The 46,146-nt window shown below is 37.8% G+C and carries 39 protein-coding genes and 1 tRNA gene (1 of these 40 cut by a window edge); 24 read left to right on the top strand and 16 right to left on the bottom strand.

All coding sequences use genetic code 11. From position 1 onward, the window contains the following. Nucleotides 1-73 (bottom strand) — tRNA-Arg (locus tag GWI59_RS05265). A gap of 192 nt (nt 74-265) precedes the next feature. Here GWI59_RS05265 and folD point away from each other — a divergent pair. From folD to GWI59_RS05245, 4 genes are all read left to right on the top strand, one after another. Continuing rightward, nucleotides 266-1,138 carry a bifunctional methylenetetrahydrofolate dehydrogenase/methenyltetrahydrofolate cyclohydrolase FolD gene (gene folD, locus GWI59_RS05260; protein WP_072065086.1) on the top strand — a complete coding sequence of 291 codons (873 nt, stop codon included), beginning with the start codon at nt 266-268 and terminating at the stop codon, nt 1,136-1,138. 3 nt (nt 1,139-1,141) lie between these two features. Beyond that, nucleotides 1,142-1,354, top strand: a complete 213-nt coding sequence (ybcJ, locus tag GWI59_RS05255; RefSeq protein WP_006533967.1) for a ribosome-associated protein YbcJ — start codon at nt 1,142-1,144, stop codon at nt 1,352-1,354. 650 nt (nt 1,355-2,004) lie between these two features. Next, nucleotides 2,005-2,946 carry a 1-phosphofructokinase gene (fruK, locus tag GWI59_RS05250; protein ID WP_072065087.1) on the top strand — a complete coding sequence of 314 codons (942 nt, stop codon included), beginning with the start codon at nt 2,005-2,007 and terminating at the stop codon, nt 2,944-2,946. 237 nt (nt 2,947-3,183) lie between these two features. After that, nucleotides 3,184-3,627 carry a hypothetical protein gene (locus GWI59_RS05245; RefSeq protein ID WP_115065575.1) on the top strand — a complete coding sequence of 148 codons (444 nt, stop codon included), beginning with the start codon at nt 3,184-3,186 and terminating at the stop codon, nt 3,625-3,627. 77 nt (nt 3,628-3,704) lie between these two features. Here the strand turns inward: GWI59_RS05245 and cysS are convergent, their stop codons facing one another. After that, nucleotides 3,705-5,096, bottom strand: coding sequence for a cysteine--tRNA ligase (gene cysS / locus GWI59_RS05240; protein ID WP_072065089.1), 1,392 nt, complete (start codon nt 5,094-5,096; stop codon nt 3,705-3,707). 375 nt (nt 5,097-5,471) lie between these two features. On the opposite strand from cysS, the gene ppiB reads away from it, so the two are divergent. From ppiB to GWI59_RS05205, 7 genes are all read left to right on the top strand, one after another. After that, a complete protein-coding gene (ppiB, locus tag GWI59_RS05235) occupies nt 5,472-5,966 on the top strand; it encodes a peptidylprolyl isomerase B (protein ID WP_006533972.1) in 495 nt (164 codons plus the stop codon). A 12-nt stretch (nt 5,967-5,978) separates the two neighbouring features. Then, nucleotides 5,979-6,701, top strand: coding sequence for a UDP-2,3-diacylglucosamine diphosphatase (gene lpxH / locus GWI59_RS05230; RefSeq protein WP_109400164.1), 723 nt, complete (start codon nt 5,979-5,981; stop codon nt 6,699-6,701). Between the two features lie 134 nt (nt 6,702-6,835). Next, nucleotides 6,836-7,357: a 5-(carboxyamino)imidazole ribonucleotide mutase gene (purE, locus tag GWI59_RS05225; RefSeq protein ID WP_109848333.1), complete on the top strand. Its 522-nt coding sequence runs from the start codon at nt 6,836-6,838 to the stop codon at nt 7,355-7,357. Further along, the gene (gene purK, locus GWI59_RS05220) at nt 7,354-8,421 is read left to right on the top strand and encodes a 5-(carboxyamino)imidazole ribonucleotide synthase (protein ID WP_109400166.1); all 1,068 of its coding nucleotides are present in this window, start codon (nt 7,354-7,356) and stop codon (nt 8,419-8,421) included. The genes purE and purK overlap by 4 nt, the downstream gene beginning before the upstream one ends. 123 nt (nt 8,422-8,544) lie before the next feature. Beyond that, a complete protein-coding gene (locus GWI59_RS05215) occupies nt 8,545-9,804 on the top strand; it encodes an MFS transporter (RefSeq protein WP_072065093.1) in 1,260 nt (419 codons plus the stop codon). A gap of 67 nt (nt 9,805-9,871) precedes the next feature. Next, nucleotides 9,872-10,897, top strand: a complete 1,026-nt coding sequence (locus GWI59_RS05210; RefSeq protein ID WP_115065577.1) for a mechanosensitive ion channel family protein — start codon at nt 9,872-9,874, stop codon at nt 10,895-10,897. A gap of 177 nt (nt 10,898-11,074) precedes the next feature. Then, the gene (locus tag GWI59_RS05205; RefSeq protein WP_161724161.1) at nt 11,075-13,237 is read left to right on the top strand and encodes an ornithine decarboxylase; all 2,163 of its coding nucleotides are present in this window, start codon (nt 11,075-11,077) and stop codon (nt 13,235-13,237) included. A gap of 95 nt (nt 13,238-13,332) precedes the next feature. On the opposite strand, the gene ybbP is transcribed toward GWI59_RS05205, so the two are convergent. Then, nucleotides 13,333-15,774 carry a putative ABC transporter permease subunit YbbP gene (gene ybbP / locus GWI59_RS05200; protein ID WP_115065579.1) on the bottom strand — a complete coding sequence of 814 codons (2,442 nt, stop codon included), beginning with the start codon at nt 15,772-15,774 and terminating at the stop codon, nt 13,333-13,335. Further along, on the bottom strand, nt 15,771-16,457 hold the full coding sequence (ybbA, locus tag GWI59_RS05195; RefSeq protein ID WP_006533992.1) for a putative ABC transporter ATP-binding protein YbbA: 687 nt from the start codon (nt 16,455-16,457) through the stop codon (nt 15,771-15,773). The genes ybbP and ybbA overlap by 4 nt, the downstream gene beginning before the upstream one ends. On the opposite strand from ybbA, the gene tesA reads away from it, so the two are divergent. The 5 genes from tesA (at nt 16,428) to GWI59_RS05170 (ending at nt 20,290) form a co-directional block, all read left to right on the top strand. Continuing rightward, nucleotides 16,428-17,057, top strand: a complete 630-nt coding sequence (gene tesA, locus GWI59_RS05190; RefSeq protein ID WP_161669262.1) for a multifunctional acyl-CoA thioesterase I/protease I/lysophospholipase L1 — start codon at nt 16,428-16,430, stop codon at nt 17,055-17,057. The two genes, ybbA and tesA, sit on opposite strands and share 30 nt — an antisense overlap. 50 nt (nt 17,058-17,107) lie before the next feature. Next, a complete protein-coding gene (locus tag GWI59_RS05185; protein WP_006533994.1) occupies nt 17,108-17,893 on the top strand; it encodes an SDR family oxidoreductase in 786 nt (261 codons plus the stop codon). A gap of 84 nt (nt 17,894-17,977) precedes the next feature. Continuing rightward, nucleotides 17,978-18,835: a co-chaperone YbbN gene (locus GWI59_RS05180; protein WP_006533995.1), complete on the top strand. Its 858-nt coding sequence runs from the start codon at nt 17,978-17,980 to the stop codon at nt 18,833-18,835. Between the two features lie 37 nt (nt 18,836-18,872). Further along, nucleotides 18,873-19,796, top strand: a complete 924-nt coding sequence (locus tag GWI59_RS05175) for an SPFH domain-containing protein (RefSeq protein WP_006533996.1) — start codon at nt 18,873-18,875, stop codon at nt 19,794-19,796. Nucleotides 19,797-19,798: 2 nt separating this feature from the next. Continuing rightward, complete coding sequence (locus GWI59_RS05170) at nt 19,799-20,290, top strand: NfeD family protein (protein WP_006533997.1); 492 nt, start codon at nt 19,799-19,801, stop codon at nt 20,288-20,290. Here the strand turns inward: GWI59_RS05170 and cueR are convergent. Continuing rightward, nucleotides 20,250-20,654 (bottom strand): Cu(I)-responsive transcriptional regulator, encoded by a 405-nt coding sequence (cueR, locus tag GWI59_RS05165; protein WP_072065100.1) that lies wholly within the window; start codon nt 20,652-20,654, stop codon nt 20,250-20,252. The genes GWI59_RS05170 and cueR overlap by 41 nt on opposite strands. A 133-nt stretch (nt 20,655-20,787) precedes the next feature. On the opposite strand from cueR, the gene copA reads away from it, so the two are divergent. The 4 genes from copA (at nt 20,788) to ybaK (ending at nt 26,977) form a co-directional block, all read left to right on the top strand. Further along, nucleotides 20,788-23,730 (top strand): copper-exporting P-type ATPase CopA, encoded by a 2,943-nt coding sequence (copA, locus tag GWI59_RS05160; RefSeq protein WP_161724159.1) that lies wholly within the window; start codon nt 20,788-20,790, stop codon nt 23,728-23,730. A gap of 384 nt (nt 23,731-24,114) precedes the next feature. Then, entirely contained in the window at nt 24,115-25,545 is a 1,431-nt protein-coding gene (locus tag GWI59_RS05155; RefSeq protein ID WP_161724157.1) for a YadA C-terminal domain-containing protein, read from the top strand. A gap of 119 nt (nt 25,546-25,664) precedes the next feature. Beyond that, the gene (locus tag GWI59_RS05150) at nt 25,665-26,474 is read left to right on the top strand and encodes a TraB/GumN family protein (protein WP_161724155.1); all 810 of its coding nucleotides are present in this window, start codon (nt 25,665-25,667) and stop codon (nt 26,472-26,474) included. 23 nt (nt 26,475-26,497) lie between these two features. Beyond that, nucleotides 26,498-26,977, top strand: coding sequence for a Cys-tRNA(Pro)/Cys-tRNA(Cys) deacylase YbaK (gene ybaK / locus GWI59_RS05145; RefSeq protein ID WP_161724153.1), 480 nt, complete (start codon nt 26,498-26,500; stop codon nt 26,975-26,977). A gap of 121 nt (nt 26,978-27,098) precedes the next feature. Here the strand turns inward: ybaK and ushA are convergent, their stop codons facing one another. Next, entirely contained in the window at nt 27,099-28,763 is a 1,665-nt protein-coding gene (gene ushA / locus GWI59_RS05140; RefSeq protein WP_109848342.1) for a bifunctional UDP-sugar hydrolase/5'-nucleotidase UshA, read from the bottom strand. Nucleotides 28,764-29,240: 477 nt separating this feature from the next. Here ushA and GWI59_RS05135 point away from each other — a divergent pair, with 477 nt between their 5' ends. Further along, entirely contained in the window at nt 29,241-29,447 is a 207-nt protein-coding gene (locus tag GWI59_RS05135) for a hypothetical protein (RefSeq protein ID WP_006534009.1), read from the top strand. Nucleotides 29,448-29,657: 210 nt separating this feature from the next. Continuing rightward, a complete protein-coding gene (gene ybaL, locus GWI59_RS05130; RefSeq protein ID WP_072065107.1) occupies nt 29,658-31,418 on the top strand; it encodes a YbaL family putative K(+) efflux transporter in 1,761 nt (586 codons plus the stop codon). Nucleotides 31,419-31,536: 118 nt separating this feature from the next. On the opposite strand, the gene GWI59_RS05125 is transcribed toward ybaL, so the two are convergent. Beyond that, nucleotides 31,537-32,661 carry an alkene reductase gene (locus tag GWI59_RS05125; RefSeq protein WP_161724151.1) on the bottom strand — a complete coding sequence of 375 codons (1,125 nt, stop codon included), beginning with the start codon at nt 32,659-32,661 and terminating at the stop codon, nt 31,537-31,539. A gap of 138 nt (nt 32,662-32,799) precedes the next feature. Between GWI59_RS05125 and GWI59_RS05120 the strand changes: the two genes are divergently transcribed. Further along, nucleotides 32,800-33,735 (top strand): GlxA family transcriptional regulator, encoded by a 936-nt coding sequence (locus tag GWI59_RS05120; protein ID WP_161724149.1) that lies wholly within the window; start codon nt 32,800-32,802, stop codon nt 33,733-33,735. A 155-nt stretch (nt 33,736-33,890) separates the two neighbouring features. On the opposite strand, the gene GWI59_RS05115 is transcribed toward GWI59_RS05120, so the two are convergent. The 9 genes from GWI59_RS05115 to GWI59_RS05075 all read right to left on the bottom strand — a co-directional run bounded on the left by GWI59_RS05115 (nt 33,891) and on the right by GWI59_RS05075 (nt 45,295). Beyond that, complete coding sequence (locus tag GWI59_RS05115) at nt 33,891-34,913, bottom strand: DUF481 domain-containing protein (protein ID WP_109848345.1); 1,023 nt, start codon at nt 34,911-34,913, stop codon at nt 33,891-33,893. A 172-nt stretch (nt 34,914-35,085) separates the two neighbouring features. After that, nucleotides 35,086-36,396 (bottom strand): inosine/guanosine kinase, encoded by a 1,311-nt coding sequence (locus GWI59_RS05110; protein WP_109400182.1) that lies wholly within the window; start codon nt 36,394-36,396, stop codon nt 35,086-35,088. A gap of 103 nt (nt 36,397-36,499) precedes the next feature. Beyond that, nucleotides 36,500-37,618, bottom strand: a complete 1,119-nt coding sequence (gene wzz(fepE), locus GWI59_RS05105; RefSeq protein WP_072065109.1) for an LPS O-antigen length regulator Wzz(fepE) — start codon at nt 37,616-37,618, stop codon at nt 36,500-36,502. 163 nt (nt 37,619-37,781) lie between these two features. Further along, a complete protein-coding gene (hemH, locus tag GWI59_RS05100) occupies nt 37,782-38,762 on the bottom strand; it encodes a ferrochelatase (protein ID WP_109848346.1) in 981 nt (326 codons plus the stop codon). Between the two features lie 161 nt (nt 38,763-38,923). Beyond that, nucleotides 38,924-39,568 (bottom strand): adenylate kinase, encoded by a 645-nt coding sequence (adk, locus tag GWI59_RS05095; protein WP_006534026.1) that lies wholly within the window; start codon nt 39,566-39,568, stop codon nt 38,924-38,926. A gap of 181 nt (nt 39,569-39,749) precedes the next feature. Continuing rightward, nucleotides 39,750-41,633 carry a molecular chaperone HtpG gene (gene htpG / locus GWI59_RS05090; protein ID WP_072065111.1) on the bottom strand — a complete coding sequence of 628 codons (1,884 nt, stop codon included), beginning with the start codon at nt 41,631-41,633 and terminating at the stop codon, nt 39,750-39,752. A gap of 260 nt (nt 41,634-41,893) precedes the next feature. Further along, nucleotides 41,894-43,081, bottom strand: a complete 1,188-nt coding sequence (gene purT / locus GWI59_RS05085; RefSeq protein WP_109848347.1) for a formate-dependent phosphoribosylglycinamide formyltransferase — start codon at nt 43,079-43,081, stop codon at nt 41,894-41,896. A 122-nt stretch (nt 43,082-43,203) separates the two neighbouring features. Continuing rightward, nucleotides 43,204-44,115 carry an EamA family transporter RarD gene (rarD, locus tag GWI59_RS05080; protein WP_109400187.1) on the bottom strand — a complete coding sequence of 304 codons (912 nt, stop codon included), beginning with the start codon at nt 44,113-44,115 and terminating at the stop codon, nt 43,204-43,206. 232 nt (nt 44,116-44,347) lie between these two features. Beyond that, on the bottom strand, nt 44,348-45,295 hold the full coding sequence (locus GWI59_RS05075) for an aminoimidazole riboside kinase (protein ID WP_072065114.1): 948 nt from the start codon (nt 45,293-45,295) through the stop codon (nt 44,348-44,350). A gap of 272 nt (nt 45,296-45,567) precedes the next feature. Between GWI59_RS05075 and GWI59_RS05070 the strand changes: the two genes are divergently transcribed. Further along, a protein-coding gene (locus GWI59_RS05070) for a glycoside hydrolase family 32 protein (protein ID WP_161724148.1) crosses the window boundary here: on the top strand, nt 45,568-46,146 show its 5' end (the start). 888 nt of this gene lie beyond the right edge of the window; the window shows 579 of its 1,467 coding nt (coding positions 1-579); it begins with the start codon at nt 45,568-45,570; its stop codon lies beyond the right edge, outside the window.

Below are 46,146 nucleotides of genomic sequence, written 5' to 3'. Positions count from 1 at the left end.
ACGCCCTACAGGATTCGAACCTGTGACCTACGGCTTAGAAGGCCGTTGCTCTATCCAACTGAGCTAAGGGCGCCTAGAAGAACTTTAGACGTTAGCAAGACTACTCTGATAACGGATGTGAATTATACGTTCAACATTCTGAGAGTCAACGATTTTTCAACGATATCAAACTATATGGTCAAAATATGGCAAGTATTCGACTGACAGATTGCTCTTGATCTGACAAAATAGACCAATACCGTAATTGAATAATTTGGATGTATAGATGTCAGCAAGAATTATAGATGGGAAATCGATTGCGCAGACCATCAGAAGCGAAGTTGCAGAAAAAGTAAAACAACGTATTAATGCCGGAAAACGAGCGCCTGGTTTAGCGGTTATTTTAGTGGGAGATAACCCTGCATCACAGATTTATGTTGGAAGTAAACGTCGCGCTTGTGAAGAAGTCGGATTTATTTCTCGCTCTTATGATTTACCAGATACTACCAGTGAAGCTGATTTATTAAATCTGATCGACCAACTTAATAAAGACAGTACCATTGATGGTATCCTCGTCCAACTCCCTTTACCTGCTGGAATTGATAATGTTAAGGTTTTAGAACGCATCCATCCTGATAAAGATGTCGATGGCTTTCACCCTTACAATATCGGCCGCTTATGCCAACGAGCACCTAAATTACGCCCTTGTACACCTCGTGGTATTGTCACACTGCTAGAGCGTTGTAATATTCCAATGAATGGCTTAAATGCCGTTATTATTGGCGCATCAAATATTGTTGGTCGCCCAATGAGTTTAGAACTATTACTTGCAGGTTGTACAACTACAGTTACCCACCGTTTTACTAAAGACCTACGTTTCCATGTTGAGCACGCGGATTTAGTCGTTGTGGCGGTAGGTAAACCTAACTTTATTCCTGGTGAGTGGATTAAACCAGGTGCAATCGTGATTGATGTCGGTATCAACCGTCTTGAAAGTGGTAAAGTTGTTGGGGATGTTGATTTTGAAGCCGCCTCTCAACGTGCGGGCTGGATTTCTCCCGTCCCTGGTGGTGTAGGTCCAATGACAGTCGCCACACTTATTCAAAATACTTTGCAAGCATGCGAAGAATACCACGACCCTGAAACAGGAAATAATTAATCGATGGAAACATTTCAATTAGATGGGCACGACTATGTCGAGCTTTGTGATTTATTAAAACTTCAAGGTTGGACTGAAAGCGGAGCTTCTGCTAAAAGTGTTATTGCTGAAGGTTTAGTGAGTGTTGACGGTGAAGTTGAAACTCGTAAACGCTGTAAAATTATTGCGGGAAAAGTTGTCACCTTTGGTGAGTTTTCCGTTAGCGTCAGCAAATAATCAGCAAATCAATTAATATTGAAAAAGCGTCGCTATCTTAGCCTCGCTTTTTTTCTTTTTAATCCTTTTTTACCTTGAATAGACTTTTTCTTCCTCTTTTTTCTTATTTAATCATATGAAAAAAAAGAAAATAACATAACCAATTGAATTAAAATAAAATAATAAAATTTAATTTAATATATTTAAATTTAGATCATCATTTTCAAGCTTGTCTATAGTTATAATCTTCTTTCGGTGTTCAGCAAATTGTACATTTTATAAAAAAATAGATAAAAAGAAATGCTATAAGTTATTATTTTATATATAGATAACACTTTTTAACCATTACTGTAAAACTTCAGCAACAAACCTTTTTGTTGATACTTTTATCCGTTTATTCATGTTTAAATGCATTAAAATGTGATTTAGATCTAATTTATTTCTACTTTCATTAGGCAAAAGAACATTGTTTGTACTAAATTATAGATTATAATTTGAAACGATTCAGCTTGATGATACTATTTTAGTTGTTATTTTATAATATTTACATCTTTTTGCCCTTTATCTAACAGGAGATTTTATGCTCGGCTTACCCACTCAAGGTATCTCTGTTTTTGCTAAATTACAGCAAAAATTGATGCCTGTTCTTTTATTTAAGGTAAGGAACTAGCATGAAACGCAGAGTAGCAACCATCACACTTAACCCTGCATATGATCTTGTAGGTTTAAGTGCTCCTATTGAACTTGGTGAAGTTAATCGAGTTAAAACAGCAGGCTTCCATGCTGCGGGTAAAGGCATCAATGTGGCTAAGGTTTTAAAAAGCCTTGGCGTTGATGTTACTGTTGGAGGCTTTTTAGGCAAAGAAAACCAAGATGGATTCCAAAAAGAGTTTAGTGACTCGGGTATCGCTAACCGTTTTCAAATGGTTGAAGGTCGTACTCGTATTAACGTCAAACTCACAGAACCCAATGGTAAAGTAACTGACTTCAATTTTTCTGGTTTTGAAATCACTAAACAAGACTGGACTCGCTTTGTCAACGATACGCTAAGTTGGGCGGGTCAATTTGATATGATTTGTGTCAGTGGTAGTGTTCCTCCTAGCATTGATCTCAATGATTTCACTACATGGATGACTCGCTTACGTAGTGAATGTATGTGTTTGATCTTTGACAGTAGTCGAGATGCCTTTGTCGCTGGGTTAAAAGCTGCCCCTTGGCTTGTTAAACCTAATCATCATGAATTAGAAATTTGGGCGGGTAGATCCTTACCTAAGCTTTCTGATATTGTGCAAGCGGCTGAAGCATTGCGTCAGCAAGGTATTGCCCATGTTGTCATTTCATTAGGCGAGCAAGGTGCGATGTGGGTTAATGCGTCTGGAGCATGGATGGCGAAACCACCTAAATGTGATGTCGTAAGTACCGTCGGAGCTGGAGACTCTATGGTTGGTGGTTTAATTTATGGTTTAATGATGCGACAAACTAGTGAACATACTTTACGTCTTGCGACTGCCGTTTCTGCGCTTGCTGTGAGCCAAACCAATGTTGGTATTCATGATCGCGAACAATTAGCAAAAATGATGACAGAAGTAGAATTAACTCCGCTAAAATTATAAGTAATCATACTCAGTGGTAATTTGAATAATATTAAGTAGAATTACCAACTCTTCTATTAAATAGATTAACGCTCTACTATAAAACATCAAAAATAGAATCTCTTTAATTGATTAATTATCTTTTATTATTAAATCAAACTTTATTTTTTCTATTTATTCGATAAACTTCACTTTAATAAAATTTAACAAAGATATTCTAAAATCAATAAAAACTTATTTCTGTTTTTAGGAGAAGTTATGGAAAGGCCCATAATACTTTTATGGATCCAAGTTATTTCAGTATTATTTTTAGGTATTAGTTTGTTTATATTAGTTGCAGGGGCACCGATTTATTTATTAGCAATGGCAATGGGTGGAGGCCAAACAATGCTAGCGGGACTGTTCATCATGCTGTGTCTAATTATAACGATGATCATGCAAGTAACGGCATGGATAAAACTCGCTAAAAATAGTAGAAATGCTTACTCTTTTTTAAAAATATCATGGATATGCTTATCTATTTCGCTCTTTTTTATACTTAGTATTTCGATGTCATTAACGAATATCTCAGAAATTAGCTTTGTTGTTTTTTCTATTATCGTGATCTTAACACATCGACTCTTTTTCTCTGAAAATGTAATTGCTTATTTTGAATATAAACAAAAAGATAGCAAAAGAAAAACCAGTATTATGAGTCAATGAATTAATCATCAGACAAAAAAATATCGGATATTTAATATCCGATATTTTTATATTAAACGCGAAACTCAATTATCGTATTAATTATTACGACGCCAAACAGTTCCTTGAGGACCATCTTCTAAAACAATCCCCATCGCTGTTAATGCGTCACGAGCAACATCAGCCGCTGCCCAATCTTTATTTTTACGAGCATCGTTACGCTGTTGAATTAATAATTCAATTTTTTCAACTTCACTGGCATCATCTGCTTTAGCACCACTTTGTAAGAAATGCTCAGGCTCTTGCTCTAATAAACCTAATACTTTAGCAAGTTTACGTAATACTGCGGCTAAACCATTCGCTGCATTCATATCAACCGCTTTTAGACGATTGACCTCACGCGCTAAATCAAACAAAACGGAATAAGCTTCAGGTGTATTGAAATCATCGTTCATTGCGTCAATAAATTGTGCTTCAAACGCTTCGCCACCCACCGGTTGTGCATTTTCATCTGTGCCACGTAATGAAGTATATAGGCGTTCTAATGCAGTACGCGCCTGTTTTAAGTTTTCTTCAGTGTAGTTAAGTTGACTACGATAATGGCCTGATAATAAGAAATAACGCACTGTTTCAGCATCGTAATAAGCCAATACATCACGAATAGTAAAAAAGTTATTAAGTGACTTAGACATTTTTTCTTTGTCTACCATCACCATACCAGAGTGCATCCAGTAATTAACGTAAGGACCATCATGGGCACAAGTTGATTGCGCTATTTCATTTTCATGATGAGGGAACATTAAGTCTGAACCACCGCCATGAATATCAAAATGATGTCCTAACTCTTTACTATTCATCGCAGAACATTCGATATGCCAACCAGGGCGACCTTTTCCCCATGGCGACTCCCAGCTTGGCTCACCCGGTTTAGACATTTTCCATAAGACGAAATCCATTGGATTGCGTTTAACGTTAGCCACCTCAACTCGAGCCCCCGCTTGTAGTTGCTCTAAATCTTGACGAGAAAGTAAGCCATAATCAGGATCGGTATCAATCGCAAACATCACATCACCATTGTCGGCAACGTAAGCATGTCCACGTTTAATTAGCGCTTCTGTTAATTCAATAATTTCAGCAATATGGTGTGTTGCTCGTGGCTCTGAATCAGGACGAGCAATATTTAATGCATCAAAATCTTTGTGCATTTCAGCTAACATACGCGTGGTTAATTGCTCACATGTTTCATTATTTTCAATCGCACGTTTGATGATTTTATCATCTACATCCGTTACGTTACGAACATAGTTAACATCATATCCTAAGTAACGTAGATAACGGGTTATGGCATCAAAAGCCACAAATGTACGTCCATGGCCAATATGGCATAAGTCATAAATAGTGATGCCACACACGTACATACCTATTTTTCCTGCATGGATAGGTTTAAATTCTTCTTTTTGGCGAGTGAGAGTATTAAAAATCTTTAGCATCAGTGGACGTTCCCGTTTTCAACTGTACGTGTTTATTACGTTTTTATATAAAAGAAAATAACAACTACTATAGCATGATATTAATTAGGATATTGGATCTTGAAGGCAAAGCAAACTCAAGATTAGGGTTTTTATCTTACTCTGCTTAGCGCTTATTTTCACTGCTCAATCGCCGCTAGTGAATAATCAATCTTCTATTATTTGACTAAATTTTAGCGAAACGTGTTTTTTCCTTTTATTACTGATTTATTTAGCAAGAAAAAACAGCGTAAGAAAAAGATGCATACTGACTAAATTAGGCAACTGTGATATAAAAACGGGACTGTTGTTTATGCCCAAATCTGGGTAAAGCTAAAATTATATTAGGATCTGAATATGGTTACTTTTCATACCAATTACGGCGATATCGTGATTAATACATTTGCAGACAAAGCACCTGCAACCGTAGAAAATTTTTTAGACTACTGTAAAGAAGGATTCTACGATAACACTATTTTCCACCGTGTCATCAATGGTTTTATGATCCAAGGTGGTGGTTTTGAACCAGGTATGAACCAAAAAGCAACCAAAGCACCTGTAAGAAACGAAGCAAATAATGGCCTAGCAAACAACCGCGGCACATTAGCAATGGCTCGTACGAACGATCCACACTCTGCTACTGCTCAATTTTTTATCAACGTTGCAGACAACGATTTCTTAAACTTCCGTGCTGAAAACGCAAATGGTTGGGGATATTGTGTCTTTGCTGAAGTTGTTGAAGGCATGGACGTTGTTGATAAAATTAAAGCAGTTTCCACAGGTCGTAGCGGTTTCCACCAAGATGTTCCTCGTGAAGATATCGTCATTAAAAGTGTAACGGTTAGCGAATAAGCCTCACTCTTTATGTGTACGCTTTTTATTGCAGACCTGCACTTAAGTGAACATGAACCGGCAATCACTGCCGGTTTTCTTCGCTTTTTAAAAGAACAAGCCATTCATGCAAAAGCACTTTATATCTTAGGTGATTTTTTTGATTTTTGGATAGGTGACGATGATCCTAATCCTTTACATCAACAAATTGCTCAAGCTCTGATGACGTTAAAAAATGCAGGAGTGCCTTGCTATTTTATTCATGGAAATCGTGATTTTTTAATTGGCTCTCGTTTTGCCAAAGAAAGCGGTATCACCTTACTTCCACAAGAAAAAGTGCTCGAAATTGAGAAAAATCGCATCTTAATTTTGCATGGTGATACACTTTGTACAGATGATGAAGCGTATCAACGTTACCGTAAAAAAGTACATAATAAATTTATTCAGCGCTTATTCTTACTATTGCCTCTATTTATTCGACTACGTATTGCTGACAAAATGCGCTCGCGTAGCCAACACGAAAATCAGTACAAATCAGATGCCATTATGGATGTTAACCCTCAGGCAGTGATTGATACTTTTAAACATTTCAATACAGAATGGATGATCCACGGTCATACACATCGTCCCGCAATTCATACTGTCAACATTGATGATAAAATACATTATCGTGGTGTATTAGGTGCTTGGCATACTGAAGGCTCTATGTTTAAAGTGACTGCGGATAAAATAGAACTTATTCATTTTCCCTTCTAAGTTGTTTTGCTTATTTTCTGCATAAAAAGGCTATTTTTTCTTTACGCAAACGTTTTCCTTGATGTGTTAGCGTGATACTATCATCCTCAGTTTATTAGGCTATATCCGTTTATGCTTACAGGAGCAGTTAAGTAATGTCTTCTCAAGTTGGTCTAAATACCTCTTCCGCTCGTATCGCCATTGTAATGGGCTCTAAAAGTGACTGGACAACCATGTCTCATGCCGCTGATGTACTAGACGCACTACAGCTTCCTTATCATGTTGAGATTGTTTCTGCGCATCGAACCCCTGATAAGCTATTTAGCTTTGCAGAACAGGCAAAAAATAATGGCTTTGACGTCATTATTGCAGGTGCTGGCGGCGCAGCCCATTTACCCGGTATGCTCGCAGCAAAAACACTTGTTCCTGTATTAGGTGTTCCAGTTCAAAGTGCAGCATTAAGTGGTGTTGATAGCCTTTACTCTATTGTACAAATGCCGAAAGGTATTCCCGTGGGAACATTAGCGATTGGTAAAGCAGGTGCTGCCAATGCGGCTTTATTAGCAGCTCAAATTTTAGCATTACACTCTCCTACTATTTTTGAAGCACTAACAGCATGGCGCACAGCACAAACTGACGATGTATTAAATAACCCTGATCCAAGGGAGACACTATGAAGCCTGTTTGTGTTCTGGGAAATGGTCAATTAGGGCGAATGCTAAAACAAGCAGGAGAACCTTTAGGCATTGCGGTTTATCCAGTAGGATTAGATGCAGAGCCCGAAGCCGTTCCCTATCAAAAAAGCATAATCACAGCTGAAATTGAGCGCTGGCCTGAAACTTCACTCACCAAAGAGTTAGAACGTCATACTAACTTTGTAAACCGTGATATTTTTCCATTACTTGCTGATAGATTACCTCAAAAACAGCTTCTTGATGAACTGGGTTTAGCAACGGCACCTTGGCAACCATTAACATCACCAACACAGTGGCCTGATATTTTCGCTCAACTGGGTGATTTTATTATTGTAAAGCGCCGTGTTGGTGGTTATGACGGTCGTGGTCAATGGCGCATTCACCCTGGTGAAGAGCAACAATTACCCGCTGAAATTTATGGTGAATGCATTGTTGAGCAAGGTATTCCCTTTTCTGGTGAAGTGTCCTTAGTTGGAGCCAGAGATAGAAACGGTCATTGTGTATTTTATCCTTTAACACATAATCTTCATCAAGATGGCATTTTGCGTATGAGTGTTGCATTACCAACACCTGCATCAGAACTGCAACAATCAGCAGAAAAAATGCTGACCGCCATCCTTAATAAGCTCAATTATATCGGTGTCATGGCGATGGAGTGCTTTATCGTTGGTAATAAATTACTTATCAACGAATTAGCGCCTCGTGTTCATAACAGTGGCCATTGGACACAAAATGGCGCCTCAATTAGCCAGTTTGAGTTACACCTACGTGCAATTTTAGATTTACCGATGCCAAAACCTGAGGTTTGCCAACCCGCAGTAATGGTTAATTTGATCGGAACTGATGTCAATCCTCAATGGCTTTCATTGCCATTAGTGCATTTACATTGGTATGAAAAAGAAGTTCGCCCTGTGCGCAAAGTGGGGCACCTCAATCTTGTTCATCGCGATAATTACCCACTGAAAGAGACACTCAAATCATTAAGCTCAATGCTTGATGATGCCTATCAGTTCCCTATCAAATGGGCTTTAGAAAAATTAAGCTAGCAGTCCGACTCATAAAGTTAGAGAATAATAGCCTTTAAACGAACAGACCTTAGATAAAAAGGTCTGTTATTCGCTATTTTCTCCTGATTATTCAGGTTACTGCACCCGTTTGATGGAGTCAGGATGCAAGTCACGCAACAGGTTTTTGGGCCCGTTTATCAATGGAGTATGCTGATATTATTGGGCTTTGTGTATTTTTTAGCTACCGCAACCACATTTACCTCTTTAGGTGTTGTTCTTCCTAGTATGATAAACGAGCTAGAGTGGAACTGGACTCAAGCAGGTCTTGGTTTTACGTTATTAGGATTAACCTGCGGTCTTGCGAGTTTTTTACCTACCTTACTGATCCGTAAATTAAGTGTTCGCCTTACACTACTAATTGGGTTGAGCATTTTTGTCAGTGGTTTCTATTTTCTTTACGAAACATACACCATTGCGCGTTATTTTCTTGGTACTGCACTATTAGGTGTTGGTTTTACACTACTGGCTACCGTACCCGGTACTTATGTTATTTCCCGCTTATTTGAAAAACAATCCTTTGCCTTTGGTGTCTATTTTACCATTGGTGGATTAGGTGGTGTTGCCGGGCCTTGGATCTACTTTTTAGCAACCCATTTATGGCATACATGGCGAATGCATTGGCTTATTTCCGCGATCACTCTCACCGTTGTGACTCTTCTCACTATTTTATTTTTACGTGAAGGGAGTAAAGAGCAAGAACATGCAAAAAAAATTAGCCAACTTCAATCCACAAAACGTATCTATCAAACTAAAGAAATTTGGACAGCTCGTCATGCTTTAAGAACATGGCAATTTTATGTTATTGCTGCGACTTACACGGCTTTTTTATGGTGTGGGATCACAGTCAATAGCTTTGCGGTTGCACATATTATTGAAAATGGTTTTGGTGAAACTATTGCTGCAACACTATTAAGTAGTATGGCATTTATCAATGCGTTCTCGCGCTTAGCGGGTGGGGCTATTGGTGAATGGTTAGAACCTAAAAAATTACTTATCGCAAGCTTAAGTATTATTATCATCGGCTTGCTCGCACTAAGTATGGCTAATTCTTGGATTTACCTGATCTTATTTACGGTTTGTGTCGGTATTGGTTATGGCATGACGTTCTTAGCATCAAGTATATTGCTTGCTAACTATTTTGGTCGTACCCCTTATCTTGAGCTATTTTCTGTAATGAATTTAATTTCAACACTAGCTTGTTTAGCACCCTTTTTTGCTGGGGCAATCAAAGATATTTCAGGTAGCTTTACACCGGCATTCTTGATTTTAACCCTACCTGTTTTACTGATTTTAATAGTCACTCTATTTATGAAACCACCGGTTTATCCTAAATTTCAGCATGCGAGTGAGCAAGAAAAGTAACCCTTAAATAAGCAAGATAACGAGTTTCATATTATAAAAACGCATTTTCTAAGGAGACGTTAAGCTGATGAATGATGCATTAATAATAAAATACTCAATAGGTGTTAGCATCGCTTTAGCCTGTTTGGTTGGCTTTATCATCGTATCTCTTTTTCATGATAAAAAGAAAAAACGCCACAGAAATATTATTGTTCATATCAGCCAAGCTATTTTTCTTTGTAGTTTAGTGATTATCTTAAGCCAATATTGTGAAATGGCTGTGGTTGATTTTAATCTCCATTTTATCTCTTTTAGGATGATTAATTTCTTTACCTATATTGGTATTGCATTAATTTTAATGAGAAAATTTTTCTTACTGATTAATCGGCTAGAAAAAGCTCAAATTAAAAAAGGCAGTGATCCTACTTCTGCTCGTATTATTTCTCGCATATTCAAAATCACTCTATTTGTTATTATCATTTTATTGTTCGGTGAGCATTTTGGCATGAGCTTATCCGGCTTAATGACATTTGGAGGGTTAGGTGGCATTGCCATTGGCATGGCAAGTAAAGATGTATTAAGTAATCTTTTCTCTGGTGTCATGCTCTATTTCGATCGTCCTTTTAATATTGGTGATTGGGTACGCTCACCTGATCGTAATATTGAAGGCACTGTAGTCGAAATTGGTTGGCGTATTACCAAAATCATTACTTTTGATCATCGACCGCTTTATATTCCCAACTCTATTTTTTCATCTATTAGTGTAGAAAATCCGGGGCGAATGACTAATCGACGTATTGAAACTGAACTCGGTTTACGTTACGAAGACTCTGATAAAATTGGCGTAATTGTTGAAGATATCCGCACCATGCTAATGCAAAATGACAAAATTGATACGCAACAAACCTTGTTAGTCTATTTTAATCAATTCGCAGACTCTTCACTCAATATCATGGTGTATTGTTTTACCAAAACAACCATATGGGCACAGTGGCTTGAAGCTCAACAAGAAGTCTATTTAAAGATGATTGAGATTGTGCATAAACATGGTGCTGACTTTGCCTTTCCGTCTCAAACAATTTATATCGAAAAATCGTCTTCTATCCCACAATAATAAAAATGGATAAGTTTAGCCTCTGATAAACTTATCCATTTATCAATCACCAATAACGGTAAACTATGCATTTATTATGCATAAAACAATCAACCTTATTGCTTTAATTTATTTCAATCATATTCACAACCAAGTATATTGATCGCCAATTCTTCTATTGATACAAATGCGAGTATAATGAAAAAAATGAAGTTGGCGTGTCACCCTACTCTTTCACACTATTTTTATTCTGAACGTCCGATTGTTGATATTGTTGATGCAAATTTAACGCAAATATCAGTAGTAGTGTTGTCATTGTCAGATATTGAGTCTGGCCAATTAGATCGCATTCATCAAACAGGGTTTCAACTTCCCGTATTTATTGCAGTTAATATTAATGATGCAATCAGTGCTGAATTGCTTAATCAAGTTTCAGGGATTGTGATTACAGATAAAAATGCACATCAAAAAAATAGCACGTTAATTAATAAAGCGGCACAGCAATATGAAGAGAGTCTGACCACACCATTTTTTTCACGCTTAGTGAATTATGTTGCCGAAAAGAACATCGCTTTTGATTGCCCTGGACATCAAGGCGGAGAGTTTTTCCGTCGTCATCCTGCTGGCGAACAATTTTATCAATATTTTGGTGCGAATCTATTTCGTGCTGATCTCTGTAATGCTGATGTCGAAATGGGTGATTTGCTTATTCATGAAGGTGCGCCTTATGATGCCCAAACTTTTGCAGCGCAAGTATTTAATGCCGATAAAACCTATTTTGTTTTAAATGGAACCTCATCTTCTAATAAAGTTGCCTTAAATGCTTTATTGGCACCAAATGATTTAGTGTTATTTGATAGAAATAATCATAAATCCAATCATCATGGTGCACTAATTCAAGCAGGAGCAACACCTGTCTATTTAGAAACAGCTCGTAATCCCTTTGGCTTTATTGGTGGTATTGATGCTCATTGCTTTGAAGAACACTATTTACGCCAACAAATTGCAGAAATTGCGCCAGAACGTCAATTCGATAAACGCCCTTTCCGTTTAGCTGTTATTCAACTAGGCACTTATGACGGTACAATTTATAACGCGAGGCAAGTTGTCGATAAAATTGGTCATCTTTGTGATTATATTTTATTTGATTCTGCATGGGTGGGTTATGAACAATTCATTCCAATGATGAAACAGTGTTCACCTTTGTTACTAACACTGAATGAAGACGATCCTGGTATTCTCGTTACTCAATCTGTTCATAAGCAGTTAGCGGGATTTTCACAAACCTCACAGATACATAAAAAAGATGCCCATCTTAAAGGGCAATCTCGTTATGTTAATCATAAACGTATGAATAATGCTTTTATGATGCATGCATCCACCAGCCCATTTTATCCCCTTTTTGCCGCTCTTGATGTCAATGCAAAAATGCACTCAGGCAAAAGTGGTGAAGCGATGTGGATGAGTTGCGTAAAGCAAGGCATTGAAGCCCGTAAATCATTACTAAAGCAGTGCCAGTTTATTAAGCCATTTATTCCTGAAGTGGTTGATGGAGTTGCTTGGCAAGACCACGACACAGATGAAATCGCCCACGATCAGCGTTTTTTTAATTTTATTCCTAATGATAATTGGCACTCATTTGAAGGTTACACAACCAATCAATACTTTGTTGATCCTTGCAAATTAATGCTTACAACGCCGGGTATCGATCCTCATACAGGGGAATATGGATCTTTTGGTGTACCAGCCTCTATTTTGGCAAATTATCTACGTGAGCACGGCGTTATCCCTGAAAAAAGCGATCTCAATTCAATCTTATTTTTGCTGACTCCCGCAGAACATCAAGCAAAGTTTGATCGCTTAATCTCTTTGATTGTTCAATTTGAAAAACACTTAGTTGAAGATGTGCCATTAGAACAAATCTTGCCTTCTGTATGTCGTCGCTATCCATCTCGTTATCAGGGGTATACATTACGACAACTCTGTCAGGAAATGCATGATATTTGTGTCAGATACAATATCAAATTACTGCAAAAACAGATGTTTAGAAAGAGTCACTTTCCTAAACGAGCATTAAGTCCGCAACAAGCTAATATTGAGTTTGTTCGTGGTAATGTTGAATTTTTACCTTTAAATAAATTATCAGGACGCATTGCTGCTGAAGGTGCTTTACCTTATCCGCCAGGTGTTTTATGTGCTGTACCCGGTGAAATTTGGGGAGGTGCTGTTTTACGTTATTTTCAGGCACTTGAAGCCTCGATTAATCAGCTTCCAGGCTTTTCAACTGAACTTCAAGGGGTCTATATTTATGATGAAGAAGATGGCAGTAAGCAAATTTATGCTTATGTTATAAAAGAATAATAGTCTTATCTTTCCCCATAAAAAATGCTGATGTTTAATTGAACTGACATCAGCATTTTTATTTAACTTTGTTTATAAGCCTTATTTTATTTCAACTATTCGCCTTGTATCCGTCGATATTGACCTTTATCTTGCAACAACCTAACGCCTAAGATACTGCCACATAATGAAAGTAATAATGCCGCAACAATAGGTACAGTGATCCACATTCCCCATTGTGGTTGCCACGGGAACTTAAACACGGATATTTGTAATAAGCTTAATGCGACTTCTGCACCAATCGCTGCGGCGAAACCCGCCATTAAACCTAATAATGCAAATTCAGCCCAAAGTGTGCGTCGTAATAATGATTTACCCGCTCCCAGAGTGCGATAAACCACCAGCTCAATGCGTCGTTGTGTCATTCCTACCTGAATTTGAGCAACTAACAATAACGCACCACAGATCATGACCAATCCAACCATAATTTCTAATGCTCGGCTGACTTGCTGTAAAATTTGTTGAACTTGCTGAATTAATGCACCTGTATCTAACACGCTTACCGTTGGAAATTGCCGATTAAGTGCCGTAATTAACCCGCCCTCACCATTGTAGTAAAAGCTACTCATCCATTTTTCTGGCTGATTACTCAACCCTTCTTCAGAGAAAATAAAGAAGAAATTAGGGCGCATATTTTCCCAATCAACATGACGAATACTTGTAACGATGGATTTAAATTCACGAGTATCACCGACAAAGGTTAATTCATCACCCAATTTAATCTCGAGTTGTTCTGCAACACCTTGATCGAGAGAAACCCCATTCCCCTCAGGAGGCCATGTTCCCTCAACAATTACGTTATCTTTTGGCAATTCGCTATGCCACGTTAAGTTAAGCTCTCGACGAACGGTGTTATTACCTGCATCACGTTTATCTGCCCACTCTTTAGCATTATGCTCATTAATTTGTGTTAAACGCGCTAACACCACAGGGAATGCATCTGTAGGCTCAACATTATGTTTTGCCAATAAAGCATTAATTTCTTGAACTTGAGGCGCAGACATATTGATGAGAAAATAATTAGGGCTATCTTCTGGTAATTGTTTTTGCCATTTATCGAGTAAATCCCCTTGAATAAGGACTAACAGCGTTAACAACATAAATGAAAGCGCGAAAGCCGCAAGCTGAGTCATCGTTTGAAAAGGTTGTCGTAATAAACGAGTAACTGCTAAGCGCGCACTAAGTTGACGGAATTTAAACTGCTTTAATATCCATAGTCCTAGCCAACCAATTATTCCAAGTAAAAAGGCAATAACAACAACACCAAATAGAATTGACCAGAGTAAAACGCCTGTTCCGGCAAAAAGCGTTAAGGCACCGACAACAATTAAGCCTACTATCGGTAAATAATAACGAAGAGGCCATATAGGTGCCGTAGTATCACTTCTTAATACACGGGAAGGTTGTGTTGCCATCAATTGATAGTAAGGCCTTATCCCCGTTAATAATGCAATTAGCAGTAAAGAGCCTACAGACCATCCCCACGGTAAAAAACTTGCGTCGGGTAAACTTTTCGGTAACACAGGCGCTAAAATTTGTAGCAATATCGTTTCGAAAATAAGTCCTACGAATGAACCAACAATAATAGCGCCAATCAAAATCACGCCCCATTGCCCAATGATCCATTTTCTTAATGCACGCTTATCTGCCCCTAATGTTTTTAATACCGCAATTAAAGTATGACGACTACGACAATAATGAGCCATGGAAACCGCAACGGCCGATATAGCAAGCAATAACGTTAATAGAGCTGAAAGCAAAAGAAAGTTTTTCGCACGCTCCATTGATTGTGAAAGCGCACCACTGTCTTGTTTTAAACTATTCCAACGCTGATCGGGTTTTAATAACGGGTCGAAACGTTGCTGATAGCTATCAATCACGGACTCATTACCAGCAAACATATAGCGATAAGTTAGGCGGCTCCCGGGTTGTACTGCTCCTGTTGCTTCAACATCATCAAGATTAATTAAAATACGGGGGGCTATTTGAAAAGGATTAAACCCACTGTCTGGCTCTTGAATTAATACACCACTAATCGTAAAGGATGCATCACCTACATCAATTTTATCGCCGACTTTTATATCAAGTAATTCTAGTAATCTAGCATCAACAAGCGCAGTTCCTTTTTCCGGTTTTAACCCTGCTGGCTCCGTTTCTAGCTCACCATACAGTGGATATAATTTGTCTGCGGCTTTCACCAACGCAAGTTGTGGTGTATCGCCTTCAGGCGCATAAGACATCGTGGTAAATTGCATTTGGCGACTGAGCGTTAACCCGTCTTTTTTCGCCTCTGTAAGCCAGTTTTCATCAACAGGATAAGACGCACGTAAGACTAAATCGCCCGCAATTAAATCACGACTTTGAGCGTAAATGCTTTTATCTATTCGATCACCTATACGCCCTAAAGCAAGCACACAAGCAACCGCAAGCGCTAAAGAAAGCCAAACAATTAATAGTGCAGGAGAACGCCATTCACGCCAAAACCAACGCCAAATCATGACTCCTCCTTAAGTTGTCCATCTACTAATCGTAATCGTCTTTGGCAACGAGCAGCTAGCTCATTGTCATGAGTCACTAAAATCAATGTTGTTGCATAATCTCGGTTAAGAGAGAACAACAAGTCAGCAATTTTATCGCCGGTTTTGCGGTCAAGATTTCCTGTTGGCTCATCCGCAAAAAGAATAGCAGGCTGAGTACAAAATGCTCTTGCTAATGCAACGCGTTGTTGCTCACCGCCAGAAAGTTGCGCTGGCATATGGTATAAACGTTCGCCTAATCCTAACTGCTTTAGTAAATCAACTGCACGCGCATAACTATGCTTTTCTGACTCGCCTTTTAATAATGCGGGCAACTGCACATTTTCGAGCGCATTCAATGTCGGAATTAACATAAATGATTGAAAAACAAACCCAACATGTTGAGCTCGCAACTTAGCACGTTCTTCTTCATTCATTTTTGTGAGATCTTCTCCCATTAATTTCACACTGCCAGTGCTACCATCATCTAATCCAGCAATGATCCCTAGCAGAGTCGATTTGCCCGATCCTGATTCACCAATTAAAGCAATTGTCTGTGCGGACTCGACAACTAACTCAACACCCTGCAATATAGAGATCTGACTATCACCTTCTCCTACTTGTTTGGTTAACTGATGAACTTCAAGAACCTTTTCCGTCGACATACATTTTTCCTTATCGTTATGATGATGTTTAGCTTTAAGGCGGTTGCTGCTGATACCTTTTTAATCTTTGGTGACAGCTTGAGTGCAGGATATCGTCTTCCGATAGAAAGTGCATGGCCACAACGCCTTGCTGATAAATGGAAAACAACCTACCCTGAAATTAATGTTGTTAATGCAAGCATTAGTGGTGAAACTGCCTTTCAGGGACAAAATAGGCTTCCTGATTTATTAAAACAGCATCAACCACGCTGGGTTTTGATTGAATTAGGTGCAAATGATGGCTTACAGGGATACCCTGTTGCACAAACAAAAGACGCGCTACAAAACATCATTACACAAGTTAAAGCATCGGGCGCAACCCCACTTTTTATGCAAATTATGATTTCACCTAATTACGGGAAACGCTATACACAATCATTTTCAGCAATTTATCCTAAACTTGCAGAAGAGAATGCGATCCCTCTGCTTCCTTTTTATATGGAGCAAATAGCAGATAAGCCTGAGTGGATGCAAAACGACAGTATACATCCCAATGAAGATGCTCAGCCTTTTATTGCGCAATGGATGGATAAAACCTTATCCCCTTACTTAACACGTTAGACTATTCTGACAGTAGTTGACGTAGATTAAACGAGATTAATTGTAAAATTATGCAAAAGACGGTATTGATTACAGGAAGTTCCAGTGGAATAGGACTCTGCGCGGCAAAATCACTAAAGAAAAGAGGTTATCGAGTTCTTGCTGCTTGCCGTAAAGATGAAGATCTTAAACGCATGGAAACACTGGGATTAGAGCCTATTTATCTTGATCTTGATGATCCAAAAAGTGTTGAAAATGCGGCATTAGAAGTTATTCGTCTAACAAACGGTCGTTTATATGGATTATTTAATAATGGTGGATTTGGTGTTTATGGCTCATTAGATGCCATTACCCGCCAACAAATGGAAAAACAGTTTTCTACTAACTTTTTTGGTTTACATCAGCTTACTACATTACTTCTGCCAGCAATGTTGCCTCATGGTGAAGGAAGAATTATTCAAACCAGCTCTGTTATGGGGATTATCTCAACAGCTGGTCGAGGTGCTTACGCAGCCAGTAAATATGCAGTAGAAGCATGGTCTGATGCGCTAAGAATGGAAATTGCGCATACAGGTATTAAAGTAAGTTTAATAGAGCCAGGTCCAATAAGAACATGTTTCACTGAAAATGTCGCTCAAGCCGAAAAAGATAAACCTGTAAAAAATCCGGGGATTGCGAGTCGTTTCACATTAACGCCTGAAGATGTTGTGAAAAAGCTTATTCATGCTTTAGAAAGTCCAAAACCTAAGATACGTTATCCCGTAACCTTATTGACTTACGCAGTCAGAATATTAAAACGTTTTCTACCTGATGCTTTAATGGATGTTATTCTCAGTCGCCAAAGTGGCAAGGCTTGATTTTTCAGGATCTACCCTTACTTATTAATAAAATAGCGTTATAAATCGCATCTATATTTAAAACTCTCAAAAAGGGGCAAGTTAATGTTAGCAACTGCACATATTGTTGATGTAAATGAATCAAATATTCAACAAATTATAGAACAATCTATGACTAAACCAGTCATGATGTATTTCTATTCAGAACGTAGTCCTCATTGTGCAGAGCTTGGCGCAACATTAGATAAACTGGCAGCTGAATTTGCTGATCAATTTATTTTGGCAAAATTGGATTGTGATGTTGAACAAATGATTGCCTCACAATTTGGTTTACGTGCTATTCCAACTGTTTATATTTTGCAAGAAGGTCGCCCAGTTGATGGCTTTCAAGGCCCTCAACCTGAAGAAGCAATTCGCCAAGTGTTAGCCAATGTATTACCCAAACCAGAAGAATTAAAAGCGGCACAAGCCTCGCAATTACTTTCAGAAGGAAAAACCGAAGAAGCTTTACCTCTGTTAAAAGAAGCTCATCAACTCGCTCCTAAAAACAGTGAAATTACGCTCGCGCTAGCAGGCGCATTAATTTCTTTAAATAAAAATGAAGAAGCTCAAACTCTGTTAATTACTATCCCATTACAAGATCAAGATAGTTACTATCATAGTTTGTTAGCGCAAATTGAATTACAAAAACAGGCTGCTGATACGCCTGAAATTCAACAATTACAGAACGATTTTAATCAACAACCTGAAAATACCGATCTTGCTATTCAACTCGCACTGAAATTACATGAAGTTGCTCGTAATGAAGAGGCACTAGAGTTGCTATTTAGCTTTATCAAAAAAGATCTCAATGCTGGTGATGGGCAAGTTAAGAAAACCCTGATGGATATTCTATCAGCCTTAGGTACTAATGATAATTTAGCGTCTAAATATCGTCGTATGGTGTATTCTTTACTTTATTAATTTTATTTTCTTATTAAAGCAGACTTAGGACAGGTATATGGAAATAGTCATTGGTATTATCATCTTATTCGCTATTATTTTAGTTTTATGTGGTGTTAAAACCGTTCCACAAGGTTACCAGTGGACTGTCGAACGTTTTGGTCGTTACACTCGAACCCTCGCGCCAGGGCTTCAAATTCTCGTACCATTTGTTGATCGTATTGGTCGCCGTATCAATATGATGGAACAGGTTCTTGATATTCCGTCTCAGGAAGTTATTTCTCGTGATAACGCCAACGTCAGCATTGATGCGGTCTGCTTTATTCAAGTCATCGACCCTGTAAAAGCCGCGTATGAAGTTAATAATCTTGAACTTGCAATTATCAACTTAACACTGACGAATATCCGTACAGTATTAGGCTCAATGGAACTTGATGAAATTCTTTCTCAGCGTGACCAAATCAACAGTCGCCTTTTACTAATTGTGGATGATGCAACAAACCCTTGGGGTATCAAAATTACCCGTATTGAAATTCGTGATGTTCGCCCACCAAAAGAATTGATTTCTGCAATGAATGCGCAGATGAAAGCTGAACGAACTAAACGTGCCGATATTCTTGAAGCTGAAGGTATTCGTCAAGCGGCAATCTTAAAAGCAGAAGGTGAGAAACAAGGACAAATACTGAAGGCTGAAGGAGAGCGTCAATCTGCATTCTTACAAGCAGAAGCTCGAGAACGTGCAGCAGAAGCAGAAGCTAAGGCAACACAAATGGTATCTGAGGCCATTGCAAAAGGTGATATGCAAGCAATTAACTACTTTGTTGCTCAAAAATATACGGATGCATTGTCTCAAATTGGTTCAGCTAATAACAGTAAAGTTATTATGATGCCATTAGAAGCAAGTAATCTTATGGGTGCGATTGGTGGTATTTCTGAATTACTCAATACCAAAAAAAGTGACTCTGGCAACAAGAGCAATTAATTATGATTGAATGGATTAGTGCTCAACCTGCACTTTTCTGGCTTTGTCTTGGTGGCTTGCTGTTAATTACAGAAATGTTAGGAACAGCGGGATACCTTTTATGGTCAGGAATGGCGGCTCTGTGTGTATCGTTGATCACATGGATATTGCCTATTAGCTGGCCTATTCAAGGTATTTTATTTGCGATATTAACGGTAATTAGTGCTGTACTTTGGCACCTTTGGCTTAAACGCAGAAAACTATCAAAAGAAGCTGAAAACTTAAATCAGAAAACGCATCAACTGATTGGTATTCATGCGGTTTTATTATCAGATACTGAAAATGGTTTTAGTCGCGTAAAATTAGCTGATGGCAGTTGGCGTGTTTATTCAAACACGCCATTACTTGCCGGCGATAAGGTAACAGTAACCGCAATTGATGGTATTACCTTACAAGTGACTGCGCTTAAACAGACTATTTCTGGTGATGACAACACCCTGACAAATGATCGATGATAGGGCAATCGGCTCCTTCATCTCCGGGACACTCGCTGGCTAACAAAAGTAATCGTTGGCGAATGTCATTGAGCTCATTAATTGTTTTCTCAATTTCAGCCACTTTTTTTAAGGTGGCTTCTTTCACATCAGAACTATGGCGAGAAGGATTTCTTAATAGCATTAACAACGCGCGACACTCTTCTAAGTTAAAACCAACCTCTCTCGCTTGTCGCAATAATGTTAACTCTTCAATATGTTGAGCTTGATAATAACGATAGCCGTTTTCACCTCTTCCCGGTGGGGTTATCAAGTCTTTTTCTTCATAAAACCGAATAGCTTTAGCCGTTAATCCTGTTTTACTGGCGATTTCACTAATATTCAAAATTCCCCCTTGACCTTCCCCTTGCGGAAAGGTTTAGCCTTTATCTTGATAAGAAAAAACCTTTACAGAAAGCAAGTTACCGAATATTGAGCAATAATAGAGGTAACGCTTTTTATTTCGGAGATAAACTAACATGGCAAAAACTACGCTACTCGCATTACAAGGGCTTTCATGCTCCCACTGTGTTAACAGTGTAAAAAAAGCACTTGATGCTCGCAATGATATAGAACAGTCATATGTGACTATTCAATACGCTAAAATTGACAGTGATGCAACTGCTGAAAGTTTAATCAAAACAATTGAAGACGCAGGTTATGAAGCTAAAATTGCAACACAACCTGATATAAAATTAAGCCTAAGTGGCCTTAACTGCATGAAGTGTGTCGGTAAAACCGAAAAAGCATTATTAGCCATTGAAGGTGTTGTCGCCGTTAATGTAACAAAAGAGTCAGCTGAAATTTTTGGTGACGCGGCTGCGGATACTTTAATTGCAGCGATTACTGCTGAAGGTTTTCAAGCAAACTTAGCACCAACTGACAACATAGTTCATCTAACACTATCTGGTTTAAATTGTGGTCATTGTGTCGGCTCAGTCAAAAAAGCACTTGAAGCGACAACAGGCGTTGATAGTGCTGAAGTTGAATTAACACACGCAAAAGTAACGGGTTCTGCAACCGCTGAAACCTTAATTACCGCTGTTACAGAGGCTGGTTACGAAGCACAACTAGCGCGTACTGATTTCCCAAAAACTGAGCCGCTGACGCAAACGCATGCACAACTGGAAGCATCGTCAGCGGCTGTTTGTGATATTCCAGTCGAGAATGCTGATATTGATAATGGCGCTGAAATCAATACTGACAATGACAACAGTGTTCAGCTTTTAATTGATGGTATGACCTGTGCAAGTTGCGTAAACAAGGTTCACAACGCATTACAATCCGTTGATGGCGTTGAAAATGTGCGTGTAAACCTTGCTGAACGTAGCGCATTAGTGACAGGTGAAATCGATCATGATGCACTTGTGTCTGCCATCGAAAAAGCCGGTTATGGTGCTGAAATTATCCAAGACGATATAAAACGCAGAGAACGTCAGCAAGAAGTTGCTGTTGCCAATATGAAACGTTTTCGCTGGCAAGCCGCATTAGCGTTAATTGTCGGTATTCCTGTGATGGTTTGGGGAATGATCGGCGATAATATGATGCTTACTGAAGCTAACCACAGCATTTGGTTAGGCATTGGCATTACAACATTGTTTGTAATGGTTGTTGCAGGGGGACATTTTTATCGTAGCGCATGGCAGAGCTTAAAAAATCGTAGTGCCACAATGGATACCTTAGTGGCATTAGGAACGGGTGCCGCATGGCTCTATTCCATTACCGTAAATTTATGGCCTGAAATTTTTCCAGCTCAAGCGCGTCACCTCTATTATGAAGCCAGTGCAATGATCATCGGTTTAATCAATCTGGGTCATATGCTTGAACAAAGAGCGCGTCAGCGTTCATCTAAAGCATTAGAGCGACTATTAGATTTAACGCCTCCAACAGCAAGAGTTATCACTGAAAACGGTGAAGTTGAAATGCCATTGGCTGATGTTAAACAAGGAATGACATTACGTTTAGCAACAGGTGATAAAGTACCCGTTGATGGTGAAATTATCCAAGGTGAAGTGTGGATGGATGAAGCGATGTTGACAGGCGAGCCCATTCCACAACAAAAAGCAGTGGGTGACACTATTCATGCAGGAACAACAGTTCAAGATGGCTCTGTATTATTTAAAGCAGCAGCAGTGGGAAGTAAAACAACACTTGCTCGTATTATTAAATTAGTTCGCCAAGCACAAAGTAGTAAACCTGAAATGGGACAGCTAGCAGATAAAATATCAAGTGTGTTTGTCCCCATTGTCGTAGCTATTGCTCTTATTGCTGGTGCTATTTGGTATTTCTTTGGCCCATCGCCGCAAATTACCTATGCCTTAGTAATTATCACAACTGTTCTTATCATCGCTTGTCCTTGTGCTTTAGGTTTGGCAACACCTATGTCGATTATTTCAGGTGTCGGTCGTGCGGCTGAATATGGCGTGTTAGTTCGTGATGCCGATGCACTACAACAAGCAAGTATGCTAGATACTTTAGTGTTTGATAAAACAGGGACTCTGACAGAAGGCATGCCTCAAGCTACTGATATTCATACTTTTAATCAAGTAGATGAAACTCAAGCACTGGCATTGGCTGCCTCTTTGGAAAATGGTTCTAATCACCCATTAGCTAAAGCTATTTTAACGCGAGCTAAAGGAATTGATTTACCTGAAGTAAACAAGTTTCGCACATTAGCTGGCATGGGGTTAAGTGGTGAAATTAATGGTAAAACAGTACTTTTAGGTAATCCTAAATTGATGGTTGAATCAGGTATTGATATTAGTGAAGTTAATTCATTGATTGATTCTCAAGCCGCCAAAGGTGTTACGCCTGTTTTATTAGCGCAAAACGGTAAAATTGCGGCATTACTTTCTATTCGCGATCCACTCAGAGAAGATACTGTAAGTGCATTACAACGTTTACATCATCAAGGTTATCGACTTGTGATGTTAACGGGAGATAACCCAATTACAGCAAATGCAATTGCAAAAGAAGCCGGTATTGATCAGGTTATTGCGGGTGTGATGCCAGAAGGTAAAGCACAAGCTATTACTGACCTTCAAGCTGAAGGTCGTCGTGTTGCAATGATCGGGGATGGTATTAACGATGCCCCTGCATTAGCCAAAGCTGATGTCGGTATTGCAATGGGTGGTGGTAGTGATATCGCTATTGAAACAGCAGCTATCACGTTAATGCGTCATAGTTTACATGGTGTTGCTGATGCCGTTGAAATTTCAAAAGGCACACTGCGTAATATGAAGCAAAATCTATTTGGTGCTTTTATTTACAATAGTTTAGGTATTCCCATTGCAGCAGGTATTTTATACCCATTCACGGGAACATTATTAAACCCAGTAGTTGCAGGTGCAGCAATGGCCTTATCCTCAATTACTGTAGTTAGCAATGCAAACCGCTTATTGCGTTTTAAACCTAAGCAATAACACTTAATCACTGTTCACAACATTAAAACCTCTTTTATCTTCAGATAAAGGAGGTTTTTTATTACCTTATTTCTAATTTTTACTTATGATTATGAATATTTTCAAAAGGTTAAAAAAAAAGCCGATATTACTATCGGCCAGTCAAAGAGGAATTTCTCATTATACAAGAGAGTCATCACTCCGCCCTCTTAACGCTAGAATAGCAATATCTTATAAATATTTCATTAAGATTTATTGGTTATCTTATAAGTTATTTTTTTAATAAAAGCATATTGGTAATTAATTATATTTACGCTCATTTAAAAAAAGATTGAAAAAAAACAAAATAAAAAATATATTTAAAAATCAAAAAGGAATTAAACACAGTATATAAAGGAGCTTTAAATGAAGGATATTAAAAGAAATACAATTACTATTTTATTATTTTCAATAATATATTCACAAGGGTCAATTGCTAATAATTACACTACAAATTCACCTTCAGAAATAACTGGAGATAATAACTCTGAACCTAGTATTATAAAATCAAATAATAAAATAGCCATTCCACAAAAAATGCTAAGAAACAAAGACACTGATGATTTTATTAAATATATTGAGAAGGGGGTTGAACATCAAGAAGAAAATATGATCCGTAAAGTAATTTCTAATAGATATGTTTCATTTGATATTGATAAAAATAATAATCTTACACTCTATCTAACTGAAGAAATAACAAATCGTATAGACAACCATTTAAAATTGACACATCCTGGATATAATGCAGCCTTCTCTAATTTTTATTCACATATAATAGATCACCAAGATGAGGAGATAAAAAAATCTATTATAAAACACTTATCAAGCATATCTAAAAAAAATCAATTAGTATTAGATAATAAGATTACAGAAGCTATAAAAAACAACAATACAAATCAATTATATATTAAAGTAAAAAAGAATGACATGCTTTTATCTGAATCACTTCTATTAAATGAAAAAATAGATAAAATCCATTTAACTCCAGAAGAAAGAATTATTTATGATAAATATTTAAAAAATGAAATTGATAACACCAACCTTATAACTCTAGGTAGTTACATCATGAATAATAATGTCGAAATAAAAACAAATGAAATAATTGACACCTTAGAATCAGGTAAAGAAAACATAGAAAATAACACACATAGCATTGAGGAAAATCAATCATCCATCTCCATCAACAAATCAAATATTGTAGAAAACACATTAAAAGCAGACCAAGCATTAGGTGAAAATATTATCCAAGATTTAGCAATAGAAGAAAATAAAAAGTTAATAAATTCAAACAGTGACGGAATAAAAAGGAATAAAATAGACATTAGTGATAATAATGAAAAAATCAAAACTAATACAGATGAAATAGAAAAGAACAAACATCATATTAGTCATTTAGAATTTGAATATCTAGAAAATCTAAATATAAAAGAATTTGGTGAAAAAAATATTAAAGATCACTTTGGTAAATTATATATAGAAAATTCAATTGCTAGAGATGATATAAATAAACTTGATAGCAAATTTAAACACTTTAAACATGAAACTAATAATCGCTTTTATAAAGTTGAAAAACGTGCCAATCAAGGTATTGCATCTGTTGCAGCAATGAGTAATTTGCCTTTTACTGACACAGCAACATTCAGCACAGCTATTGGTATTGGTAATTATCGTAATGCCACCGCCCTTGCTTGGGGGATGCAATATCGTGTCAATGAAAATATTAAAGTAAGAGCCTCTACTGCGTGGAATGACTCAAATAATTTTGTTTCAGCTGGGGGGATTGGGATCAGCTGGTAATATTAACGCAATAAAGTAAACAAAGTGAAAGCTAAGTAAATACTTAGTTTTCACTGTTTCATTACATTAAAAATCCGTTATGCTGAGCTTAGTGATCGACACTTAAAGGAGCATATCAAATGGCGGGTATTTTTCAGAAACTTAAAGAATGGATCAATATAAAACAAGCTTCTCATTATCCTTACCCTGCTGTTGATATTACACTACCTAATAATATCTCTTTACACCTTGTTGGCAGTATCCATATGGGCGTGCCCACAATGTCACCACTTTCTAATGCGCTACTCAACGAAATAAAAAATGCAAATGCTATTATTGTTGAAGCCGATATTTCCACAGACGTACAACCTTTTGATCAAGCATCTCTTTTTAGAAAGTCGCTAGAAACACGCTTAAATAACTCTCTTTTTTCTCAAGTCACATGTCACTGTGAAGATCTCGCCCTCTCACTTTATCAACTTGAGAATAAACCACTTTGGCAAATTGCATTGATTTTACAATCTACCCAAGCAATGCAACTTGGATTGCAACCGCAATACGGCATTGATTACCAGGTCATTCAATATGCTAATGAGCACAAAAAAAACATTATAGAACTTGAAGGTATTGAGGATCAGGTCGCATTATTATTGAATTTCCCTGATGATGGTCAGCAATTACTCGAAGATACACTAAAAAATTGGCACGATAATGCACGTACATTGCAAATCATGATCAATTGGTGGTTAAATTATAATGGTCAAGAAAAACAACCGCCTTTACCGAATACCTTTAGTAAAGCTGTATTTGATATTTTAATGGAAAGCCGTAACCAAAAATGGGTAAGCATATTATCAAAATTACCGGCTGGACGTTATGTGGTAACTGTAGGAGCTCTTCATTTATTTGGTGAAGAGAATCTGATTGATTTACTAACACATCAATCATAAAAACATTATGATTAGGAATAACTATGACTCCCGCTGTCAATTTACTGGAAAAACAAAAAATTAAATTTACTCTTCATCCTTATGAACATGATGCGAATGTGCATAATTTTGGTGATGAAGCCGTTGAAAAATTAGGTTTAGATAATCGCCAAGTATTTAAAACACTGTTGGTTGCTTTAAATAGTGATGCTAAAAATCTTGCTGTTGCAGTAACACCAGTTTCTGGTCAGTTAGATTTAAAACTGGTTGCTAAGTGCTTTAAAGCCAAAAAAGCTGATATGGCAGATCCACAAATTGCACAAAAGGTCACGGGTTATTTAGTGGGTGGAATAAGCCCATTAGGTCAGAAAAAACGCCTACCAACAGTGATTGATGAACAAGCACTTGAATTTGACACTATCTTCGTTTCTGGTGGTAAACGAGGCTTAGACATTGAGTTATCTGCAAAAGATTTAGGTGTTGTGTTAAGTGCACAATTTGCACTTATTCGTAAAGAGTCATAATTATGAATGATTTTTTATTTTAAGGCTTATCCTCAAAATAAGAAATTAACGTGATTAAGGCCAAAGATAAAAGGCGACATAAAATGTCGCCTTTTATCTATATAAGTATTATTGATAAAACTTATTTTTTATAAACAATTTCGCCTTTAGGTTCGAAATCTGCGGCTTTCAATGGAGAGTGCGCTTCGATATAACCTTTTAAGACTTCAGCATCAACAAACCCTGTATTAACATAGCCCGGATGAGTATCAATCTTAGGATAACCATCACCACCAATGCCGTTAAAGTTTAGTGTTGCCATACGGTAAGATTTTGTTTTATCCAATGGCTTGCCTGCAATTTTAACATCGCTAACTTTACAGTCTGTATCTACTGTTAAGCTAACATTGTAGAATTGAGCATAAGCGCCAGAGTCAACTTTCATACATGCAACTGCTGACAAATAAGGCTCGACTTCTTCACCTTTAAAATCAACATAAACCAGTTCGTTAGCAAAAGGTTGAACTTTTAATACGTCTTTATAAGTGATATCACCAGATTCAATTGAATCACGCACACCACCACCACTCATAATGGCAAAGTCTGCGTTCGCACGTTCAGCTTGAGCGGATAATAATAGACGCGCCATATTGGTCTGAACAAAGCGAACTTTACTACGATCACCTTCTAATTTACCAACAACTTCACCCACTTTAATATTCAGTTGCTCACCCCCTTTTTCTTGGTAAGGTGTCAGCAATTTCATCATTTCAGGGTTATGAGGAATTTCTTCTGTATAGTAAACAAGCTCGGTTGTACCGTCGTCTTTCTTCACTTTTTGATTTAAGTTGATTGGAATTAATTGGTAATGCTTTAACGTGAATTCACCATTACGGAATTCGAAATCTGCACGACCAACATATTTACCCCATTCATGAGCCTGAACAATCCATGTACCATTTTGATTATCAGGCGCACAAGGCGTTCCTGGTACATAATCAGCTTGTTTGTAGTTTTTGTTCTCTTGAGACATACAAACAGGATCTTGTGAGTGACCGCCCACAATCATATCAAGGTAGCCTTTTGGTAAGGCACGCGCCATTTCCACATCACCCGGTGCGTTAGAACCGTGATTACCATTATCATAGTGACCCATATGGGTTGCAGCGATAATAATGTCTGGCTTTTCTGTTGTACGCAGTTCTTCTACAACTTTTTTAGCCTCATCAGAAGGTTTGCGGAATTCTGTATCAGGGAAATTTGCTGGGTTACCAATACGCACAGTATCATCAGTCGTTAAGCCTAATACGGCAATTTTTACACCTTGCTTATCAAAAATAGTGTAAGGCTTGAATAAACGTTCACCCGTACTTTTTTGATAAATATTCGCAGATAAAAATGGGAATGTTGCCCATTTTTCTTGTTGGCGCAAAACATCTAATGGATTATCGAATTCATGATTACCCAGAGCCATTGCATCATAGCCCACAAGATTCATCCCTTTAAAATCAGGCTCGGCATCTTGTAAATCAGATTCTGGAACACCCGTATTGATATCACCACCTGATAACAACAGTACGCTACCGCCTTTTTTAGCAACTTCATCACGAATGTTATCAACAACCGTTTTTTGTGCAGCTAAACCATATTCTCCACGATCGTTATGCCAAAAATGGCCATGGTGATCATTGGTATGCAAAATGGTAATTTCGTAGGTTTTATCCTTTTCCCATGCCTGAGACAACGCCGGCGCCATAGCTAAAGAAACGGTCAAAGCGCATGCTGATAATTTAAAAGATAAGCTCATGGTATATCCCCATGTATATTATTTATTGAGAAAGTTCTGCCATGTATCTACAGTAGAAAAAGAAGACAGAAGTTAAATACTTTTGCTGTATTTTATGATGTAGGTTATATAATTTTTTTATTATTTCATTGATCCGATAGTTTTTTTGAGACATGAATCAAACTCTATTTCTCACAAAAGCACTCAACTCCAAATAGATGTAAAGTAGACTAATAAAAATAGAAATAATTTACCAAAATGTAATATAAAAAAAGAAAGTAAATACCCGTTGATTCTCTCTTACTAAGTTGCTGGCGATTGTAGTGCTATTACTAATTAGCCGTCGGTATAAAATTCAGCAAGACACTCAGAAAAAACAACCCTATGCACTAAATAGGAAAGCAATATTTACATGTAAGACTCATTGGTGTGATTTTTGCTTCAGCATTTTCTGCTATCTTAATTTATGCTCAATAGTTAGTTTTAGGTGAGAAGAGTATGATTCCAGAGCGTTTCTTCGGAGTTGCTTTTAGGATGAATGAAATGAGTGCTGAGGCCTTAGGATATATTATGGATCAGAATAGTATTGAATATGTCTATCATATCTTAGCCTATCTCCCACTATTAGGTGTTTTTATCACTCTTCTTACTAATATTGGGTCGATAAAGCTGAATAACTTGTTATCACCTCTGTTACCAAAATGAACTGAAAACAGAGTATTTCTTACTTCAAAAGGTAAGACTAATTAAAATAACATAGAAAAGTGCATTTGCATTAAAAAACTCAATAAACTTGCTATTTTTATAAATAATCGATAATTTTTAGCGAATTTATTGCATGAATACGTTAAACTATCAGCCTGCTATATTACTCGCCCCTCGATACATGTAGTTTTATAAAAAGAAGGAGAATTGATGCCGCATTCAACACCTCTCATTACCACCATTGTTGGTGGATTAGCACTTGCTTATATTTTAGGCATGATCGCTCAACGGCTAAAAATTTCACCTTTAGTAGGATATCTTGCTGCAGGCGTACTCGCTGGCCCATTTACTCCCGGCTTTGTTGCTGATACCTCTCTCGCTCCTGAACTCGCTGAAATTGGCGTTATTCTGCTAATGTTTGGCGTAGGTTTACACTTTTCATTAAAAGATCTAATGGCAGTAAAAGCCATCGCTATTCCGGGTGCTATTGCTCAAATTGCAGTAGCAACACTATTAGGATTAGGATTATCAGCATTTTTTGGCTGGGGTTTATTTAGTGGCATTGTATTCGGTTTATGTCTATCAACAGCAAGTACCGTTGTACTTTTACGCGCACTTGAAGAAAGAGGCCTGATTGATAGCCAACGAGGTCAAATTGCTATTGGTTGGTTGATTGTTGAAGACTTAGCTATGGTGTTAGCTCTTGTACTACTCCCTGCTATTGCCAATATGCTGGAAAGTAGCGATCAAACCAATGTTTCTCAACTGATGATCAATTTAGGCATCACTATCGGTAAAGTCGTTGCCTTTATCTTAATCATGATGATTGTTGGTCGTAAACTTATTCCTTGGATTTTAGCCAAAACCGCAGCAACAGGCTCTCGTGAGTTATTTACATTGAGTGTACTCGCCCTTGCTTTAGGTATCGCTTATGGTGCTGTAACTTTATTTGATGCTTCCTTCGCATTAGGGGCATTCTTTGCCGGTATGGTGCTTAACGAGTCTGAATTAAGCCACAGAGCGGCTCAAGATACTTTACCACTGAGAGATGCTTTCGCAGTTCTGTTCTTTGTGTCTGTCGGTATGTTGTTTGACCCAATGGTATTAATTGAACATCCTCTCGGCATCTTAGCAACGCTGGCTATCATTATTATTGGTAAATCAGTAGCTGCATTACTCCTTGTACGAATGTTTGGACATTCCCGACGTACTGCCTTAACCATTTCAGTCAGCCTTGCGCAAATTGGTGAGTTTGCCTTTATTCTTGCGGGCCTCGGTGTGGCACTAAACGTTTTGGAACCAGATGCTCGTAATCTGGTGTTAGCTGGTGCTTTAGTCTCTATTATGCTAAACCCAGTGCTGTTCTCTTTATTAGACCGTTATCTGGCAAAAACAGAAACCAAAGAAGAAGTAGAACAACTACAACAAGAAGAGCTAGAAGAAGAGATGCCCGTCCCTGTTGATATTTGTGGTCACGCTATTATCGTCGGTTATGGTCGCGCGGGAAGTATGCTTGCTGAAAAATTATTAGCTCAATCTATCCCATTAGTTATTATCGAAAATAGCCGTAACAAATTCGCTGAATTAAAAGAAAAAAGTTTAAACACAGTGCTGGGTAATGCATCAACCAAAGAGTCACTTGCTTTAGCCCGTATTGATTGTGCTAAATCTTTATTACTGACGATACCTAATGGTTATGAAGCAGCTGATATCGCCGAAACAGCAAGAAGTATGAACCCTGATTTAAATATCATTGTTCGTGCTCATTTTGACGATATTATCGTGCGTGCTAACTATGATGAAGAAGCTTCTTTTATCCTTGAGAAAGGTGCAAATCACGTCGTTATCGATGAAGATCAAACGGCATCTGCCATGGCGGATATGCTAATTAAAGAAGTCGAATTTGGTTGTGCTATTGATGATACACCTGAAAATGGTCAACAAATCATTGCACCTAGTGCAGCGCAATAACTCAGCATGGTGGCTTAAAGTTCACTAAGTTTACTTGCTAATAACCCCTTAAGTCATTTATTACTTGAGGGGTTATTTTTAATAACGGGAATAAAAGAGTAAAGCACATTAATAATACTTATTCTTTATAGGCTGGATAATCTGTATATCCTTTAGCATCCCCCCCATAAAGAGAAGTATGATCAACATTATTTAATTGCCAATTATGCGCAATACGTTCGGGTAAATCAGGATTAGCAATAAAAGGACGGCCAAATGCAATCATATCAGCCAAACCCTCTTTAATAAGTTTTATTGCACGTTCTGCTGTATAGCGCCCAGCATAAAAAATAGCACCACTAAAAATTTGACGGATATCTTTACGAAAATCTATCGGCATTTCAGGCGCATTATCCCAATCAGCTTCTGCGATTGACAGATAAGCAACATGACTATCTTCTAAAATTTTTACCGCTTCGATGTACGTTTCACGAGGATCATCCTCAACAATTCCCAGATAAACCCGCTCCTCTTTTGTACTTGAAAACAGAGGAGAAAAACGAACACCTAAATTTTCTGAGCCAATCTCTTTCGATACGGTTTCAACAATTTCTTTTAAAAAACGCAGACGATTTTTGAGTGATCCACCATATTCATCATCACGATTATTACTTTGTGATGAAATAAATTGATTCACTAAATAACCATTAGCGCTGTGAATTTCAACGCCATCAAAACCCGCATCCATTGCATTACGTGCAGCTTGCGCATAAAGCTGAACCACTTGTTTTACTTCGTCTGTCGTTAGCGCTCTTGGGATTGAAGGATCAACCAAAGCACCTTGGTGTGGCGCTGTTTCGATAAAGACCTTAACACCCTTAGCTGGTATATCAGAAGCACTGATAGGCGCATCACCGTGAGGTTGTAACGAAGTGTGTGATACACGTCCTACATGCCAAAGCTGAGCAAAAATAACACTGCCTTTATCATGTACTGCTTGTGTTATTTTTTTCCAGCCTTCAATTTGTTCTGGACTATAAATACCTGGAGTCCAAGCATATCCTTGACCTCTTGGCTCAATTTGTGTCCCTTCTGTGACCATTAGTCCCGCACCTGCTCGTTGAGCATAATAAGTAGCCATCAGTTCATTAGGAATATTGCCAGGTTGAGAGCTTCTTGAACGTGTTAATGGCGGTAAAACTATTCTATTTCTTAATTGATGACGTCCCAATTTTACGGGCTCAAATAAAAGACTATTTTTCATCTGTAACCACTCCTTTAAAAAGTATGTTTGAATGTTAGCCCCACCTTTAAATGACCTCAATGACATATATACAATGATTTAGGACATCGTGGTAAGATGAAAAGAAGAAATTAACAAACGAGCGCCTTGAGGTGACACATGTTAAAAATAGGATTAATTGTTTATCCCCATTTCCAATCCTTTAGCCTTTCAGTGGCGAGTGTTTTTGAATATGCAAATTTACTCTCGCAACAAAAATTATATGATTTCCAAGTCTATTCAGATCAAGGCGGGTTGATCCATGCATCCTACGGCATTACCGTTGACAGTGCCCCCTTACTTCCTACATCTGACTATGACACACTGATAATCTCAGGAGATTACCGCGCAGGCTTTGGCTCTGATACGCTAATATCAATACTAAAAGATATTAGTGTGAATACACGCCGAATGGCTTCTGTTTGCTCTGGTGCTTTTTTATTAGCAAAAGCAGGTTTACTGAAAAATAAGCGAGTAACTACCCACTGGTTACATGCAAAAAAATTTAGGCAAGATTTTCCTGATGTAATTTTAGAAGAAGATAAAATTTTTATTATTGATGACAACATCTGGACATCTGCGGGTATGTCTGCAGGTATTGATCTCGCCTTAGCAATGGTTGAAAACGACTTTGGGCAGGAGTTAGCTCGAAATATTGCGAGAAAATTAGTGTTATATCATCGCCGAGGAAGTGCACAATCCCAATTTTCAGCACTACTTGATCTTGATGCAAAAACCGATCGGATACAAAAAACACTCGCTTACGCAAAAGAAAATATCAATGGCGATCTCTCTGTTGAAACCCTTGCTCAAATTGCTAATCTCAGCCCAAGGCAATTTAGCCGTATATTTAAAAGTGAAACAGGACAATCACCCGCAAAAGCCATTGAGCAATTACGCGTTGAAGAAGCGAGAATGAGAATAGAGACCACAATGAATTCATTAGAAATTATCGCGAGAGAGACAGGTTTTGGTGATAGAGAACGTATGCGACAAGCTTTTTTAAGAGCTTTTGATCAATCACCACAAACTATCCAACGTATCTTTCATCAATAATAGCTAGCTAGTCCTAAAAAGTGTCAACCTTATTTAGGACGAATTCAGACGTTATAAAAAAGCCACTCCTTGAAATGAACTGACCCCAGTTTATTGGACAGTTTTAATTAAGGTATGGCTTTTATCATTTCTTTCAGTACGGCTATTTATCTTTATTACCAGCGATAACCGACACCAAAGGTATAATTGGTATTACTTGAATCCGCTTTATCACCTTTTGTCTTTTCTTTCACAATATTGGCATTAAGATTAATACTATCAGTGACATTATACATAAGACCAATTCGCGCATTTAAATCAAGGCTAACATCGTTATCAAAACTACGACCAATACGACCTTTGGTATAAGCAGTTACTTTTTTAGCAAAAAGATGTTGGTTATAATCCCAACCTAAAGCACCTTGTAAGTAATTAGCATCCCCATCATAACGGTATTTTAAGTTTTGATAACTTAATAAAGTAGTAAAAGATAATGAGCTTAATTCATCATCCCATACTTGCCAACCTGGGCCCGTACCAACTCCTGCCTTTTCTTTAATATCCTCAACCCAGTCATGTTGGTAACTGACATAACCACGCCAGAAAAATGAAGGTGTTATAAAGCGGTCAAGATCATAACCTAAATTATAGTAATAAGTACTTACATTACTATCATCTTTATTACGTAACATCGCACCAGTAAAATTTTGACGCCATATATCATTAGCAATATTGAGATTCCCATCTACCGAGTATTTCTCATTAGTAGAAGAGCCTTTATTATAAGAAGCTCCTGCATTTAAGCTTCCTGTTATTTTATTATCTATCGATACTGCACTTAATTTATTATCTACTTTATCTTTACTTAAGACTAAAGAGTCATTAATTGGCACTCTTTCTTTATTATTATCGGTTATTAATGTAATTTCCCCCTCAGATGAACTCTCAATTGAATTTATTGATGTCCACTTTGAAAAGGTTGCATTTTTTATTAACGATGGTGTATTTACCGTAAAAGATTTGACATTATCAAGGTTAATCCTTATTTCACCAGCATAATCTGTTTTCACAAGGATTCTATTACTGTCAATAATAGAAATAGTGCCCGATATTTCATCACCATTCTTTAAATATATATTATCAGCACATGCTCCAGCAGAAAATAAAACTAAAAATAAAAAACTTATACTCTTGTGCATCTATATTCCCCTTTATTTAAGTCTTTATAACTGTAGTCAGGGATATAAAAATACACAAGATAACTAACCTATATAATTGATTAATTACTCTTGTGTATTGAAATAGTCTTAATAAGATGAATTATTAAGACAAATTATAAAGTAATGTATTATAGCGTGTTGATAGATGTATTTAACGCTCCCAATAAGCTTCTTCTAAGCTGTCTTCTTTTTCAGGCAAGCCACGTGTTAAGCGCGGAGAATGCTGACTTAGCACTTGATAACTCACTCGGTTAGCATATTTACAGACTTGTGCTAACGATGAATAAGTTAAATAAGTGCGAGGATGCTTACTTGAATTTGGCACATTGATGCGATGATAGCTATTCGCTGTAATATCATGCAGTAATGCTGATAATGCCGCATCACCCGCACCATTCGTATTCATGATTTTTTCAGGGCCACCCATATAAGGTTCAATATGAGAATAGACTTTCTCTGGCTCTTCACAATCTTTACGACGCATTGCACGACTAAATTCATAACGATTAAATTCAGCAATAGCACCGGGTAATAAAGGATGTGAGGTTTGGCGCTTAAAGTTGTGTTCTGTATAACCGCCCATATAAAGCCCAGCAGGCCCTGCAGTACACAACACTAAATCAACCCATTCTAAAGCAGCATCGGAAGCTAACAGAGGATCAGCATGTCCTGTTAATTCAAAAGCTTCATCTTCGTTCATTGCGACAACAGAAACATGCTCTTTTAAGAAATCACGCCACCATTGTGGATCATCTGCAATAACATATTTTGTACCCAGCGTAAGAACCACAGGTACATCATATTTTTTCGCATACTCAATCGCTTTCATGGTTGCTAACGGCATCGGTTCACCCGGTTTACAGCGAACTAAGTAAGCCGTTAATACCAACGCAGAAGCTTCTGCAATCACCTCTTCCGGAATACTTTCTGGTTTAAGTTGGTTCATTTGACCAGGGCTAATCGCAAATGTACGTTCGCCATTTTCCGTGATCAGCGTAAAACAGCGACCAATTGCACCATCAACACCTTGGAGGTAATTAAGATCAGTACGGCTAGATGTGTTACATAAATAACGATAAGCATAGCTACCAATCTGAATGTTATTACACATAGTACCTAATAACACAGAACGATCATCAGCTAATACAGAGTAGTTATGTAGCGTATTACCAATCGTACCGCCAGCAAATTCGTGTGTTATCAGATTATTGTCTGTTAATTCACGATAAAGTGCCTCTGCGACATCATCTTCAATAACAAGAGAGTGTCCCTGACTCAAGTTATAACGGGTAATAAATGCCTCATCAACTTTCGCTTCGATATCCACCAGTGTTTGGTCAATGCCGACAATATAAGCGCGCGAAGATTCACTCTCCGTCATATTGATGATGGGTTGTAATAGAGGATCTCGTAAACTAACGGGAAAATAGTGTTTGGATTTTCGTTTGCCAGGGAATTTCATTGTGAACGATGCTACACAGCTAAAAAAGATGCGCAATGTTAACACAATATTATGGGAGAGACAGTAGGTGTACGTCAGTACACCTACTTATTTAAAGATATTTTTATGCGGTTTTACGACGGCTTCTTGCCATATAGCTCAGTAAAACACCCATAACAGACAGAATGAAACCAACAAAAGCGGCGCCAACTAAAATCAGAGCGCGTTTAGGCGCATCTTTTTTAGTCGGTTCGTAAGGCTTCAACATATATTTGAAGGGTACAAATTGAAGCTCATCTAATTTCACTTTTTCTAACTGCTTCATGTTATATAAACGGTTTTTCAGATCAGAGCTTACTGTGGTTGGATCAGTGATAGCTTCTGTGATCGCCAATTTACTACTTAATGCATCAGAACCCATGGCAATAGAATAATCAGGGTCATCTTTAATTTGTGCACCTTCACTGGAAATTGGTTTTTTAACCCCAGCGGCATTTGCGATTTCTAACGCATATTTTAAGCGTTGCACATTTACATTACGCGCATTAGCGATACGCTCTAAATCCATTTCATAAGCTTTTTTCGCAAAACTTAATTTACGCTCAATTTGATCATCAATTTCGTCTTTTACTTCCATTCGTACTTTGGTAGAAATAAAACGAATATAACCAGAAAGCAAATCGTAAGCTTCTTCAGGCGTTGGGGCGGTAAAGCTTAAATTAATTTCCCCACTAAATTCTTCATCACTATTCTTGCTATCCGATGATTTTAAATTAATATCTTTCGTTACGATATTTTCAATTAATCTACGCTTATCCAATGGCGTTGGTTCTTCCATTTTTGCCAGTAAGCTTTTGTAGTAGTCAGTGCTAACTAAATATTCTTCACGTAAAACACGAGAGTTATAGTTATTAATAAACTTTTGATAAACAGATGAACCATTCACACCAGTATCAACATCCACTAAGCTAAGCTCAGTCAATGTTGCTCTTAATTGCTTCATTTCATCCAGCATTGGCTTGGTAATTGCAGCTTGGCTAGTCCATTTTTGTGGTAAAAAGCTTGCAACAGTAAAGCCAACGATAGCAAATAATAACGTGATACCAATAATGACAAACTTTGATTTATAAATAACAGAAAATAATTCAAAAAGATCGATTTCATCATTCTGTTTTAGATAGAAATCGTCAAAGTGTCCTTTATCAATTTCTGAAGATTGTGGTTTTGAAAGCTTACTATTCATTTTCCTGCCTAAATTTATGTAATGCAGTGTCCGTTTATCAGCACTTTTAGTGATTTCCACTAAAAGACTTAAAAAATGAGAAAAGATAAGTTTATATATAACTGAAATATGATCAAATTAATATATCATCAAATCCGATAATTTTATTTATCGAATTCAGTAATTATTTTTTGCATACCTCTCGGATCATCGCTTCTAGCAAGTCAATATGCTCAGGTTCAGCATTTAACGCCGGAATATATTCGTACTGTTTGCCACCACCATGAATAAAGAACTCTCGGTTCTGTTCATTAATTTCTTCTAATGTTTCCAAACAATCAGATGAAAATCCTGGGCATACAACCTGCACATGTTCAACCCCTTCACTTCCCAGCTTTTCCATCGTTTTATCTGTATAAGGTGATAGCCAAGGTTCACGACCAAAGCGTGATTGAAATGTCAACATAACCTGTTCTTTAGGATAACCTAACTGCTCTTCTAATTGTGCTTTTAGTTTTTCGGTTGTGAGACAACACTCATCATAATAAATATCCCCCGTTTTGATAAAACGCTCCGGAATACCGTGGAAAGAGAGAATTAAACGATCAGGTTTACCATATTGCTGAAAGCTTTTCTCAATAGAGGTGACAAGTGCTTTGATATAAAGCGGATGTGTAGGATAACTACGAATAAAGTGAAGAGAGGGTATTGTACGCATGTCTTTAAAAATTCGGCTGACACCATCAAATACCGCAGCAGAAGTCGAGCAAGAGTATTGAGGATAAAGTGGTAACAAAATAATGTTCTCAACACCTTGTTGTAATAGCTTTTCAACCCCTTCATTTAGGGATGGATTACCGTAACACATCCCTAACTCCACGGGAATATTAGATAATCGCTGCGCAACAGCACGTTGTTGCGCTCGGCTATAAACTAAAAGAGGAGACCCCTCATCCATCCAAATCTGTTGATATAACTTAGCTACTTTAGGTGAACGAAACGGTAATATCACCCCTTGTAATATTGGTTTCCAAATCAAAGGAGAAACATCAACAACACGAGGATCGCTAAGAAATTGTGCTAAATAACGTCGAACAGCCCCCGTTGTCGGCGCATCAGGTGTGCCAAGATTAACCAAAAGAACACCATACTTAGCATCATTCATACTATGACTCCTTAGAGTTATTTTATTAGGATAACCAAAGTGTAGAAGAATAAAGGAAAATAATAGATTGTGCTTGTCAATTTATTGGATCGGACTTTTTACCTTTTCCTAGAGATAAAAAAAATCCCGGCTCAACCGGGATTAATCATCACAATGACAAATTAGCCAAGGATACTTTTCAGTTCAGCGTTAATTTCGCTTACTTTTTGTGTACCATCAACTTTGAAGTATTTCGCATTGCTTGCTTTAGCTTCATTTTGATAATAAGAAACTAACGGTGCTGTTTGAGTATGGTATTCAACTAAACGTTTACGAACGGTTTCTTCTTGGTCATCTTTACGTGTTGTTAATTCTTCACCCGTCACATCATCACGATTTTCCACTTTAGGTGGATTAAATTTCACATGATAAACACGACCTGATGGTGCGTGAACACGACGACCAATGATACGCTCAACAATGATGTCATCAGGTACAGCAAATTCCAGTACGAAATCCACATTGATACCTGCTTCTTTCATTGCATCAGCTTGTGGAATTGTTCTTGGGAACCCATCCAACAAGAAACCATTACGGCAATCGTCTTGTTTGATGCGCTCTTTAACTAACGCAATAACTAATTCATCTGTAACTAACTGGCCATTGTCCATCAGTGCTTTTGCTTTCAGTCCTAGTTCTGAACCTGAACTTACTGCCGCACGTAACATATCACCAGTTGAAATCTGTGGGATACCATAGTTTTCTTTAATGAATTGAGCCTGAGTGCCTTTACCAGCGCCTGGAGCGCCTAGCAGAATGATACGCATCGCGTAAATCCCCTTGCATTTAATTTTTTATATTTAAACTCGAAAACGCATTACCATACCATTTTGTGAGGTCATCGCTCAAGAAATCACGGTAGCGATTGCATTTTATTTTTATCGAAAAAGAAAAAACCACGCTCTATCTTCAAAGAAACGTGGTTTAAATGTTTGAAAACGAAAACAGTTACGCTTTTTGAACTAAAAGTTGATTCACTAAGCGAATAAACTGGTTTGGATCCTCTAAAGAGCCTCTTTCAGCAAATAAAGCCTGATCCAGTAATAAATTGACCCAATCAGCAAATAAAGCGTCATCCGTTAACTCTGCTGTTTGTTTCACTAATGGATGATTTGGATTTAGCTCAAAGTTATATTTTACTTCTGGCACTTCTTGCCCTGCTGCCGCAAACAATTTCGCCATTTGTGTGGTCATTTCATCCGCACTGGTTGTCACAATCGCTGGGGTATCTGTTAAGCGGTGTGTTAATTTCACCTCTTTAACTCTGTCGCCTAACAAGGTTTTAATGCGTTCAACGAAAGGAGCTAATTGTTTATCTGTTTCTTCTTGCTCTGCATGCTTCTCTTCATCAGCCAGTTTATCTAAAGATTCATCTGCTTTACTAACAGACTGGAATGATTTGCCATCAAACTCAGTCAGGTAGTTCATCATCCACTCATCTATACGATCAGATAACAGCAATACTTCAATGCCTTTTTTGCGGAATAGCTCTAAATGAGGGCTATTTTTCGCAGCAGCATAGCTGTCAGCAGTGATGTAATAGATTTTTTCTTGACCTTCCACCATACGGCTAACGTAATCTTCCAGTGAAACAGTTTGAGCATCACTGTCGTTATGCGTTGACGCAAAACGTAGTAATTTAGCAATTGTTTCAATGTTAGATGAATCTTCTGCTGGGCCTTCTTTTAAGACTAAACCAAACTCTTTCCAGAATGCTTGATATTCTTCCGGCTTGTTTTCTGCCAGTTTTTGTAGCATCTGTAATGCACGCTTAGTTAATGCACTGCGTAAATTACGTGTAACAGAACTATCTTGTAAAATTTCACGAGAAACATTTAACGGTAAATCATTAGAATCCACTAACCCACGGATAAAACGTAGGTAATTAGGCATAAACTGCTCAGCTTCATCCATAATAAAGACACGCTGTACATACAGTTTTAAGCCATGACGTTGTTCACGATTCCATAAATCCCAAGGTGCTTTTGAAGGCACATATAATAAGCTTGTGTACTCTTGCTTACCTTCTACACGGTTATGTACCCAGCTTAATGGGTCAGCAAAATCATGAGAGATATGTTTATAAAACTCTTTATACTCTTCATCACTCACTTCGGCTTTATTACGAGTCCACAGTGCTTGCGCTTTATTAATTTTTTCCCACGTTACTGTGCCGTCTTCTTCATTTTTCGTTTCAATTTCAACAGGCAAAGAAATATGGTCGGAATATTTACTAATAATGCTACGCAGACGCCAGTCATCTAAATACTCATCTTCGCCTTCACGTAAGTGCAGTGTGATGTCAGTACCACGATCAGCTTTTTCAATATCAGCAACGGTGTAATCACCTTCACCTTCAGATTCCCAAAAAACACCTTTATCTGCGCTTTCGCCCGCAGCTCGAGTGCGTACGGTCACTTTATCTGCAACGATAAACGCGGAATAGAACCCAACACCAAACTGACCAATTAGTTGGCTATCTTTAGCTTGATCTTGTCCGATAGATTCTAAAAATGATTTTGTTCCTGATTTTGCGATAGTACCCAGGTTATCAATGACTTCATCACGAGTCATACCAATACCATTATCACTGATAGTCAAAGTACGCGCTTCTTTATCAGTGGAAATACGCACATGCAACTCGCCGTTATTTTCATAAAGCGCTGCATCTGATAATGCACGGAAACGCAATTTATCTGCCGCATCTGATGCGTTAGAAATCAATTCGCGAAGGAAAATTTCTTTATTGGAGTAAAGAGAATGGATCATTAATTGAAGAAGTTGTTTAACTTCAGACTGAAATCCTCTTGTTTCCTGACCTTTCATACTCATTTTTACCTCAATTAATCCTAATTTGGCGAAAAAAACAATATGAGTAAAAAGTGGGGATAGTTAAGCTAGTTTCAAGGGTCGAGTAAAAAATTAAGCTAATAAAAGTGATTAATGGTCTAAGAGAGATAAAAATGTGAAATGACTTTTCTCAATATTTTTAATTACAGAATATTTATACTTCAATGGCTAGAAGCCAGATTTTACCGCTAAGTTAATAGCGTTTACTTAGCGGTAAATAAGAAAATATTTGTGTTACATTGCTATTTTTGAGCGTCATTAACAATAATAGCGTTGGCACCTGCAGTTGCTTCATCTAATGCATGTTTTATTGTATCAGCATGAGCAAGCACAACACCTAAACGGCGAGAGCCGGCAATTTCAGGTTTCGCAAAAAGACGAATTTGACGGTTCGCCTTCAACGCTTTTTCAATACCGGAATAAACGATATTTGAGCTATGTAGCTCTGGCAAAATAACAGCTGAAGCACAGTTACCTAACTGACGAATACCACCAATGGGATAACCTAAAAAAGCGCGAACATGAAGAGCAAACTCTGATAAGTCCTGTGAGATTAGCGTCACCAATCCTGTATCATGAGGACGAGGAGAAACTTCATTAAAAAACACCTCATCACCTTGCACAAATAGCTCTACGCCAAATAATCCATAACCCCCTAAATTTTTTACCACTTTACTCGCAATATGTTCTGCTTTAGCAAGGGCTATATCACTCATTTTTTGAGGTTGCCATGACTCACGATAATCTCCTTTTTCTTGCCGATGACCAATGGGAGCACAAAAATGAATACCATCAACAGCATGAATAGTTAATAACGTGATCTCAAAATCAAACGGGATCATTTTCTCAACGATGACACGCCCTTTTCCTGCTCGTCCGCCCTCTTGAGAATAGGCCCAAGCATGTGCTAAATCATTTTCACTACGGATAACACTTTGCCCTTTCCCCGACGAGCTCATAACAGGTTTGACAATACAAGGAAAACCGATATCTAAAGCGGCTTTTTTAAAACTCACTTCATCATCGACAAATTGATAATTTGATGTTGGTAAAAGTAATGTTTCTGAAGCTAAACGACGGATCCCCTCTCTATCCATTGTGAGTTTTACGGCACGGGCACAAGGAACAACTTTTTGCCCTTTTTGTTCTAATTCAACCAATAACGAAGTTGCTATCGCCTCAATTTCAGGAACAATAAAATCAGGTTGCTCTTGTTCAATAATGAGCTTTAATGCATTGCTATTAAGCATATTCACCACATGATGGCGATGTGCAATATGCATCGCGGGTGCATTGGGATAGCGATCAACTGCAATCACTTCAATACCTAGGCGCTGGCATTCAATCGCCACCTCTTTACCCAGTTCACCTGCACCTAATAGCATTACTTTTGTTGCATTAGCGGTAAGAGCCGTACCCAACACAGTCATTCTTCATCCTCACTATTTATCAAAAACCCAATGACGCAAACGATTGCATTTGCGTAGCATAACGGATTTTACTTGATAGAAAAATAGGCAGGCAAAAATAATCAATCGAAGAAAGAAAACCATTACAAAATTTGGCTGCGTTTTCCTTTTTGGATTTTTAGATAATTAAGACGTTTTCGGATAAGTGCCAAGATACAGCATAAAAGCCCCAGCCAAATTAGAGAAAAACTGACACCTTTAACTTCATCAAAAGCTTCATGGAATAAGAAAACAGCTAGTAAAAATTGAATAGTAGGTTCTATATATTGCGCTAGTCCAATAACGGTTAACGTCGTTCGTTTCACAGCTGCAGTAAAAAACAATAATGGCAATATGGTAACAGGTGCGGTTAAAACATAATAAAAACGAGTCAGATTATCTGCAGAAGGTAGCGCGCTTTTATCTGTCATAAACAACCAAATGGTCACGCCTATTGCTAATGGCATTAACCAGAGTGTTTCCATAAATAAAGAAGTGATCACATCAAAACGAATAAACTTACGGATCAAACCATATACAGCAAATGCGCCCCCCATCATGATAGCGAGTACAGGTAATTCACCGTACATCCACAATTGATACCCCACTCCGGCACAAATTAAGGTAACAGCCCATTTTTCTGCTAGATTAAGCTGTTCTTTAAGAAAGATGACACCTAATAAAATAGAGAAAAGTGGATTAATAAAATATCCCAAGCTCGCTTCTAATACTTGTTGATGTGTTAATGCATAGGTAAATGTACACCAAGAAACGGCCATGGCCATTGAGCTAAATAGGCACATAAAAATAGAGCGCCTATCCTGCAAAACAACGCGCCATCGTGTCCTATTTTTAATAAAGAGTCGTACGAGTAATAAAAGAGGGATAGACCAGATCAAGCGTTGAGCCAACATTTCTAACGGTTGCGCTCCGGGTAACAGCCGATAAAACAGTGGCGTTATTCCCCAAAGAATATAAGAAAAAATGGCTAATACTGCGCCCGATTGAGCCCACATTTAATGTTCCATCAATAAAAGTCAATAAGGTTTAATATCATACGCTTAAAATAGACAGAACAATATGATCAGCATCGCTGATTGATCAAACATCAGTACGATGACATAGACAAGATAAAAAAAATCTCCACAAATAACGACGCCGAGAAAAGTAGTTATAAATGGAGAGTTGGAAAATACCATTAAGGGAAAACCGTGGTAAAAACCACAACCAGAAAAAATAGGTAAGTTGTTAGAAAATCTCCCTAACATGTAAAGGTGGTTGCTGCTGAACAAAATCACGTAATTTTTTACGACTTGGTGCCGCGGCTATCGCCCCTTTTTGAGTTGTGGCTAAAGCACCACAAGCCGCCGCTTGCGTCACTATTTTCGATAAATATTGCTCATCTTCTGCAAAACCATATTCTGCCACCGCCGCTAATAAACCAGCCATAAAGGCATCACCAGCCCCTGTAGTATCTACACACTCAACGGTAAAAGCGCTCAATGCGATTTGAGTATTTGGCGTTAAAACTAAACAACCTTTAGAGCCTTGGGTGATCACTTTTAAACGCGCGGGATAATCTTCTAATTTTTTAAGGGCATTATTCAATGTCACTTCTTGTGTCATCCACGTAAGCTCATCTTCTGATAATTTTAATATGTCAACTTTATGCGCATAATTATCGATAACTTCGCGCATTTCTTCGTGATCACGCCACATTTGAGGGCGTAAATTAATATCAAAACTCAGCAATGAATCCGTTTCTTTAATACTCTTAATCGCCGTATCCAAAGTTGAGCGACAAATCGAGTTCACTAATGCTAAAGAGCAAAAATGCAAAATATCTTTTTCAAACGCAGGTAAAGATTTTTCCGTTAAAAATTGATCAGCAGACTCAGCAACTAAGAAAGTAAAATCACGCTCACCATTTTCTTGTAAAGAGACAAGAACAGTACTGGTACGGTGAAACTCATCAAATTCCATTGCGCGAGTATCGACCCCCAGGTCAAACAATGTTTTTTGCATAAAATGGCCGAACGCATCTTCACCTACACGTCCAATAAAACCACTTTGTTGACCAAGCTTAGCGACGCCCGCAGCAACATTGACAGGCGCGCCACCAGCGCATGCTTCATATTGCATGTTTTGCAATGGGATCAAGTCAACAACAGCGTCACCTAAAGACCAGACTTTCATAATCTCTCCTGAAGATAAGCAATTATTTTTCTTAACTATATTCTGTTTTTATGACTATTCATAACGAATAAGTAAAGATATTGCTCGTAAATCCACACTGATAACGTTAACATAATAAGATAATATGATAAAGTCAATCTCATGCATCGTATTTTTTTCGCTCTAAATGTTATCGTTAACAACAAGAGTAATAGTGTGATTAGTCTGTTCTTTACCTTTTCTGTGCTCTTAAAAACACACTAATAACTCTAAAATAGAATAAGGATAATGATATGAAACACCGCTTAGAACAATCAACAAACGCCTTAAATACTTTGATTGAAAAACGAGGCAATAAATTTTATCCCCAGTTTCATTTAGCTGCGCCTGCGGGTTGGTTAAATGACCCTAATGGTCTTATTTATCATGATGGTTTATATCATGCCTTTTATCAGCACCATCCTTATTCTCAAGATTGGGGGCCAATGCATTGGGGACATGCCACTAGCTCCGATATGATACACTGGCAACACCAACCCATCGCGTTAGCGCCGGGAGATGAGTACGACAAAAGTGGTTGTTTCTCAGGATCAGCCATTAGCCATGAAGGCAAACTCTATCTTTTCTATACAGGACACAATTGGTTAGCCGCCGAAGGGGATGATAGCCAAATCTATGAAGCACAATGTGTTGCTATCAGTGAAGATGGTATTCATTTTGAGAAAAAAGGCATCGTTTTAGAACCCCCTAAAGGCTATATGCACTTTCGTGATCCTAAAGTCTGGTATCAAGAAGGTAAATGGTGGATGGTTGTTGGTGCGCGTGATGAAAAAGATCAAGGACAAGTCCTACTCTTCTCTAGCGAAAATTTA

It is taken from the genome of Proteus sp. G2673, assembly GCF_009915125.1.
Classification (GTDB): domain Bacteria; phylum Pseudomonadota; class Gammaproteobacteria; order Enterobacterales; family Enterobacteriaceae; genus Proteus; species Proteus penneri.
Note: the sequence above shows the minus strand (reverse complement) of the source record. Positions and strands in the feature narration are given on the sequence as shown.

What these genes read in the sequence shown, in the direction of transcription:
- htpG (WP_072065111.1), bottom strand. Translation starts at nt 41,633, where the DNA reads ATGAGTATGAAAGGTCAGGAAACAAGAGGATTTCAGTCTGAAGTTAAA.
- GWI59_RS05170 (WP_006533997.1), top strand. Translation starts at nt 19,799, where the DNA reads ATGATTGAATGGATTAGTGCTCAACCTGCACTTTTCTGGCTTTGTCTT.
- fruK (WP_072065087.1), top strand. Translation starts at nt 2,005, where the DNA reads ATGAAACGCAGAGTAGCAACCATCACACTTAACCCTGCATATGATCTT.
- cysS (WP_072065089.1), bottom strand. Translation starts at nt 5,096, where the DNA reads ATGCTAAAGATTTTTAATACTCTCACTCGCCAAAAAGAAGAATTTAAA.
- ppiB (WP_006533972.1), top strand. Translation starts at nt 5,472, where the DNA reads ATGGTTACTTTTCATACCAATTACGGCGATATCGTGATTAATACATTT.
- adk (WP_006534026.1), bottom strand. Translation starts at nt 39,568, where the DNA reads ATGCGTATCATTCTGCTAGGCGCTCCAGGCGCTGGTAAAGGCACTCAG.
- ybaL (WP_072065107.1), top strand. Translation starts at nt 29,658, where the DNA reads ATGCCGCATTCAACACCTCTCATTACCACCATTGTTGGTGGATTAGCA.
- GWI59_RS05180 (WP_006533995.1), top strand. Translation starts at nt 17,978, where the DNA reads ATGTTAGCAACTGCACATATTGTTGATGTAAATGAATCAAATATTCAA.
- GWI59_RS05215 (WP_072065093.1), top strand. Translation starts at nt 8,545, where the DNA reads ATGCAAGTCACGCAACAGGTTTTTGGGCCCGTTTATCAATGGAGTATG.
- GWI59_RS05175 (WP_006533996.1), top strand. Translation starts at nt 18,873, where the DNA reads ATGGAAATAGTCATTGGTATTATCATCTTATTCGCTATTATTTTAGTT.
- purT (WP_109848347.1), bottom strand. Translation starts at nt 43,081, where the DNA reads ATGACTGTGTTGGGTACGGCTCTTACCGCTAATGCAACAAAAGTAATG.
- GWI59_RS05115 (WP_109848345.1), bottom strand. Translation starts at nt 34,913, where the DNA reads ATGCACAAGAGTATAAGTTTTTTATTTTTAGTTTTATTTTCTGCTGGA.
- GWI59_RS05110 (WP_109400182.1), bottom strand. Translation starts at nt 36,396, where the DNA reads ATGAAATTCCCTGGCAAACGAAAATCCAAACACTATTTTCCCGTTAGT.
- GWI59_RS05120 (WP_161724149.1), top strand. Translation starts at nt 32,800, where the DNA reads ATGTTAAAAATAGGATTAATTGTTTATCCCCATTTCCAATCCTTTAGC.
- GWI59_RS05135 (WP_006534009.1), top strand. Translation starts at nt 29,241, where the DNA reads ATGATTCCAGAGCGTTTCTTCGGAGTTGCTTTTAGGATGAATGAAATG.
- hemH (WP_109848346.1), bottom strand. Translation starts at nt 38,762, where the DNA reads ATGAATGATGCTAAGTATGGTGTTCTTTTGGTTAATCTTGGCACACCT.
- GWI59_RS05155 (WP_161724157.1), top strand. Translation starts at nt 24,115, where the DNA reads ATGAAGGATATTAAAAGAAATACAATTACTATTTTATTATTTTCAATA.
- GWI59_RS05125 (WP_161724151.1), bottom strand. Translation starts at nt 32,661, where the DNA reads ATGAAAAATAGTCTTTTATTTGAGCCCGTAAAATTGGGACGTCATCAA.
- purK (WP_109400166.1), top strand. Translation starts at nt 7,354, where the DNA reads ATGAAGCCTGTTTGTGTTCTGGGAAATGGTCAATTAGGGCGAATGCTA.
- GWI59_RS05210 (WP_115065577.1), top strand. Translation starts at nt 9,872, where the DNA reads ATGAATGATGCATTAATAATAAAATACTCAATAGGTGTTAGCATCGCT.
- GWI59_RS05205 (WP_161724161.1), top strand. Translation starts at nt 11,075, where the DNA reads ATGAAAAAAATGAAGTTGGCGTGTCACCCTACTCTTTCACACTATTTT.
- GWI59_RS05075 (WP_072065114.1), bottom strand. Translation starts at nt 45,295, where the DNA reads ATGAAAGTCTGGTCTTTAGGTGACGCTGTTGTTGACTTGATCCCATTG.
- ybbA (WP_006533992.1), bottom strand. Translation starts at nt 16,457, where the DNA reads ATGTCGACGGAAAAGGTTCTTGAAGTTCATCAGTTAACCAAACAAGTA.
- purE (WP_109848333.1), top strand. Translation starts at nt 6,836, where the DNA reads ATGTCTTCTCAAGTTGGTCTAAATACCTCTTCCGCTCGTATCGCCATT.
- lpxH (WP_109400164.1), top strand. Translation starts at nt 5,979, where the DNA reads ATGTGTACGCTTTTTATTGCAGACCTGCACTTAAGTGAACATGAACCG.
- folD (WP_072065086.1), top strand. Translation starts at nt 266, where the DNA reads ATGTCAGCAAGAATTATAGATGGGAAATCGATTGCGCAGACCATCAGA.
- GWI59_RS05245 (WP_115065575.1), top strand. Translation starts at nt 3,184, where the DNA reads ATGGAAAGGCCCATAATACTTTTATGGATCCAAGTTATTTCAGTATTA.
- ybcJ (WP_006533967.1), top strand. Translation starts at nt 1,142, where the DNA reads ATGGAAACATTTCAATTAGATGGGCACGACTATGTCGAGCTTTGTGAT.
- ybaK (WP_161724153.1), top strand. Translation starts at nt 26,498, where the DNA reads ATGACTCCCGCTGTCAATTTACTGGAAAAACAAAAAATTAAATTTACT.
- copA (WP_161724159.1), top strand. Translation starts at nt 20,788, where the DNA reads ATGGCAAAAACTACGCTACTCGCATTACAAGGGCTTTCATGCTCCCAC.
- rarD (WP_109400187.1), bottom strand. Translation starts at nt 44,115, where the DNA reads ATGTGGGCTCAATCGGGCGCAGTATTAGCCATTTTTTCTTATATTCTT.
- tesA (WP_161669262.1), top strand. Translation starts at nt 16,428, where the DNA reads ATGAACTTCAAGAACCTTTTCCGTCGACATACATTTTTCCTTATCGTT.
- ushA (WP_109848342.1), bottom strand. Translation starts at nt 28,763, where the DNA reads ATGAGCTTATCTTTTAAATTATCAGCATGCGCTTTGACCGTTTCTTTA.
- ybbP (WP_115065579.1), bottom strand. Translation starts at nt 15,774, where the DNA reads ATGATTTGGCGTTGGTTTTGGCGTGAATGGCGTTCTCCTGCACTATTA.
- GWI59_RS05185 (WP_006533994.1), top strand. Translation starts at nt 17,108, where the DNA reads ATGCAAAAGACGGTATTGATTACAGGAAGTTCCAGTGGAATAGGACTC.
- GWI59_RS05150 (WP_161724155.1), top strand. Translation starts at nt 25,665, where the DNA reads ATGGCGGGTATTTTTCAGAAACTTAAAGAATGGATCAATATAAAACAA.